We start from the raw sequence: 57,671 nt of genomic DNA, 5'->3' as shown, positions 1-57,671 counted from the left end.
TTATCATTGGAAAATTGGGCTGTCTTCTAATTTCAAAGTCTAATACGGTTACTACTTTTTCTCCATTTAGAAAATCTTTTGAATCTTCTCTTATAGAGGTATTTTTATAAAAAGTTAGCATCCTTTTGGTATAATCTAGTTTAAAAAGATATCCGTTGAAAAAGTTATGTCCTATATATCCTATGCAATCAGGAGTGATGCCATTTTGTAAAAAATCGTAATTGGCACTTGGGACTTGCTTAAGATTTTGAAAATGTAGGCCGTTTACTAAAATCACCTCCTCTATAATATCATTGGTATACCTTCTAAACTTCTGGCCGCTTCCGGTAGAGCCTCCACCTATCTCCTTTTGGGCGGTGAGTGGAACAATATTATTATTAATAGATAAAGCTTCTTTATGTCCAGTATCAAACATAAATTTTCCTTTAACTCCGTTGATTTCACCTGAAATAAAGGGATAAGAATCTACAATCGTCAGGGGAAAGTAAACAACATCCCCTGTCAACTGAAATTCATTTTGAATTACATGTTTCTCACTATTTTGAGCACATATAATAGGAGAAATCAGTAGAAATGCCAGAGTGTAAATCGTTTTCATTATTAATAGTATTTTATTTTACAATATTTATTTTAAAGACAGTCATAATACTCTTAATATGGTTGATATAAGGGATGAGTAAAATAATTATTCTCACCAAAAGTAAGTTGTTCTTTTTCCAACGTTTGGAGATCGATCTTAAACAAATTCATAGTGGGTTTATTACCAGAGAGAAAATCGGTTTCGGACTGGCTTGCTCCACTGTACACTATTGATTTTCCGTCTAAAGAAAATGAGGGTGTCAATTCTGTTAGGTTGGGTGTGTCGGTAATATTCCTACTATTTTTACCGTCAGTATCTATGATGTATATATCTCCTTTTAATGTAAAGCACATCAATTTTCCATCCGGTGAAATATCCGGAAATATTCCTGTAGTCGACACGCTCTCCATACTCATCCCCTCCAAGGACAATAAAAATTTAAAGCCTGTACTGTCGGGATCTAAAACATATACATCCTTAAATGTCGAATTTTCAACACTCTCTTTTTCATCTATGTTCGAGACAAAAGCTATACGGCCATCGGGAAACACCGTTGGAAAAAACTCCCAACTCGGCGATTTGGTAAGATTTGTAAGGTTCAAACTATCTTTTACACTGTATATCTCTGCATTACCATCTATGTTTTTCAACACAAAAATGAGCTTTAAATCCCTATGCCATTCCAAAACACCTTCATCTGATTTTCCTTTTGGTTTGAGCACCAATTCTCTATTACTTCCATCAGCATCGACTATATAGGTACCTCTAACGCCATCTACTGTTCCGGTGAAAGCAAATTGGCTACCGTCTGGGCTCCACACAGTTCGTCGGTATAGGCCACTTGACGACTCCTCAATGTTTACTAAGGATTTAATACTACCATCGTTTTCGTTTAATACACAAAGACTCATACTGTTTTCATCGAAAAACCCTATACGATTCCCATGCATTCTATCTGTAGTCCTAATTTTTGAACTACAGCTAATATTTATTAGGACTACTAACAACAGGAGCACATTTATTTTCATGTTTATATTATTGGTTAATTTATATAATAAAATAGCATTAGGTTATTTGGAAAACTCTAGCTTCAAAGGTTAGAGTTATATCCTACCCTAACCAATGCGATCAACCTATATTCTATTAGTAAATTCATCTCTTACACCACACCATATACTAATAATTATCAGGATGGCCAATATTAGCAAGACGGCTAATTTAATCTGATCAGATTTATTAACAATCATTCTCTTAACTACCTTTTTTGAATTATTTGCCCATATTTCCCCAAATAGAAGTCGCTGCAAGCATCCCCTATTTCAGTTAAACTATCCATTACAAATGGATCTTCAGCTTCGGGATACCTATTCGCCAATAATCGATGAATTGTTAAATCGCCGATATCAGCTCGTTGTCCTTTTGTTGAAAAACTGGTTTGCTTTTTCATACTTCAATTTTCATCAGTCAAGAAACACATATAATGATTCTATTTTTCCATCTTTAAAGACAGCGATATCCATTCCTGTTGCTACAATTGATTCTTTATTTGGTCCCATTCCCCAGAGCAACCTTCCCATGTTGTTATTGATAACAACTGGTTTAAGTTTAAAAAAAGAAAACTCCGAAGGCATATTTTCCAGCACATGATTCACACTTTCATTGATTGACTTATGCCCTGTAATTTTATGCCCTACATGATATAAAGTACTATCAGCAGTGTAGATAGTTTGAATGGATCGCAATCTTGCAAAAGCATCTCTTTGGCTCCATACCTGAGCCAGATTTTCTTCCATGAGAAGGGATAGGTCATTATTCATATGTTTATATGTTTATAATTGTTCTTCAGTGGTCATATGGAATCTCGCTGGGTTTATAATCATCCCTCTCTGTGCCGTCTACGACATGCCTGTCTGCCTCAGGCAGGCACGATTTCATATAAACTAATTATTATAATAAAATATTTACAAAGGGGTCTAAAGGACAACCAAAAGCTGCAAAAAATCCTGAAACAGCCTTTGGCACCTTATACAATCTATTTCGTTATTAAATATTATTGTTGTGGGGGAGTTGTTGCAAGTAACTGCAGCTCCCAGGCAAGTGCTACACCACTTCCTCCACCATGATCAAACAGAATAGGACCCAATTGAGATGCTGTTTCCATTCGAGCCCAATCACGCTGCCATTCTGAAACCACAGCCAACCAATTGATTGGCACAATTCCTACCTGAACCATTCTACGAACAGCCATATCATGAGCTTCTGCCGAAACAGAACCACAGGCATCTGTAACTACGAACACATCATATCCTTCCCCCAAAGCCTGGATTGCGGGCATTGCAACACAAACTTCCGTCCATAACCCCGCTAAAATCAGTTGTTTGCGACCACTTTCTTTTACAATATCAGTAACTGCAGGATCCTCCCAAGTATTGATAAAGGTTCTGTTAATAGGTTTCTGCTCCGGGAATACGTCTTGAATACCTTTAAGGATATATCCTCCTCGTTCTTCGGTAACTGTAGTAAGAATAGTTGGTACATTAAATACTTTTGTGGCTTTAGAAAGCCCTATTGTATTGTTAATAATAAGTGTAGGTTCGTGGCTATGCAAATTAGCAACTTGAAACGGTTGGTGATCGATTAGCACTACGATACTGTCTTCCGGACGAAGCAGTCCTTCAAGTCCAATTTTTGGGATTTTGTTCATAACTTTTTAATTTGAATTAATAATTTAATAAGGGTTGAAATTATATAACAAATACTGAAGTAGATTATAACTATAGCTGGAAATTAAAATAAATGAATTATCTAACCTAAATATAAATGGACACACTGATTGGCATTGAAAGGACTTTCCATTTCTTAATAATAATAATTTGCACGGCATAAAACGAAATTAAACACTGATTCTGAAACCCATTTTATTATAACAAATCCATCTCTGTTGATCTATCATCAAACATTTATTTACTATTATTGTGCCATGTTTATAAAATGCTTATATTCAGTAGTTTATGTAATTTTTAATGGCGTAAAAATTCTACTTTATTATAACTTTCTCATATATGAGAAATTCTATTTCCTCAGGATTGGAATTTAAAATAGAACAATCAGTAATCAATCATGTCGCCAAGTCTTCTATGATAATTGCTTTTATTAAGACTGCATGAAGCTATTAAACATTTAAAAAGTCGACTCTTAATGTTTCTCTCCCCTAAACTTGGATATTCGGTTCAACCAAATCCCTTCTTCAAGCCAAAGAAAGTGGCAACCATTATCCTGACCCTAAGCAGTAAATTCACTGCCAAGGATAACTATACCACATGCGAAATTGGATTCTAAACCTTCAGAAAACACCTTGAATAAGGTGCCTAATTCAAAGTCAACGATATTGGTAGCCCGTATCTATCTTCCAAGTGATTCTCTGCTGAAAAAGGAATTTGATTCCGAAAGCGTCATCTGAAAATCAACTGAAAAAATTGACACTATTTTGTTAAATCAGTTCGCTCCCAATCACATGGGTGCCCCGGACATAACATGTTCATATCATCATGTTCGATACCCTGATGTGCAAAAAAAGGTTTCCGCAATTAAAGCGGCACGCCCCCCTTTAAATCTAAAGAAAAACATTCTCAAATTATTCTCTTGGTCTGGAATTCCTCAATGGGAGCAGTAAAGTAAGGTTCGGCAGAAGTTACAAAATCCATAAAATGCTTAGAAGTATTATGGATTTCAAGCGCGGCTTCTGATGCCCATTCTTCCATCATAATAAAAAGTCCGGGTTGGTCAGTAACTTCATGTAGCTCATATTTTTGACAACCTGGCTCTTTTCTGGTTTCTTCTATAAGTCGGGTAAAAAGACTTGTTAATTTTTCAAGATCTGCACTACTTTTTTTTACTCGAATGAATGCTGTTATAGTTATCATATTACTTGGATTTAATTTTGTTACTAGTGTTATGTTAAGTGTAAAAAGTACTGGACAAACCTGTCAGGTTTCGCTATTAGAACTGCAATAACCTACTTATTTATCAAAAACCCGTGGTGTAAACCTGACAGGTTTTGGTTAACACTATACAAGTTGAAAAAATAATTCCAACCGCTTGTAATAGCAACTTCACGAAGTTGATAATTGCTGTCGGCGAAGACCTCTCCCAACTGGGACCTATCGCCAACAGCCTGGCTTACGCTATCTACTTTTACATTAATACAAGCGTAAAGTGATACAATAGTTTAGCCCAATTCCAACTACACCTTCACCACTATTTTCCCTACTGTTCTGCCTGTTTCTAGCTGCAAATGAGCCTGTTTCATCTCGGAGAATGGAAATATCTGTTCTACTGATGCTTTTATATGGCCTTTTTCCAATAATAAGGCAATTTGTTTCATATCCTCACCATCAGATTGTACAAGGAAGAAATAGCCATTTACTCCTTTTATCTTTGCTTTTTCGCTAACTGCCTCGTTTAAGGTGGTTGGGATACTGATAACGCTTCCTCCTTTTTTAGTGACCAAAATAGAGTGATCGATGTTATCCCCTCCAATAGTATCCAATACAAAATCAAATTCTTCCGGATGGTTTCCCCAATCATAATTATGGTAGTCTAAATGTGCATCTGCACCCAGACCCAAAACAAAATCTCTGTTCTTTGCAGACGAAGTTCCGGTAACTTCTGCGCCTAGGTATTTTCCAATCTGTACAGCAAAATGGCCTACCCCACCGGCAGCTGCATGTATCAGTACTTTTTGCCCGGCTTTTACTTTTGCATTTTTAACCAATGCTTGCCAAGCGGTTAAGGCAGCTAAGGTACTTGCAGCGGCTTCTTCAAATGAGACATTTTCCGGTTTAAGAGCCAGTTGGTTTTCGGGTGCCACTATATATTCGGCATACGCTTTACCGTGACCGGGAAAATTCACCATTCCAAAAACTTCGTCACCTATCTTAAATTTGGAAACTGCCGCACCTACACTTTCTACCACACCTGCAATGTCCCACCCAAGGATCAGCGGACTTTCTGTTTTTATCCGCCCATAAACGCCTTGACCGGTACGTGTTTTTATATCTACCGGATTGACACTAATCGATTTCACTTTGATCAATACTTCATTGGCAGAAGCAGCGGGCTTTTCAATTTCATTGTAAATCAGTTGATTTACATCTCCAGGTTGTTCTACAATAATTGTTTTCATCTGTTTGTAATTTGTTTTTAAAAGGTCAGATGGAATCTCGCATGGTTGATAATCATCCTAGTGTGTGACGTTTTCCGTCATGCTTGATTTCATGTGATTATAATTTGATTTTTAGCGGTCACCTGGAATCTCGTATATGGGATAATCTTCCCTCTGTGAGTTCCCGTATGTACTTAACCATGCCTGCCTAGAGGACGGTAGGCAGGCTCGATTTCATATGATTATGATTGATTTTTTACAGTAAAGAAAATAGCTTTTATTACAATGTTTGATTCTCTCATAATTGATGATATTAATAGCACAACAATACTCAGTTCCACGCAACGTTGACCATCAAGTGCAGATTTCGGATTATGCTTCATCGTTTTACAGTTTTGATCAATTATTTAGTTTAACATAGATGAAATTACACAATAATACTGAAGTGTGTATTTAAATGTGTAAATTCAAGATAATAGATCAACCTACTTAAATATTAATGAAAATTCATATACCAGGATTACAAGAACTTACAAGTTACTAATGAGATTGATTAATGAGAAAACCCAAACCATAAATCAACTAAACTATCCATTTTATCTCAATAAGACATTCATCTAATATAATCCAAAACCATCCTTACGATAATAGTGCCATTTATTTAAATTACTGACAATCAATTATATATAACATACTTTACAATGAATAAATTCTATTATACAATAAATTTCTCATATTTAAGAAGTTCTATCCCTCCTTATTCATTTTATACAGTATCCTCAGTAAAACAAACATTGGTCTTGATGTGGAATTTGTTTGCAATGAGAGCTGAAACACTCAGCACCTCATTAAGCTTACCGTGAAGATGAAGTGAAAATTAGGGAGAGGGTGTAATTAATTTTCAGAACAGCGCACCAAAAAATGGCTGAATTTTTTCCGGAACCTGCTCATCATCTAGCATGTCAATTAAATCAATTTCAATGTTACGGACTATAGTTCCGACGGGTATGTCGTTTAGCAGTCCTTCAAAAGGATTTTCGCTAATGTCACCTACGTATTCCATGAACATAAAAACCCAAGAAACGATCATATTCAAAGGAATCATCAAGAACTTGTACTCCTCTCCAAGATCTACGAACTGTGGCAGCAATCCAAAAGGCAGTAATGTCATGAAGACGATAATGAATAGGTTTGAAGTGGTCGCATACTGGCGCGGAAAAGGCGTGTTTTTAATTCGCTCACTCTTTCCTTGTTCGTCATATAGGTTGCTAATTAAGTTTTGTAACGCAATATGCTGGAAAGTATCCAGCTTACCCGCCTGTCGCAACCTGGCAAGATGCTGAGACTGTTTATCTAAAATTTGTGTAGATAGATTTTTCTTACCTTTCAGAGCAATATGCTCATCAGCAGCAAGATACTTTTCGATATCAACCTGGCATGGGGGCTGCGAACTTTGCAGAGTATTGCGCTGCCTTTTGCTCGCACGATCTTTATGTTCCCAGCTTGTGCGCTGCCACATGGCATTTTTCAAAGCATACAGCCAGGCAATATGTCTGTAAATGATAATCCGGATATTTTCATCCAAATCATTGCCTATTAGATCGTTCTTAAAGTGGTAAGCCTTCAGTGCTGCCCCAAATGATCTGCTATGGTTGGTTATGCTACCCCATATCTTACGCGCTTCCCAACTCCGGTCATAGGATTGATTGTTTTTAAAGCCAACAAAAAAAGCTGTAGCCGTCCCTACCAAGGACACTGGCAGCCAAGGAATTGCAACCCATTTCCAACTTAAATATGAATAGGCAAAAATAGCTATAAGACTCGTAAAAAGTGAAAATAAGACCATTCGCCATGAGTAATAGTAGACTATGAGGGGAGACAAATATCGTTTTACATACATAAGTTACATTCAGGATTGAGGGTGAGTGAATATATTAAAATCATACTTTTCATCTGTTTATAATTTGATTTTCAATGGTCATATGGAATCTCGCATGGCTTATAATCATCCCAGTGTGTGTCGCTCTCGACATGCTCGATTTCATATGTTTAATTTTTTTTCCTATAGGTCATATGGAATCTCGCCGGACTTACAATTATCACTCTCTGTGTCGCTTGTGTCATGCTCGATTTCTATTGAATAAGCAGACCGAACAATCTGCTTTGTGCTTTTATACAAAAAAACAGCGGTACAAATTTACTAAGGATAATTATCCAGTTTTCCTTTATGTACTTCCTTAAATATTGGATTGATTGTAGATTCCATTTATAATATGTACACTGATTTTGCTCGTAGCAGTCAAAATATTTCTGATCTTCGGTTTGTATTTGGTCATTATTGCTACCCAGATCATGGTAACGACCTTAGAGAAATGGTATTGGGCAAGTGTAGTGAGATAACGCAATTTTTAAATTTGGAAAATGAATCCTAATCACAGCAATCGTCTTAAAAACAAACCTGTGTTTGTGGGCAGCAAACCTACTGCATTTTCCTGGATCAAATCAGTAGCCAAGCCAAATTGCCAATCATTATAACTTAGCCCTAGTCGTAGGTATTGATTGGCAAAATTGTATTTGAGATTGTTTTTGTAGTTAAAATTATAAGAACCCATCAATTGGGAAAATAATCTCCAGCTTCCACTCTCATTCAATGGCGGGCCGTAAGTGATGAGCATCCAGATTTCGCTATTAGGCGATTTAATAGGCTCAAACGAGCCAAAAACCAAAAAGTAAAGATCTCCAATATCGCGTCCATAGGCTAAGGCGAGTTGGGGCACAAATCCATCATTTGTTATGTAACCACCCCCTCCTGCACTAACCCCCTCGGCTACATCATAAAAAAATAATGACTGGCCGAGAAAGCTGCTTTTCTGCCGATCGGAGTATGGAGCTTCATATCTAAGATATCCGAAATAACCAAACCGACTGGTTGAATCCATATACTTAGTCATATACATCTGGTGGGCAAAAGCGCGATTTCCTGCCAACACTTCAACCGGGATTTCGCGATCCTGTGCAATCGCGGTGGAATGCATCCAAAGCAATGTTATAGATTTAACAGCAAACAACAGCCATCTCATGGAGGGGCGAATTGAAAATAGTTTATTAGGCATGTTTATATTTATTTTTAGGTAATTAGCTTAAAACCTATATTATAAATTAGGCAAATCTTTATTTTATATGATTTGCTCAGTTTTGGAGTAATTTCTTATTCAATGTGATCACTAACTCTTTTAGCAATCAAACATTGGAAAACAACAGTATTGACATAAACTCTGAAACGGTAGAACCGCCATTATTATTTAGTTTGAGTATACCGGATAAAAACACACCTGATTTAAATGTCTCTTCACTCAGAACCTCTTCCTGAAAACGCACAGCAGCCTTTTAACCAAATCAGAATATGGACAAATATGGTAGCTCTTATGTCCATGAAACAACTCCCGAAAGAGATGGGAATAAACCAATTTTAAATATATAATAATCTATTTGTAAAATACAATTTACAATTGCTATGCCATGATCATTATTATCTGATTATCAGTATTTTATAAATAAATTTTTCACTTATTAAATTCTACTATTTAAGAGATTTCTACTATTTAAGAAACTCTATCAAAAGTTCGGATTGATCTTCTTACTATACTCAACTAATAATTTTCAAAAAAAATAAACAACCTGACTTAAAATCGAAAAATAAGCAAATTACAAACACTGTAATAGAGATCCGTTATCCAGTGTAATCTAAAGATCTTCCTTAGCAAATTTGCTAAACATTTAGATTTTTGAAGGCAAATTTTGTAAAATGTAATAAGTAGGATAACTGGCATATTCTCTCATAAAGATGGGTTTTCTTATATGGAATAAAGCGAATATCCTGATACTTTAACTTATTGTATGTACAGAAAACATGAAAATTGAATAAAAAAAAGCTGAACCGTATCAAGGTTTCAACTGGTGAATCACCGGATTCATTGCTATACTATTCGGTGTAGAATATTCCGGATGGAGACTGAAAAGTTTAACCCGCATTATGCATTAGCAAATCTACTACGGCTTCAAACCGCCTCAAAATCAGTCGCTATGCTTCACTTTTCGCTCTCACCGTAGCGGTGCTACGACTCGATCTCCAAAGTGACTGATTTTCTTGCAGTTTGAACCCTCGCTACGAATCCTAATGCATAGTCCGGATTTAATAAAATTTGAAATAGCTTCAATTGTAAACCTTCACACGAATTTCCAAATAGATAAAAAAAAGAAATTTAATATGTATATCCGCTTTTCTGCCAGTAACGGAAGAAAGGTGTCATAATATCCGGAAAACACTATCGGAGAGGCCACTTCGGCCTGGCCGCCGAGGCGGGTCTTCCGTCCAGTAAAACAAGGGAAACATGGCTACAGGCATCATTACGGATAATCACAAAATTTAATTAGTCTCCCTAATTATTTCTATGATTGCTTAAAGATTTCAGACCAACCTGCTTCTCAATACCCAATCTCTTCATTTTTGCAAATAGCGTTTTGTCCTTCATCTCTAAAATTGCAGCGGCACCGTTTGGTCCGCTGATGCGCCAATTTGTATGTTCAAGCACTTCAATGATATATTCTTTTTGCTTAACCTCAAAAGGACGAAAATCATTTTTAAAGGCTGAAATTTCATTTTTAGGGATCCAACTCCCCGGCCCCAAGGTTGATCCATTCTCCACTATTACCGCCCGTTCGATCAAATTTTCCAGTTCCCTGATATTCCCCGGAAAATCATAGTTCATTAAATATTCAATCGTTTTTGTAGCTAAACGCTTAAAGGATTTTCCGGCTTTTGTAGAATATTTTTCCAAGAAAAACTGGGCCAATAAAGGTATATCATCTTTTCTGGCCCGGAGAGGGATATTATAGATTGGAAAAACGTTCAAACGGTAATAAAGATCCTCTCTAAAAAGACCCTCCCGCATCATTTCCTTCAGGTCCCGGTTTGTTGCTGCTATAATCCGAACATCAACCTTGATTGTTTTTGTGCCTCCCAGTTCATCAAATTCACCTTCCTGCAAAACCCTTAATAGCTTAGGTTGAAGTTCCAGAGGTAATTCCCCTATTTCATCAAGAAAAATTGTTCCACCATCCGCAAGGGCAAACTTTCCCATTTTATTGGCGACAGCCCCAGTAAAGGCACCCTTTTTATGCCCAAACAACTCACTTTCTATGAGTTCCTTAGGTAAAGTAGCACAATTGATTTTAATTAGAGGACGGGTTTTTCTTTTACTATTGCTATGTATAGCACTTGCCAGCAACTCCTTCCCTGTTCCGGACTCACCCGTAATAAGTACCGTTGTATCGGTAGAGGATACCTGATCCACCTGAGTTAGTACTTTTTTATATGAATCACTACTATATAAAATGTTGTTAAAATTAAAATTTTTACTAATCTCTTCCTGTAAATATTCATTCTCATTTTCAAGACGCTCTTTTAACGATTTGATTTCTTCTAATGCTTCATATAATTCCAAATCACGTTTTTTCCTTGCTGTAATATCTCTTACAACCGCACAGCTATAGTCTTCACCATAATACTTTAAATGACTTGCTGTTATATCAGCGGGAAACTTCGTTCCGTCTTTTCTGGTAATTATCCATTCAAACCGGTGCGAGCCTTTGTTCCTAAGTTCATTGAAATGCCCTTCCCAAAATCCCGTTGTAAGCGATGGATCTATCTTGAACATATTAAACTGATCCAACTCCTGTTTAGTAAATCCTAATTTTTCAACTAATGATTCACTGTAATGCAACAAGTCCGCTTTGTCATTATACACATAAATCAAATCCTGTGCATTATCAATAATAGTTTTATAGAGTGTTAAATCAATATCCTTTTGTTTCAATTCAGTAACATCCTGATAAATTCCGGACACTTTATAAACTTCATTTCCTTTCAAAATAGGCTTCCCTATAGCTCTGATATATCTGGGTGGTGAATCCTTGGTAGCAAGTATCTCATCAAAAGGAATTGCTTTCTTAATCAGCTGTACAAGTAAGGATTCGAGCCTATAGCAATCTTGAAATCTGTGTATGATTTTAGAAGGAGTTAAGTCCTCCTTATTCTTTGTATTGAAAATTTTCAATGCACAATCAGTACTAAAAATGGATCCATCTTGTAAGTTAAATTCCCACCCCCCAACACTTCCTATCACTCCGGTATGATCAATTACGTGTTTAAAGAAATTAGACTCAGATGTTTCCTTGAAAATCCCACATATAAAATTCGCTCCATTATACATGAAATACTGAGCACAAACTTCTACATTATAAAATGTACCACTTTTAGTTTTATGTGTCGCCGGAAAATTAATACTTCCTTTTTCGGCAACTTTCTTCCAATGATTTTTCCAGCTTTCAGGGGTCACCGTAACATTTATATCTGAGATCGAAAGCCGGGCAGTTTCTTTCTTGTCATACCCCATTACTTTACAAAACGTTTCATTAGCATATACAATTTTACCTATGGAGTCTAACCATATTACTTCATATGGTAATTTATCAATCACCAACTCCTTGACACTGTTATAGCTTTCCATAGTATAAATTTTAAACTGAAACCTTTGTATTTACCATCAGTATTTGATGTCTTATTAGAAGATAATTATTGTGCCTACATTTTTTGAAATGGATTGTCTCACATTCTTTATCATGTGTTTATAATTTGTCTTTCAATAGCCACCCCGAATTAGTCGGGGCAGGCTGTGGAATCCCTGCTGTCGCAGGAAGATCGCATGCTTTATAATCATCCCTCCGTGACGATCCCGTTATGTCCAATTTCAAGTGTTGTACCAATAGTGAAAAATGAAGTCTCAAAGAGCTAAAACTGCTTTAAAGAACCAATAAGGAGCTTTTTTATTTGAAAATCCTAGAGAAGGGTTACAAAAAAGCTAGCTTAGACTCCAAGGAAATGGAGATTTATATCATCAACCTCTACCCTGTTGGAGGTTAGTACTGTATGGGACATTCTAGGTTGATCGATACTTTTGGCTTTTGAAAGTATAGTTAAATGAAGGGGTAAGTTCATTTGAATTACTTATGCATTTACCCCGTGGAGCAATTGATATAGCAAAGACAAATCAAAAATGGCTTAATTAAGGAAGCTAAGGCCTGGCACCAGGTGAGCCTAAAATCACGTCACCGGTTTCTTTAGAAAGTTCTATAAACAACCCCATGTCGTTAGATATATCCGGTGGCTGGGTGGCATCTGAACCGGGAATTCCCACGGTACGGATCAACTTTGCAAACCCACTGGGAGAGGCAATGGTAAGGGCTCGGTTTACTTTTTGATCGGAAGCCGCTACAACATGTGGCGTATTGGGGAGGATAAAGAGATGTTCGCCTGGAGTAAGTATAATTTTCTCTTTGTTCAAATAGACAGTAAATTCTCCTTCCAGCACATAGAGCTGTTCTGCATATTTTGTGTGTAGGTGCAAGGGAGTTTCCATGTTTGACGGAAATTGCCCTTCTATCAGATCATAAACTGAATTTGTCCGATGTTCATCTGCCAGAATATGGAGGTAAGTACCAAATAACCAAAATGTTTGAGACATATACTTTTCTTTGTGTGGAATAATACCATACTGCCGGCTAATCCTTCAAGAACTAAAATAGATTCAATAGAAGCCAACATCATGCATTCCTGAATAAGTTAATTCAAAAAAGTGCCAGACTATAAGAAAATTGGGACAGCCTAAAAAGATACTTTTAACAGCCTAAAAACTAATATTTTGTGAGATATTTATTATTTTTCATCTATCCCTTTACGTCCCTTTGACTCCAAAATAATAGAGTTATTTGGAGAAATCTCCATATAAATGGACTTCTTATGGACATAGCCATGAAACGTTTGTCCCTGAAAATAAATTAATCATATCCAGAAAAAAGTATTGTTGATTTCTATCTTTACTAATCATCACGTACACACGCAAAAGAACAATCACAATGCTACTGTACAGGCAATACTTTGTAGATATTTGCTTTAATTATTTCTTTCTGATTACTCTTGCGTTTCGTTTCAAATGAACTTGATCTATGGAAGTATTGCTTAGACAGCATTCTGAATTAGACAGCATTCTGAATTAGACAGCATTCTGAATATTGAAAAATAGCTCCCAAGAATAGAAATATGGCTTATCTATTCCGGAAAGTTGATCAGGCAGGTGTATAGCAGAGATCATTGTACATCATCATTCCTGCATCTCTTTCTAAGGAATGGGCATTTAAAACTCCAATATATTGGATAAGCTAAGTGGTATTCTCCAATATGTTGGATACCTTAGAGATAAGGAATAACAATTACCCTGAATTTAAATACCGCACAACTGCTATTTCTATACCATATATCCGTCAGATGCTAGATGTAATTTTAACTAGTAAACTGTATAATCAAGGTACTAATAAAGCTGAGAGGGCAATAGGTAGACCATTTTACTCTTTTGAGTTTTCTGTCTCCAAAAAACTTAAGACAGGTTTCTTCTCTTTTGATTTTTGGTCTTCTGATTGCTAAACTAGCTTGTTATGAGCCACTGCCGACACATCCTTTTGCATGTATGTTTGTTGCTGATACCTTATAACCTCTATTCACAACAAATCCCACGAAGTGAAGCTGATAGCCTATTAAGCATAATTCATACCACTAAACTCGACTCCAACCGGGTAAAGATATGGATAGAACTGGGGCAATTTCAGATGCAAAAAGCAAGAGGAGTTAAAGCTGATCTGGACTCGGCGAGCACTTATGTACAGAAGGCCTACGAATTGAGCCGGCAATTGAAGTATTATGCCGGAGAATGCCGCAGCCTCAACTTGCTAGGCACTATAAGCCACGAGGCTTGGGAGTTGGATCAGTCTATTGCATACCATAAATCAGCCATCGAGCTTTACAGGAAACAGCGCGATTGGAAAGGGGAAGCTGAGAGTTACCTGCTACTAGCCTGGGCCCGGCGTGACAAAGGAGATGTGGATGAAGCCCGAAAGGACATACAAAAGGCTATTGCCCTCTCTAAGGACAATAGCGATCAGGAGGGAATGGGTGAAGCCTATATTGAATGGGGCAATACATATGCTAACTTCGGGGAAGAACTCAATGAGAAAATCAACTACTATCAAGAAGGGCTGCAATTTTTTGAAAGTGCCGGCGACAAAATGAGGCAGGCCAATGTACACAAAGACTTAGGCGATTTGTACCGGCTGCAGGGAAGTACGGGTCAGGCCTTGCTCGAACTCCGAAAATCACTAGCCCTGTACCGTTCTATTGGCTATTTACATGTACAAGGTGTTTACGATTTGTTGGGGACTCTTTTTTCCGAATTGGGAGAATACGAGGAGGGGCTCAAGTACGGACTACTAGCCGTTCAAACGGCTGAGACGTTAGGAGACACTACGCTGCAATTGAGCACCATTTACAACCGCCTTGGAGCCACTTACTCTAATTTAAAGCAATACCAAAAAGCCCACATTTACTTTAATAAAGCAATGCATATTGCCCAAAAGTGTAATGACCGGTCTTCTATTATAAAACTGACATACAACATTACCAGCGTCCTAAATGAACTTGGCCAACCAAACGCATCGGTACAGTTGCTCCTCAGTACTGCCGAGCAGTATCCACCCCAAAATAATAGTGATAGTATAATTTCAACTTCCCACTTTTTACTCGGTTACACGCTACTAAAAAAACACACTATTGCCCAACGTTATTTCAAGCAGTTAATCCAGCTTTCTGAGAAATTAGGCAAGAGAGAGTTTATGCATAAGATTATATACTACGACGTAATTAATTTTCTTGTGGAGAGTAAACAGTATGCACTTGCTAAAAATTACTCAGATGAATTTGAAGAATACTGCAGAGCTACCAATTACCTACCAGGGGCATCCCAAGTTCAGTTTTTCAGGTTCAAACTCGATTCAATGCAAGCCAACTACCCTTCGGCGATACATCATTATCAACAGTATAAACTGTTGCAAGATTCACTATTGAATGAAACCAAAAATCACCGAATCGCCAGTCTGGAAGTGCTGCACGAGATAGAAAAGAAAGAAAAAGATATTCAACTGAAGGAGCAAAACATCAAGGCTTTAACAAAAGAGAGAATATTGCAAGAGCAGAAAATAAAGCAGGATAGAGTCATCCGTAATGGAATAATCGGTGGTGCAGCCCTACTGCTCATATTATTGACGGTTATTTACAACCGATATCGATCAAAACAACAAAGCAACAAGCTGCTACAAGCCCAACAAGACACGCTAAAGGAGCAACAGCAACAGATCCAAGAGAAGAATCAGGCATTAGAACAGTTGGTAGTTGAGAAAGAACGATTACTCAAAGAGATCCATCACCGGGTGAAAAACAATTTGCAGCTTGTGATGAGTCTGCTCAACTCTCAGGTAGCTTCCTTACAAGACAAAGTTGCTTTGTCTGCCATCCAGGATAGCCAGAACAGGGTACAGGCTATGGCTCTCATTCATCAGAAGCTGTATCAGGCAGAAGGAGTGGCCCGTATCCCGATGAAAGCCTATATTGAAGAATTAGTGGCTTACCTTCAGGACTCATACACTCATTCCCGAAAGGTTAATTTCAAACTGCTTATCGGGCAAATAGAACTGGATGTGAATATGTCTGTCCCCTTAGGTTTAATTATCAATGAAGCCATTACCAATGCATTCAAGTATGCTTTTCCGGAAGAAAACTCCGGTACTGTACTGATAGGTCTGTTGCAAAAATCTGATACAAGCTATGAATTGACGATTGAAGACGACGGGGTAGGTTTTCCCAAAGCGTTTGATCCTTTACAAAGCCGTTCTTTAGGTATGACGCTGATTCATGGTTTTAGTGCACAATTGGATGCAGAGTTAAACCTAGAAAGCAATCAGGGGGTAAAAATATCCCTGGTTTTTACTGATGAGAGATTAAGCCACATTCAAAACAAAGTAGATTATGCCTACTAACATGACAAACCAGAAAATATTTCAATGCAAGCAGGCAGCGTGTAAAGCTCATAATTTTAGTCCATACTGTTGCCTGTGGTAGACCTTCTGCTCATTTAAATGAGGTTGCATTTGCCAATTGATTTTTGCTTTTATAAATTCTATGCTATGAAGCTGTTGTTTACACTATACTTCATCCTTTGTCTTACGCTGTTCACCTTGCGGGCGCAGGCACAGCTTAGCGGAGCAGCAGTGGCTGATAGCCTGCTGCAAGTAGTGCGGGTAAGCAAACCTGATAGCAACCTTGTAAAGCTCTATCTACAGTTAGGAGAATATTACCTCCTTAAGAAGGGCGCATTCCAAGCAGATATGGACTCTGCTTTTTCCTATGCTTCCAAAGCGGAAGATTTAAGTCGTCCCCTTGCCTTTGTCCAAGGATATGAAGGCAGCCAGATGGTATTAGCCCGCATGTACCTTCAAATCAGAAAATTGAGTGAGCTACACGTATTGCTTGAAAAGATGAAGCCTGATAAGAATAAAGCAGATATACTACAGAGGATAGGGCGCTATTATCTTCAAAAACCCTATGAACTGACCGTAGATCTGGACTCGGCTACCTATTATGCACAAGCCGCTATTAGCCTACAGTTGCAGCTACAAGATAGCCTTGGTTATACGAAAAGTTTAATTATGCTGGCACACATCAACAATGAGCGGGGTGATTTACCCATGAAAAAGCGATATCAACAAAAGGCCATACCGCTTATTGAAAAGTTGAAAGATCTTACCTTACAAGCATGGTTATGGTTTGTTTTGGGGGGTAGCTACTCAAAGTCTGCAGAATCAATGCCGGATAAGATAAACATGTATGGAAAGGCGCTCACCCTATACAGGCAGCTTGGCAATAAAGAAAGAGAGGCCTTTATTTTAAAAGAGATTGCTGATTTGCATCAGTACCAAGGAGACTATGCCCAATCTTTAAGAGAACTGCTGGAAGTACTACGCATTCAAAAATCAACCAGTTTAGGGGAGCTGCATTACACCTATGATTTGTTAGGAAATGTATATGCGAAGATGGGTAATTATGAACTTGCCCTGCCTTATGCGCTCGATGCGATCCGAACCGCCCGGGCAACAGCTGATACAATAGATTTGGATATATTCTACAACCGTGTTGGTCAAATATACCTGGATTTGAACCAGCACGATCAAGCCTTAGAAATGCACAGAACTGTCTTAAACAAGCTATCAAGAGAGCCCTATAACCGAAGGTCCCAGTTTCGGTTAATCAATATTAGAAAAATGAGCCAGTCGTTGATAGCGTTAAAGAGACCGCAGGAAGGTTTAATACTCATTAACAATTTTTTAGAAAGTTATTCACCCTCTGAAGTGTGGGAAGAAACATTAGCGGAGCTCTGCCTTGGAGAAGCATATATGGGCTTACTGGACTATACACAGGCCCATAAGCATTTAACAGAGGGCTTGGCGAAAGCTACGGGTGCAAAAGGTACAGCAGGATGGGCTAATTTCTATGATATAAATGCTGATATTATGCTATTTCATGCTAACCTGACGAATTTATATCTGGTTACCGGGCAGCTCCAGAAAGCATCCTTCCACTTGAAAGAAAACTTCACATTGCTGAATAAGCAACCTGACCTTCTTCAATTGAGTAATCTGCATCTGCAAGCCTTTAAGCTGGATTCCCTTCAAGACAATCTCTCTTCGGCTATTTTTCATTATCAGCAATATAAAAACCTGCAGGATTCAGTGTTCAATGAGCGCAAGAGCAACCAGCTTATTTCCTACCAGGTACAATACGAAACCGAAAAGAAAGAGCAGGATTTAAAATTCAAAGAGCAAAACATTAAAACCTTAACACAGGAAAAGCAACTTCAACAAGAGAAAATAAATAAAGAGATGCTCATCCGAAATGGAATAATCGGGGGGGCTATACTGCTTCTTTTATTGCTGGGAGTAATTTTTAACCGTTACCGGTTAAAACAACAAAGCAATAGGCTGCTAGAAGACCGGCAAAAGGAATTACAGACTCAACACCGAGAACTACAAACCCAGCAGACCACTTTAAAAGAGCAACAGCAACAGATTAGCCAGAAGAACCGGAAATTAGAACAATTATTAGTAGAGAAAGAACGATTGCTCAAAGAAATCCATCACCGGGTGAAAAACAATTTACAGATTGTAATGAGCCTGCTCAATTCTCAGGTAGCTTCCCTGAAAGATAAAGTTGCACTGTCTGCCATCCAGGATAGCCAAAACCGGGTACAGGCTATGGCACTCATTCACCAGAAACTGTATCAGGCAGAAGGAGTGGCCCGTATCCCGATGAGAGCCTATATTGAAGAATTAGTGGCTTACCTTCAGGATTCGTACACTCTTTCCCGAAAGGTTAATTTCAAACTGCTTATCGGACAAATAGAACTGGATGTAAATATGGCTGTCCCCCTAGGTTTAATTATCAATGAAGCGATTACCAATGCATTCAAGTATGCTTTTCCGGAAGAAAACTCCGGTACTTTACTTATAAATCTGTTGCAAAAAACTGATACAAGCTATGAATTGACGATTGAAGATGACGGGGTAGGTTTTCCCAAAGCATTTGATCCTTCACAAAGCCGTTCTTTAGGTATGACGCTGATTCATGGTTTTAGTGCACAACTGGGAGGTGAGTTAAGCATAGAATGCAGGCAGGGGGTAAGAATATCCCTAATATTTACTGATGAGAAATTAAGTCCAATTTATAATAAAGCAGATTATGCCAATTAATACCACAGCCCAGATACTGCCATCCCAGCAAACCATCCTTATCGTGGAAGACGAATTTGCGGTTGCCAATGATCTAAGGCAGATTCTCGAAAAAGCAGGCTACCGGGTAAGTGGCATTGCCTTTACCGTAGCTAAAGCCATTGAACTCAAAAATCAGCAAAAACCGGATCTGGTATTACTTGATATTCTCCTCAAGGGTGAACAAACGGGTATTGACCTTGCCAAGATACTGGCAGAAGAGAATATTCCGTTTATCTATGTGTCGGCTAATACAAATTCAAGTATTCTAGAAGAAGTTAAGACCACCCAACCGTATGGATTTATAGTGAAGCCTTTCCGGGAAAAAGACGTGCTTGTTGCTCTGGAAATAGCCCATTACCGCCATGCGCATAGTATTGAAGTTCGTGTAAGGCAAGAGCAAGCACTACAGATTGCTTTAACGGATGCACTCTCAGGAAACGACCCGTGGGAGCTTCGCTTATTGAAAGTAGCCAGGCTTTTCCAGCACCATGTTCCATTTGACTATTTTATTATAGGCTTGGAAAGAGATCAAATGGTTGATGCCTACCGCTCCTGTAGCTTCTTCCGTATGGGTAAAGATGAGTATCAGACTATCCGGACCGAAAATTTCCTACAGATGACCGGTATAACGATAGAAAAGTACAGGGCCATACGGGCACAGATGCCTGATACCACAGAAGCTATTTTTAATGGAGCAGCGTTTGAAGAAGCATGTCGCCGTGACCCTCTCAAACAACTGATTGCCGGAACTTTCAGCTTGCAGTCAAATTTGGTTATGCCCCATAAAACAGCGACCAACGGCACTTTCTTTCTTTGTTTTTTCAGCCGCCAGTCTACTGCCTACCTAAAGGAGCACCTCCATTTACTTGAACGTTTAAGACCTTCTCTTACATTGACGGTAGATCGCTTGATGGCTTTTGACCAAATTCAACGCCTGAGTGAGCAATTAGATCAAGAGAATAAGTGTCTACAGGAGGAAGTGAAAACCGGAGCCAATTTTGAAGAAATGATCGGAGAAAGTTCTGCGCTGGTGAATGTGTTTAAAAGTATCAGCCAAGTAGCTCCTACAGATTATACCGTACTGATCCTGGGGGAAACAGGCACAGGAAAGGAACTCATTGCCAGGGCAGTGCATAACAGATCTGCCCGCAAAGGCAAAACGTTAATTAAAGTAAATTGTGCAGCTTTGCCTCCTCAGCTTATTGAGAGCGAATTATTTGGGCATGAAAAGGGTAGTTTTACCGGAGCCACTGAAAAACGTATAGGAAAGTTTGAATTGGCACACGGAGGCACTATTTTTCTGGACGAAATCGGTGAGTTGCCCATTGAACTTCAGGCCAAATTGCTCAGGGTGTTACAGGAAAGAGAAATTGAGCGGCTTGGGGGTAAGGGCCCGATTTCTTTGGATGTAAGGATTATTGCTGCTACCAACAGAAACCTACAAGCAGAGATTTCTGCAGGCCGTTTCCGCTCCGATTTGTACTACAGGCTTAATGTATTCCCGGTTAAACTCCCTCCTTTAAGGGAACGTAATGAAGACCTGATGCCACTAGCCATGCATTTCCTGAAAAAGATCTCAAAGAAACTAGGGAAAAGTTTAACCGGAATTTCTGAATCTACGAAACAGCAGATGCTTAACTATCACTGGCCGGGAAACATACGCGAACTGGAACACTTACTTGAGCGCGCGGCAATTATGGCTACCTCGCCTGTAATTTCATTGGTAGAACCGTTAATATCCGAAACTTCTTCTGATTCAGACCTAACTATAAGTACCCCCCCTTCTATGCAACTAGTAAAACCCCATATGAAGGCTGAGAAAGACAATATTTTGCAAGCATTAAACATATCCAATTTCCGAATACGCGGAAAAGGCGGAGCAGCTGAATTGCTGGATGTAAAGCCAACTACGTTAGAGGCAAAAATGGCAAGGCTGGGTATTCACCGTAACCGTTAACCTTGTAACAGCACATGATCCGGGATCTGGGTTTCCCTTTAGCTAAGATGTGAATTTCTCAAAAAACAGAATCAACATTTTATTAATTACTGCTAAAATCCCCTAAAGATCTCAAACTAATCTTCTTCTCAATACCTAATCTCTTCATTTTGGCAAATAGGGTTTTATCTTTCATCTCCAAAATCGCAGCTGCACCGTCCGGCCCACTTACACGCCAATTGGTGTAATTAAGGACCTCAATAATATAATCTCTTTGTTTTGCTTCAAATGTTTGAAACTCATCCGAACAAGCAATACTTTCCTTTTCGGGTATCCAGCTACCCGGTCCCAATGTGGGGCCATTCTCAACGATCACCGCCCGTTCAATTAAATTTTCCAGTTCTCTAATATTACCGGGAAAGTTGTATTTCATCAAACAGTCAATGGTTCTTGTGGACACCCCCTTAAAGTATTTTCCAGCTTTTGCAGCATACTTTTCCAAGAAAAACTGAGCTAGTAAAGGTATATCGTCCTTTCGTGCCCGCAAAGGAATGTTAAAGATTGGGAACACATTTAAACGATAATAGAGATCTTCCCTAAAAAGCCCCTGACGCATCATTTCCTTTAAATCCCTATTTGTTGCGGCGATTATGCGTACATCAACTTTTAATGTCTTAGTACCTCCTAGCTCATCATATTCACCCTCTTGCAGTACTCTTAGCAGCTTTGGCTGAAGTTCCAGTGGCAGTTCACCAATTTCATCAAGAAAAATTGTTCCACCATCCGCAAGTGTAAACTTCCCCATTTTATTGGCAACAGCACCTGTAAAAGCCCCTTTCTTATGGCCAAATAATTCGCTTTCAATGAGTTCTTTGGGCAAGGTGGCACAATTAATTTTGATAAGGGGACGGTTCTTTCTTTTACTATTACTATGAATGGCACTAGCCAACAATTCCTTTCCGGTTCCGGATTCACCCGTGATTAGAACTGTTGTATCTGTGGAAGCTACTTGATCTACTTGCGTAAGTACTTTTTGGTATGAATCACTAGTATATATGATGTTGTGATAATTGTTTTTTTTACTGAGCTCCTCCTGTAAATATTCATTCTCACTTTCAAGGCGATCTTTTAATAATTTAATTTCTTCCAATGCGGATTTAAGTCGTATCTCTTGATTTTTCTTGTCTGTAGTATCCCGTACAACTGAACAGATATAATCTTCATTTTTATACCTTAAGTGGTTAGAAATTATATCTACAGGAAATTGAGTTCTATCCTTTCGTTCGATGGACCATTCAAAATGGTGAAAACCGGTTTTAATAACATTCTCAAAGTGAGCTTCATAAAATTCCTCCGTAACCATGGTATCCAAGTCGAACATATTCATCTGATCTAGTTCCTTCTTACTAAATCCGAGTTTATCAACCAATGATTCACTATAGTGCAACAGTTCTCCTTTGATGTTATAGACATAGATCAAATCCTGGACATTATCAATTATCTTTTTATAAAGTAATAAATCATTCTCGCTTTGCTTAATATCAGTAACATCCTGATAGATTCCTGACACTTTATACACCCTAGCACCTTTTAAAATAGGTTTTGCTATGGCCCGGACATACCTTGAGGCTAAGCCCTTAGTTTCAAGAATTTCATCAAATGCGATTGCATTGTTCGTCACCTGCTCAAATAAAGATTTAAGTTTATCACTATCTTCAAACCAATCTATGACATTTGCAGGTGATAAATCATCAGTATTTTCAGTGTTAAAAATAGTTAAAGCACTCGCTGTAGCAAAAATAGTTCCATCCTGTAAGTTTAATTCCCAACCTCCTACACTTCCTATTTCTCCTGAGTTATCAATCAGGTTCTTATAAAAACTAGACTCTGATATTTCATTACAAATCCCACATATTAACTCTTGATCATTGTATATAAAATGCTGTGCGAAAACCTGAACAGCATAAAAATTACCTCCCTTTTTCGTATGTGTCGCTGTAAAATTAACACTTCCCTTTTCACAAACTTCCCTCCAATGGTTAGCCCAACTTTGAGGAGTTACCGTAATGTTAATATCTGAGATGGTAAGCTTCGTTATTTCATTTTTACTGTATCCCAACACGTCACAACACTTATCGTTGGCATAAACAACATTACCATTGCAATCTGCCCATACTACTTCATAGGGCAATTCTTCGATTAATAACCCCTTGACATTTAATTCATCTCTATAATTATTCATTTTCTTCATCAAAAAACATGGATTTTATAATTAAACTCTCAATAATTTAAGTTCAAAGCCCACTGTTTCACCTAGCGTATTCACTGAAAATTTTGCGGCAATCCCTTACAATGCATGGCTTCTCAGGGAACTCAGAAAGAGATTCTCAGATAATACTATTCTACAGAGAAGTTTAATCTATCTCAAGCAAACTAACTTACTAGAAAACAAGGTTTTGGGCTTTTGTCATTCTCAGAATCAATTCTGATTACTTTAAACAAAAATGCAACAAATGAAAAGAAAAAACGATGATAAATGTCGACAAAAACGAAGAAAAAAAACACTAAAAAGATAGTACGACTTATTTATTAAGATATTTTTTACGAACTCGACTGAGCGTGTCTTTTGAAATCCCAAGATAAGAGGCAATGACATGCTGAGGGAACCGCTGCATAAAATAGGGATGGCGCTCAACGAAGTCCGCAAAGCGATTTTCCGCGGTAAGGCTAATCGACGAGGTTATTCTTTTCTGTGCAGCAATATTGTTTCGCTCATCAAGTTTCAATATAAACTCATTGAAAACCGGACATTCCCTACATAATTTTAATGTGTTTTCCCTTGAAATAAGAAGCAGTTCACAGTCTTCCCAAGCATCTATATTGTACATACTAGGTACAGATGTAACGAAACTTTCCCGATCACCCGCCCACCAATTTTCTATATATAAATCTACGACATGATCTATACCTTTTTCATCTATAAAATATTTACGCATAGCACCTTTCACTATAAAGGCCATATTCTGAAAAATCTCACCTTGTAAAAACAAATGCTGTCTTCTTTTTAACTTTTTATATATAAAATGACTAAGAATATATTCAAATTCACTATCTGAAATTAAAGTTGAAGTATATCTATTAAAGTAATTATGTAGCGATTTCATGAAAATAAAATGAGCTAAATCCTGTTAATAATAATTTCTATAGACATTTTTGTAAAGCTGTTATGGGAAACAGCGCATCAATTTGGAAAGATTCAGTGCCACTGTACTTAGTGCATGTCCCAAACTAACCTCTGTAGATCCACTTAATGTGAGGTCAGCATTTTTTTCAGTTACGGCCCGACTGCCCTTCACACCACTAGGAGTTTTTTTGCAGTTTAAGTCATGCCGAAAGCATTTGGAGAATTCCATGATGCTTTGTCCGCAAAAACGTCTATTTGTCCCGTCTTGAATAAATGAATATATGAATTTAAACGGGCAGCACTATTTTTTATGTGATTTAATGCCTTTTTGGGAAGTTTCCCAGCTGCTCCCTCACACGATACATATCCAGATGAAGGTAAACACCAAGAGTTCTCATTGATTGAAAGTAAAGATGAACTATATTTTAAGAGTTAAACCCGCAAGGTTGACATACAAACATTGACAATATCCTCAAACATATCTTTATCCGCATCAAACTTTACCGTGACCCGCAAACCGTTCAATGAATTAAAAACAAACCTTGCCAGAGAGCGGGCAGGATATTTAGTCGTAAAAATGCCTTTATCCTGACCATTTTTAATGACACTGCACAAAGCCTCCTCAGTATCATGCATAATAGAATTGGAAATGGCTGCAATTTCCGAATCAACGGGAGCCAATTCAACGGCCGAATTTACCACAAAGCATCCCTTGGAACTGTTATAGCCGATCGCTTCATCTTTGACTGATTCAAAAAATAACCTGATGTAGGCCTCTACATCTTCTACTGCGTTATATGAATTGATGACAGGATCAACTCTCTCTTTGCGGTATTGCTGTAAAGCTTTTACAAAAAGAGAATGTTTATCACCAAAAGTGTCGTATAAACTGGATCGGCTAATACCCAAACTGTCCACCAAATCCTGTGCGGAAGTGGCATTATAGCCTTTTTCCCAGAACAATTTCATTGCTCTATCCAATACCTCCTGCTCATCAAATACTTTTGTCCTGGCCATAAAATAAGATCTTTGTAGGGAAGTGAACTTCCCTACAAAGATACTGAATTCAGGAACGAATGTTCCGTTTTTAGGCAAATTTTTTATATCCGAACAGCGTTGACAGAAGCACCACTATCAATGGCGTGTTCGACACCTGAAATAAACGAAGCATCATCTGAAGAAAGGAATGTGATAAGCTTGGCTACTTCTTCAGGTTTACCAAACCGTTTGAAGGGCATAATTTTTTCTTTCAGGAAGTTGTGAACTTCCTCGCTTCCCAATTCGCCTCTGTAAATCATATCCGTTTCCGTCATGGCAGGTGCTACTGTGTTTACCCTGATTTTTCTGCCGGCCAATTCTACTGCTGCAGATTTGCTGTAAGCCGTCAGCGCTGCTTTACTTGCGGAATAAATACTGGTTCCAGTGGCATAGCTATAAGCACTGACAGAAGTCACATGAATGATTGAGGCTCCGTCATTAAGAATCGGAATGAACTTCTCCGTAGTAAATACCGCACCTTTAAAGTTTATATCCGAAATCGTGTCGAAAACCTCTTCGGTAAGCTGCCCTACAGGTTCTTGAAGTGCCACCCCTGCATTGACAATCAACAGATCTACTTTGCCGTAAATTGACTTGACCTGGGACGCCAAATTCTCAGTGTCGGCAAGACTTGTAACATCTGCACGTATTCCTATTGCATCGCTGCCTAATTTTGCCACCGCTTCATCAATAGTTTTTTGATTACGGCCTGTGATCACCACTTTGGCTCCTTGCGCAATAAATTCTACGGCAGTAGCATACCCAATTCCCGAATTTCCACCTGTAATTACTGCGACTTTGTTCTTTAGTTTACTCATGTTCTACTTATTTAAATTTTATAACGGAATGAATGTTCCACAAATATACAATTAACGGAACGAATGTTCCAAATAAAAGTTCTGATTTCTGTGAAAAGCTTTCAGCGGCATTTTCACCAATAAATTTTATGCATATATGCCATGATGCGCATACTGGAATTATGTCTGGCATCCTGTCTCTACTAAGCCCAGACACAAAGGAAGGATAGGAGGGGTAACTCAAGCATCCCCCTTCCCCGGTTCAGCAGGTTCCTAAATCACTGCAGGAATCTCATCTTGGTGTCTCCCGCTAAACCCTCAGGATTTATAAGTGATTTTCATTCCGAATTCAGAAAGAGGCCAATGTCACTGTGGACAAGGGGAATGAATTAGGTTAATAAAAAAACAAAGTCTGTAAAGGGTAGTTTTTTCATAAAATCCCTACCTGCAAACGCAACCACCAATCGGCCATCAGGCTTTAAAACCCGATAAATCTCCCTAGCCAATACAACAGGGTCTGACCAAAAATAAATGGCGTTTACAGTGAAAACTTTATCGAATGCCTCTGAATCCATGGGAATATTCAATCCGTCATAAGTTTCAAAAGTGTGTTCGTTGCAAAGGATTGGCTATTGTTCAACTCAGCCATTTCCTTCATAGTTTCGGATATTTCCAGGCCAGTATAGCAAATATCTGCTGCCAGATCCATCAAACATGGTATGTGTGCTCCGCTGCCATGGCCTATTTCCAAGATACTATCTCCATCCTTAACTTCCATAAGCGCAATGGCACGTTGAATCATGTAAAAGTTCTTTTCATGCATTTCCGCTCCAAGCTCAACTCCCCTTTTACCTGTCGGATTTCTCAATTGCGAGGCAATCGTTTTCATTTCTCGTATATATCTGGATTTCATATTCTTAAGCAGTTAAAATCAAAATGCTTTCTGTCCGGAAAACTCCATAGCGTCCCCCTTACCAAATCCGAAACTCACGCCGAGAGTAACAAATCTCCCGTCCTTTTCCCAGGAGTAGTTCGTAAATTCAGGCTGGAAGGTATTCACTTCATAAATTCTGGAAGCAAAGACATCCCGAACACTCAAGTTCACGATAGCTCTACCCTTCATCAGTTTCTTCCTTATTCCCAAGTCTGCGAATACATTTTGTGATACTGTCCCCTGTAATGTCTGCCGTCTGGAATTAAAATGGCCGATAAGCTCAAGACTGATGTCCGCAGGCAGGTTAAACTTTGAGGTAATCCGTGAGGTCCATTGGTCAGCATGGAAATCAAAAACCGATTCTTCAAAAGTGCCGAACTTCCGTATCCAGCCAAAATTGAAATCCCCGTTCACCGAAATCCAGTTATTGGGCATGTATTTGGCATTGAATTCCAATCCGCCTGACTTGCTGGTGCCAATATTTGTAGGCATGGTGGTCGCCACATTATCCTGAAATGTGGTGATATTCTCCACCGAATTAGTGGTATACCGATAATACAGGGATCCGTTTACAGAAAAAGCACCGAAATCATAAATACTTGTCAGCTCCAGCGCATCGGTATATTCCGGCTGTAATTCCGGGTTGCCGGAGTAGATATTGAAGTTGTTCTGAATACTGAAAAAAGGGTTCAGGCTCCAGACAGAGGGACGTAATATTCTGCGGGAATAACCCAACTGAAGGGATAGATCAGAATGTAACTTGTATGAGCCGTGAATACTCGGAAATAAATCAATATATGCCTGGGAGTTACTCTGGCCGGTAGTGGCCAGTTGCGTATCCACGGTCGTACTTTCCAATCTTAATCCTCCCTTGATTCCCAGCTTCTCCAATTCGTAAGATCCCGTGGTATATACGCCAATCACCTTTTGCTTATAGTCAAATAAATTGCTGAGATCAGGGTCTATAATCCAAACCCCATCTATTAAATCATTAACAGCATACTCATTGGAAACCGAAGTCAGGACATACTGTGCTCCTGCCTCCCAAGTAGCTTTGGAAGATAGCGGATTGGTATAATCAGCTTTAAATGTATATTCATTCTGCGTATTGTCGGAAAGGGTTTCCTGCTTCGTACTGCCTGTTTCTCCACTGGTATATTCATTGGAATAGTTTGACACCTGATCCTTTGCAAAGTAGTCGCTGGTGGCACTGACTATTAGGCTGTGTTCTTTTGATTCGGAATCTGAATCAGAGAAGATTTTGCTCTTGAAGAGATTCTTGTAAATAGCCTCATACTGCCATTTGGGATTGGGAGCCTCAGTCAACTCAGTTCTCTTCCATTCAGATAGGGTTTGCCCGTTCGGGCTTAGGTGCTTAAAATGGGTTTTGGAATCACCCTCTTCACTTTCAAAGGCATATCTGCCGGAAATTGAAAGCGTGCTATTATTCGAAATCCTGTAATCCCCTCCCAGGTTGATGGTATAGTACCGTTCGTGCATTTCACTTTTGCCGGTACTGAGAATAGAACTCATTTCAGCCAGATCTTTATTTTCAGTCTCATACTCTTCCGGGAAGGTTCTGTGTCCTATCCCAATCTGGGTGAACAGATTAAGTCTTTCAGTCCTGCGATTCAGACTGAAACCCAAGCTATGGTTATTCGGAACCCCGGTATTTAACGTTACAGATCCGTTGACACCCTGTCTCTGGTCTTTTTTGATCACTATATTGATGATTCCGGAAGTCCCCTCCGCTTCATATTTCGCAGATGGGTTGGTAATAACCTCGATCCGCTCAATCATATCTGCCGTCAAAGTTCCCAGTGTATTTCCCTGGGCAAGCACTGAGGGCTTTCCGTTGATCAGCACACGGACTCCTGAGCTTCCTCTTAGGCTGATTTCACCTTTGATATTGACATAGACAGAAGGAACGTTATTGAGCACATCCAACGCACTTGCCCCTGTACTAACCAAGTCATTCCCCACATGGAAAACACGCTTGTCAAGCTCATAATGGGTTTGCGATTTCTCAGCCCGGATAACCACCTCATCCAAACCCCGGCTTTCCTCCTCCAAATGAAAAACGCCTAGGTCTGACCCCATATTCACCAATGAAACCGGGTGCCTTAGGGTGGAAAATCCTATAAAACTGATTTCCAAAACCACGGAGTCCAATGTGCTCTGCAGCTCAAAATGACCTTTGGCATTCGAAGTAGTTCCCGCTTCCATAAGGCTGGAGTCCACCGAAAGAAGCTTAATTGTAGCAAATTCCAAAGGAGCCTCCGAACCTCTTACCAAGACCTTGCCCTCATACATTTTTGGGCTAGTCTGGGCAACAACTCCACTCCATTCACAAGTTAAATAGAAGGTCACCAAAATCAATAATCTGGTAGTCATATGATGCAAGAGTGTAAATATTTATTTAGATTAATTATAAATAACAATATTACAACTGAAAATTTAAATGATCAAGGCTATTCTGCAAAATGTGAGATTCGTTTGAATTTTGAAGAGCTTCCCCTTACGTTCATCTAATCAGTATGTTTCTCACTATTTCCGTTAGAAAAAGTAAGCAAACAACTAAGCCAGAGTCAACTGGGATTAGACCAAATCCATGACAAAAACCGAGGTTTAATTACTGTACGCCGACATATCTACCTCGTGGAGTGTTAACCAAAGTCTTTCAGCTTTATCCAGCACTTTTTACACTTTACATATCGCTGGTTTCAGATCTGCTATTGCGCTGGGAATAAAATTCTAGATTAGGCTTCCCGACTTTACCATTTCCTTTTCAGCAATTTTGGAAGGCTTGGAAAAACCCGGAGAGTCCCCTCTCCCCGTTTCTCTTTTCCCTCCAAGTCTCAAACCAATCAACAGGGTAAGGCCGCCACAAAGCAACCAGGTAATATCTACAAAGAATGAACTGGAATACCCAAGTGTGAAGGATTTCCAGAACCATAAACCGGAATGAAAACCATTAAATACCGGGATCAATACGCCGATTGAACCGGCAATCAACAGTGAGTTCCGGTTGATTTTGAAGTTGTCTTTAATCAGGAAGGAATAGGCGGTATATCCGATCCAGAAAACTAGGAACAACCAGCTGATCCACTCAAACCGGTGTTCCATTTCTGTCGGAAATGTTTTGGTCAGCAGAAACATCACAGCAATCGCCGGGTAAAGTCCAAGACAGGAACCCAGATAGATAGCTCCCACATTCTGCGTAAACCGGGCTCGATGGGAATAGGCCTTACTACTGCGGGCAGAAAGCCAAACCATCACTCCTGAGACAATAACTACACAGGTCAGCAAAGCCACAAGGAAGTACAAAATCTTTACGATGATTCCTCCGAAATTGCCAAAGTGAATAATATGGATAAAGTCCCAGGATGCTGCCGCATAAGGAGGAGAAGTATCTGTTGGTTTATATTCCACCAGCTTCCCATCTGCAAGGCGATAGATGAATTTGGCATAGTTGAAAAAACCGTCCTTCTTGTGTGTTCCGATTAAAATTTCCACATGTGCATTCTGATCATGGTAATTGTGGACTTCCGTATACACATCTTTAACCTCACCCTGCGAAAATTCCGCCAGGGCCCTTCTTACCTGCTCATTGATTGAAATTTTTTCTGGGCTATAGCCCCCTATCGGAATTTTACCCTTCATAAAAGACGGGTATAGGTCATTGTATAAAGCCTGCTCGTCACCTTGATAGACAATTTCCGAAAATGGCCCTGCAAATAATATCAAAAGACAAAATATAGCCCCGGTAATGGCATACATAACCTGAAAGGGAAGTCCTATCACTCCCAACGCTGCATGGGCATCAGTCCAGAGGTTTTTAAGAGAGCCCTTGATCCGAAACGTAAAAAAGTTTGATCCAATTTTTTTCCAGTGGACAATCACACCAGTGATGGTGGCAAATAGAAAGAAAACAGATACCAAACCTGCCAGATATATTCCATAAGTGGGTATCTGATCGAAAAAGTGGAGTTCGTATAAGAAGTTCCCCAGGGAATTGTGCTGTTCTTCGCTTTCGGCTAGACTTGAATTCTGATAGGTTTTCTCGTCCAACTGTAAGTCTAACGCTCCGCTCGCCTCCGAGTCCGGAAGTAAGTCCAGTTCGCTTTTCTTTAGGGTGCTGTCCGACAAAGCACCCGAATAAATGTTAACGTGGTTGTCGTGGTAGTACATGCTCAGAGACCTCCCATGCATGTCATATCCTGCAGCCGCGGCCTGGGCAATGGTCTGGTCATAATCCATTACCTTGACGCCTTCTTCTTTTACATTTGACTCCCACTGGTCAATGCTTTCCATAAAAAGGGAAAAGGCACCTGCAAAGAATATCACGTACAGACCTATGCTTATGACTATTCCGCTTACGGTGTGGGTGTTGAAAAACACATTGTAATTACGCTTGCTCATGGGGTTGAGAAAATTTTAACGACCTAAATAAATAGCCAATGCACTGATCAAAACAATCAAGACCATCAGACCCCAAGCTTGCCAGACTCTGGGAACCCAGTACGAAACAAGCATCAAGCCTACCCATATAATGAATACTGAATAAACTGCTGCCGTTAAGACAAGTGCTCTGTCTATCCAAATTGCCAAGGCCATATGAAAACCCACTGAAGCAAGTAATCCGCCTACTACAGCTGCTGATAGTTTGCCTAACTTGATCCAGGGGGATTGTGTAAGGTATTTTTTGTTTGCCGGCATTAGTAGATCTTATAAAAACAGAACACTCATTTCTATACCTCCGATCACTAGTACTCCAAAAGTCAGATGACCCCATTTTACTTTTCCAAAAGGTGTAAAAAGGATCATTAGACAGGACAGAAGCATCCAGAATAGCAAACCGGTAAAAATGCCGACTGCAAATCCCATTTGTCCGATATAAATGAACGTGCTTAATAAAAACGCCAACCCGCCCAAAGCACGGGTCAGCATTTTTCCGGATTTCAAAAACAACATGAGTCCTTTTGGCTCAACCTCCACCTTTTGTGCTAGGGAATACAGGCAAAAAACGGATATAAAAGAAAGGCAAATGGCTAGTGTAAACATGCTATTTAATTCAAATGGTAAAAAGGAAAATATCAGAAGTTTTTAACCAGTGCATTGACAAACACATTGCTACCATCCAGTCTAGCACCTTTCCTGAAACCGTCCGCTCCACCGCCTACGGTAATCTCATAGATATTGGCATCTCCTCCCGTAACACTTACAGGAACATAGAATTTACCGTCTTCAATACAATTTAATGAGTAAACATCCCTGTAGGTTGCTTTCGGAAGATTCAACTCAGTTACTGATTTACTGGCCAGATTGATCTCGACCAAAGTCCCCGTGTTCTGTAGGAGGTCACCCCAAGCAGGGATATCTGCCTCCTTCACAATATTGGCATATACAATGTTATTACCGGCGTACCAGGCATTCCATATCGCTATGGGCTCATTGTATTCGGCCGAAACATCCAGCACATAAGAATCATCATATTCTCCGTCTTTGATCCGTACAAAAACAGTTGGCTTTCCTGCCAATTCATCATTGCCATTCCATTGAAAACTGTTCAGGTTATACTGGTAGATGTCCCCGTTTTCCACTTTGAACGTTCCATTGGTTCTATAGCCGGCTGTGGTTCCGGCAGAAGCGGTAGAAACCAACACTTCCGGATTAGCCAATGAAGGATAGTCATACTTTACCGTAATCAGGGAATCAGACAGCTGGGTCCAATTTTCTCTATCTCCATACAAGGAACCCAAATAAATCTTGTCACCTTCGACTAGAGCATTTGTCCACAAGGCATTTTTGCCATTTACATCAGGCACATCCATTAAGCCAAAACTTTCGACTGTAAATCCCTGAAGATCAATAATTGCATAAGGTGCTTTTCCTTCCTCGTTGGGAAAGTCCATCAAAAACAAATCGCCGGTACCCGTATTGATGATATAGCGGAAGAAACCTTCCGGTACCAAAGCCGAATTGGAAATCGCATCCACCTTGACGGGGCCATTGTCTGTAAGTTCAAACTTCTCGGTCAAGGCCTCTGTGTTATTAAGGATATAGAGATATCCATCCACACTTACGGATAGATTTGCCCATCCCTCAAAACCATTTCCCACTACAGAAATATCCCCTGTCTGAATATCATCTGTCGTAAGGTAGTATCCTTCTCCATCTACGTTTGCACCCACTGTATATTTGGAATTTGCCGGTGGCGGCACCACAGGTGGCTCGTCGCTGTCGCACGCTGTGAAGGTCAATCCTGAAGCCAATAATAGACAGGAAATGGACGTTTTTAGTAGTTTGTTCATCATTGAGATCATAGATTCTTATTGTGTTATTTGATAGTTGATTTTAAAGAAGAATGCTATTCCAGGTTTTTGGAGCAGGTAATTATCGAAGACCTGCTCATTGAAGATGTTGGACACATCAAGGGCAAGTATCAGTTTTTGGGAAGGAAAAGTGTATCCTATCCCGGCATCGAAAACAAGTTGTGATGGAATGAAATTCTTGTTGTCCTGATTTCCCAGACTGGGCCACCCAAGGAAGAACCGGTGTACATAAGCTGAGTTTAAGTAGGTGAACAAGTTGGATCCTTTTTGAAATACATCCCCCATGCTGTATTCCAGCCCCGCATTTGCCATGAAATAAGGAGTGTTTCTCAGTCGGTCTCCAAATAGGATGTTGTTTCTTCCATTTTCGTCTATTTTCAGGTTGTTTCTGAGATCCAGGTAAGTTCCATTCAGGTTTACCTTCAATTTTTGGTCATAATCATATATCACATCTATTTCAGCACCTGTACCTGACACCTTGTTTATGTTTTGGTATAGGCCTTCACCCTGGCCACTGATGATTGTAAACAACAATTGGTCTTTTACATCCCTGTAAAAAGTATTCAGCGCAACTTTGACCCCATGGTTGGATCCAAGCCCGTATCTTCCCAGCACGGCTCCGATATTTGTGTTGAAACTTTGCTCCGGCTTGATCAGCGGATTATTGACTATGGTCACTCCGTCTCCCAGTGCTTCTGTTGGGTTTGGCATTCTGGTGGCTTGTTCCACGGAGGTCTTGAGCAAAAGTGTGGGGAAAACCTGATAAGATACTGCAAGCCCCCCTCCCCAGTTGGACACCTTATTCTGATAGTTGATTACTTCATATTCTGTGGTATAAACCACATCATTGATGGATGAGTTATAGGCATAGTGCTTTAAGAAAACGTTGGCATGGAGTCTATCGCCGAATTTCACAGTCTCAAGTGACAGCCCCGTAAAATGGGAACCTACATTCTGGGGCTCCAGATACGGAATTCTATAAACCGGGCTGAAAGGATCTTCTCCCGTCCGTCTGGTGCTTGTATATAAGTAATTCAGCCCCAATTGGAAATCCGATGGCAACCGGTAGGTACCATTGAATCTGTAAATTTGTGACTGATCGGTTTGGGTATATTGAGACTTTCCGTTACGCCCCATTTCCCCGCCTGAAATATTTGTTCCTATCCGGATTCCTCTCCAATCATACCGGGCAGTAGTCGTATCCACCAAGGTGCCTTCGGTGATAGAATAAGCAGCAAAAGCTGTGACATCCAATCCATCTACACCCAAGTCCTTTTTTTGATAGGATAAGCTAGGCATCAGCACCGTCTCGTTGTTGCGCATTTCACCATATACATAGGCCATGGTCTGTCCGGTTTGCACCCCCCTTTTCTGATCGGAGGCAAGTAGGGAAACAAACAATTGATCAGCCCATTTTTTATTGGTAAATCCAACATCAAACTTCACACTTGCAGTCTGAAAGTCGTCATTGAAGCGTTCTGCTGGATTTTCTTCGGTAAACTCTACCGCTTTATAACCGGTGGAAGCATCCGCATAATGAACTCCTTTTCCCCAGACCTTATAGTTGTTATCCGAGTAGGTATAAAAGGTGGACATACGGGTAGTAAGACCGGATCCGAATCTCCACTGTCCATGCAAAGCTGCCTGATGCGTATTGAATGAACCAAAAGAATAGGAAGCGGAGGCATAATTTGAAATATCTTGATTGGTCACAAGATTGATAGCCCCTCCCAAAGCATCGGACCCTAACTCTACCGGCACAACACCTTTATAAACATCTACCCGGTCAATAAGAGCAATCGGCATATTGTTGATCGAATAGGATGATCCAAAATAGTCCATGGGTATGCCATCAATAAAGAAACGGATAGCATTTCCTGACATTCCATCCAACGAATAGCTGAAATCCGATCCTGTCCCTCCCGATTTTCTTACCCGTATACCGGCTGACCTTCCCAAAACATTGTTTAGTTCAAGGCTTTGCGCTTTGATTTTCTGCGTTTCTATGGCGGATACACTGAATCCCCTTTTCTCTATTATCGTCGATTCACTTTCACCGGTAATTACTACCTCCTCCAACTGACCGTCGCTTTCATGCAGTTGTAATCTGACGGGTTCATTTCTGCCGGATACCACAGTCACAGACCGAGTGGAAGGTGAGTAGCCTAGCATGGTCGCGCTCAATTGGTAGTCACCAGGCTCAAGGCCATTGAAACTAAAATCTCCATGGTCATCAGAAAACACTACCTGACTGGATGGATTTAGATAAAGTACAACGTCCTTTAGCGGCTGATTGAGTTCATTCACTACAGTTCCCCGAAGTGTAGGTAAAAACACTTGGGAAAAAGCTGAATAAGCTGAAAGGTGAACTATAAAAATTAGCAGGAGAAGTTTCAAATTCAATTATTATTAAGACTAATTCTAAATGACAAATTTGTTAATATTGTGCTATTTGACCAAACCCATTCTGTGAACGACTCACTTATCCCCCCAAACGACAAGAAACCGGGAAACTTTTCAGGAACTATGCCCCAAAGAAGGACGGAGACTCTAAAAACCTCCCTTAAAGTCTATGCACTTGAATTTGCCTACCAGTCTGCTGTCATGTTTGTATTACTGATATTTTTTTCGTTCAATATGGAGCAGACGGAGGCATTCCATTTCCAGGATCTGTTCGCCCCTTATAAGCTTGCATTTTTTGCCAACTACTTTATGGCGGCCATGATCATCAATTATGTGCTCCTTCCTCTCTTATATTACAAAAAGCATATGCTGTTATTCCTGATTGCAGTCTTGCTTTTGATTACAATGGTTGTGCTGGTGGATGAATACGTTTTGGAAAAAATCTATTTTCCCGACACAAGAGGCACCTACTTTCCGGGATTGTCCTTCACGATAGTGGAAACACTTCCAATCATTATCATTATGGTAGCTTTCAAGATCGCCTGGGACTTCAACAGGAAACAGCGTGAGGTAGAGCAACTGAAAAGCCTTATGAAGGAAAGTGAGATCCAGTTTTTAAAATCCCAGATCAATCCCCACTTCCTGTTCAACAATCTGAATAGCATTTATGCCTATGCCCTTGGTAATTCTCCCAAAACACCAACCCTAATTCTGGATCTTTCCACGGTGTTGCGCTATATGCTGTATGACTGTAGGGAAGATCAGGTAGTGTTGGCCAAAGAAGTTGACCATTTAAAAAAGTACACGGCTCTCTTTCAGCTTCAATTGAACACCCGAGGCTGGATTAATTTCAGCGAAGACATACCCGATAGCAGGTATTATATTCCTCCACTGATCCTGGTTGTGTTTGTGGAAAATGCATTCAAACACAGTACGGGAAGTCAGGCCGGAAATATTGAAATTGATATTTCCATAAAGGTATCAGAAGAAGGAAAGCTTACCTTTCATTGTCTCAACAATTATTCTCCCCATTATCAGAATACCGATACAGCAAGAGGAATAGGCTTGCAGAATGTAATCAAACGGCTAGAATTATTATTTCCAAAAGCTTTTCATCTAGCTATTAAAAAAGACGGAAACTTATATGCTGTCACACTGGAGATCCCCCTGAACAAAATGTAACCATGCTCAAAAGTATCATCATAGAAGACCAAGCTCCTGCCCAATTTATTCTGGAAAAGTACATTTCGGAAACAGAATCCCTAAGGCTGGAAAAGACATTCTCGGATGCGTTGGAAGCGCGCAAGTTCCTTGAAAAAAATCCTGTTGATCTGATCTTTCTCGACATCAACCTGCCCCTGCTTTCCGGAATGGACTATTTACGCACTTCGCCCAATCAGCCACTGACCATCCTTACCACTGCCTATTCTGAATTTGCACTGGAATGTTACCGGTACAATGTAGTGGACTACCTGCTCAAACCCTTTTCCTTTGAACGCTTTTCCCAGGCCATAGAAAAAGTGTTGACAATGACCCGCACCATACATCAACTCAGTGAGGGAAACGAAATCTCTGAAGGAAGCCAGGTTTACTTTCGCTCCAGTCATGATTTGGTGAAAGTGGAAAGTCGGGAGATCATCTTTATCACCAGCGACAGCGATTACACTGAGGTAATCACTACTACTCAAAAATACCTGACTCTGGATTCTTTGAGAGAATGGTCCACCAAACTGGATCAAAATTTTACCCAGGTACATAAATCATTTATCATCAACGTCAATCACCTGATCAAAATCTCCAAAAACAAGATACATCTATCCAAAGATCACATTATACCGATTGGCCGGGTTTATAAAAAGTGCTTAATGGATTCGGTAGAGCGGAGGAAGTAAGTATTACTGAGCCATACAGAAAGCAGTTACAGACAACTTTGGTATTGTGGGGAAACTTTATCCTGAGGGAATATCGCATGTAATTCAAGGCCGATGGATGTAGTTAAGATCAATTAGCCGTTTGATCTGATTCTGTTCTATTTGTGTTTATGATTTCAAGTTTTAGATCAAAAGAGATGAATTACTTCATTTTTCCTCCCTCTAACCCCAGGGTTGTGGTCACTAAGTTTCTTACTATTGTTTATAGGCAGGACGGGTCAGGCCTGTTCTGCCCGGATATAACATTATACTTCATGCTTTTACGTTATTACCTTCTCCATTTGCTCCAAATTTAGACCTGCTGTTTTGCGCATAAGGGTTTTCTTTATTCTTTTCGTTCAATGTTTTCTTAGAAGTATTTTTTCGCTTTTTATATCCGCGTTCCTTCTTCCTCCTTCCCCACCAAATCAAAAATCCGGTAACCGGTAAACCGGCAGCGACCAAGCTCGCAAAAAATGCCAGTACTTTGCCGGGAAAGCCCAATATACTGCCTACATGAATATCGTAATTTAGAAAAGTCATTTTCTCGCCGTTACTCTTATTGTTCCATCCAATAGTTTTCAGTTGTTCTCCTGTGTACCGGTCAAAATAAATTGTGGTATCATCAAAACGGGAGCTAAACTTAACATGTACCGTTTGTGCTGAAAGAGAATCCTCCGGAATAGAGATTAAATACCTAACCGCATTTGGGTACAGTTTTTTGACTTGTTCAAACACTAAATCAGTAGGAATGTTTGAGCTAAAATTTGCAGTGTCTGAGGTGATAGTTTCCTGTACGGATTCAATAGTTCTTCCGCCATTTGCTACCCAAGAAACGCTATTTTCAAACCAATCAAATGCCCATACAAGACCGGTAAGCGAAATAATCAGGGCAAAAACCATCATATAATATCCCAGGATATTATGTAAATCATAGTTTTTGCGTTTCCATTTAGTCCCGGTTTTCCATCGAAACCAAAAACGTTGTTTGGCGGCACTCTTGTTTTTGGGCCACCAAAGTACAAGACCGGTAATTAATGACAGTACAAAAATAACAGTAGCGATCCCGACAATAGGCTGCCCGATCTCGGTCTTCAATAGCAAGCTCCAATGGAGCCACATCACTACTCTAAAAAACTCAAATTCACTGTTCTTTATTTTGAGTACCTCTCCCGTATATGGATTGACAAAAGCATCCTGACGATCCTCTATTCCTTCCCAGTACCATAGTTTATGTGCTACTGGCTTATCCGGAAACGACCGAAACATATAAGAACGTTCGTTGGAGTTATATATGACTATACTACTAACAGGAGATTCTTTTCCAAGGGCAATTTCTGCAGTTTTCAGCAAATCACTTACAGGAAGAGGCTCTTTCTTTGCTCCTTCTACACGATAATGATCTGCATATGCGATAGGCCTCAGCTCTTCCTCAAAAACATACAAACAGCCTGAAACTCCCAATATAAAAACAATCAACCCTGAGGCTAACCCCAGCCAAAGGTGAGTTATCCGCAAATATTTTTTAACCATTGATTTTTTGCTAATGCCGAGTATATTATTTCCAAATTAAAACCAAGGGCACTTCCACCTATCGGTAGAAGTGCCCTTGGCAACAACAGTTAAAATTTATAGTTGACAGATAATCTCCAGTTTGCGCCCGGCATGGTGATATAAGTATATTCTGTATCCCTACCGCTTATGCCTGAGTTGTGGCGGACTGTTCCTATATAGTTGAATTCATCTGTAATATTGTCCGCATTAAGTGCAAAACTTAGTCTCTTAACCTTGTAATAAAGAGCCGCATTCAGACTTTTAAAATCATCCAGTTTGCCTTGTGGATCTGTAGGATTTACTTTTTGGGTATACACATAACGATCTTTATGGTATGATCCTCCTACACCAAATCCCAAGCCATTTGTGACATTGTATTTGGCCCAAAGATTTATAGTGTGCAAGGCTCCCTGCTCACGGGTTCCTACTATATTTTCATCCGTATCTTTTGTAATTTTGGCATCTATGTAGGCGTAGTTGGCCACAATATCCAGCTGGTCATTTATGGAACCCAATACATCCAATTCCACTCCCTTACTTTCTATCTGACCACGTTGGATTAAGAAATTAGGATTATCAGGATCACTGGTCAATGCATTGTTTTTGGTAATGTTGAATGCCGCTAGTTGGGTGAATAGTTTTTTACCAAACCATTCTCTTTTTGCTCCAAATTCCAGATTGTTTCCTCTTAAAGGCTCAAATCTATTGTTGTTAAAATCAACCCCCGTTTGGGCTATAAAAGATTGGTCGTATAGAAAATATACCGAAGTATTATTAATCGGTTGTACCAATAAGCCTACCCTGGGAGTGAAGGCATTATCTTCTAATATTCCTGCGGTTCTCCCGGTCTGAAAGTAGGTGTATCTCCCTCCAAGTGTTAGCTGCAACCATTCGGTGAATTTGATATCATCTTGGAAAGTAAACCCTTGCCAGGAAGTTCTGGATGGATTATAATATAGAAAATCCTGTTCATTCAACAAGGTATCAATGCCAACAGAGAGTCCATAGACTGGCTTATTTACATCAATGGGCAATACATTGCTTGCTTGCCCGTATTTCATTTTGGTAGAGACATCACCTCCGTCAAAGCCAATAAGCAATTTGTGTTTAACCGTACCCGTAGTTACATCACCATTTAAAAATAGCTGTCCTGTAATTGACTTGTCAAGTCCCGCCTGATATCGGTAATTTCTGTTTAGCATTCCGTTATTATCAATCCCTGGCGTATGGGTTGCAAACATCACCGTGCCCTCCCTGTTGTAAAATGAAGTACCTATCTGAGCTGTAACAGTCCAAGCGTCAGACAATCGATGCCGAAAATTCACAAATCCAAAATTTGAATTAAATTTGTAAGGATCCTGTAAAGGATCTTCAAGCATAAAACTTCTCCTTAGAAATACTCCATTTTTAGTAGGTAAATTATTGAATGAACCATTCACTACCGCATGGTCATAATTATACTCTAAAGTCAGGGATGTCTTTTCATCAAAATCATATCGGATCACAGGTGCGATCGAAAAGCGGTCATTGATGCCGTAGTCCCAATGGCTTCCTGATTTCTGTCCCATTATATTCAATCTGTAACTTAGTTTTTCCTCTTTTCCTAAAGTGCTGCCAAAATCTATGGCATTTCTGAAAAGACCATAACTGCCTGTGGTAAATGTAATCCCCCCATGTGTTTTCCCCAGTGGCTTTTTGGTCACCACATTGTACATTCCCCCCGGCTCTCCCTGTGCCAGCATAAATCCCGCAGGACCTTTGACAAACTCTACACGCTCCACGTAGCTCATGTCTTCTTGTAATGTAGTTGATCCAGGGCTCATCCCATTTCTAAGCCGGTTTCCGGATCTACTTCCCCGAATGCTGAAATCGGTGTAAACACCTACATAGGGAAAAAGTGTGGTGACACCACTTACATTTCTGGCAACATCGGTAATCACATAAATCTGTTGATCTTCCATTATTTTGCCATCAATGGCAATGATACTCTGCGGAGTCTCTATAATAGGTGTGTGGATACGCAAAGACGGGGAAGGCTCAGCTATCACATAGCTATTTCCCTCTCTATCACCCGATACTTCCACTCCCATCAGCTGCGTCACATCTTCGGTTAATCTTATTTCCGATACGTGTGTAATATCATCCCTTTTGACCTCTATACTAAGTTCTTTTTTTCCGTAGCCAACCATTTGAAATGCAAAGATCCGCTTGCCTTCAGGTATGCTGTTAAGTACAAATTCCCCTTTCGAATCGGTTACATTCCCAATGCCGGTGCCTTTGAGGATTACTGAGACAAATTCTATAGGAATACCTTTTTCATCTTTGACTGTCCCGGACACCGTACCAAATCCCAGTTGCCTCAGGGCTATCTGGTTACCACTGACCGTAAACTTCAGCGCTGCCTTGGCGGTGATATCAGCCAGCAACCGGTTTACTGTAGTGTATGTTTCTTCCAGTGTAATCCGCTCATTCAGGGAAACATGCGCATCACTATAAACAAAATTAAGGTCTGTCTGTGCTTCAATCTGCTCCAGTATAGTTTTAATTGTCGCTGTACCAGAGGAGATCTCTACCCTGTTTTGTATGTCAGACTGAGCATGGACCGATAAGATTTGGACAAACAGCAAGAGGAGGATACTATAAAATAATCTTGTCTTATTCGTAATTGAATATAATAGTTGCATTTTTACAATAGGTTTTGATTTATTAATTGTTCCGCAATTGATTTAGTTAAAACATGTATGCCGGGTGTGGTGAAGCGCATCCGGCTTTTCAATTCAATAGGATTTGCCCGGGGTTGGCCCCCTTACTTTTTTCATGTGTTTATAATTGTTTTCTATTGGCCACATGGAATCTCGCACGGTTTATAATCATCCCACTGTGTGTCGTCTTCGACATGCTCGATTTCATCTGTTTATTTTTGTTTTTTTATGGTCAGATAGCCTTGTCCCGATCCGCCGCGGCGGATTGGGAGAATCTCGCACGGTTATAATCCCCTCGGTGTGACTCTTGAATCATGCTTGATTTCATGTGTTTATATTTTGAATCAATAGACAATAATTCCCTTCTCTTCTTTTCTGAATTTCAAATCGGTACTTGCCTCGATCAAGCGTAATACCTTATCAAGAGACTCCTTTTCAAACTTGGCCGAAAATGGAATATCAATATCTCTTTGAATCTCGAACCGAAAGCCATACCGTTGCTCTAGTGCTTCAAACACCTCGGCCATGGGTGTTGCTACAAACCACAGAATATCCTTAGTCCATGCGGTAACCATCTCTATATTTACATCACGCAATATTTGGACATCACCTGTTCTTCTGTTGTAGGTAACCTGCTCTCCGGGAGACAGCACATAATCCTTCCCCGGTGCTGAAAACTTTATTGCCCCCTCGATAAGCGTTACCACTATCTTCTGGTCTTTCGGATCATTATCGATATTGAACTTCGTACCCAGTACGGTAATAGCTACCTCGTCTGTACGCACTGTAAACGGGTGATCAGTATCCCGCACAACATCAAAAAATGCTTCTCCTTCCACTAAATTGACTTCTCTGTTTTTACTGCCAAAAGCGGAGGAATAGTGCAAATTGGATCCCGCATTGAGTTGAATCCTACTATGGTCTTTCAGGGTAAGCAGGCCTTGCTCACCGGGACCGTAAGCGACGGTCTTCTGCACAGCAAAAAGGTCTGATATAGTTTGATTGCTCAAGATCACAAAACCGACGGCCATCAGGATACTGATAACTGCAGCATAGCGGATAATTTGTTTAAAAAGGGGAATGACAGCGGTGTTCTCTTGGGGAAAGCGGGAAGAAAGACGTAACCATATTTTTGACTTGACTCCTGTAAATTCTTCTTTGTATTCAGCCCCTTCCTCTCTGTCAGAATTAAGCAGCCAAGCTTCAACAGCCCGTATCTCTTCTTCAGTACAGTTTTCCTCACTGTACCTTTTCAGTAATTCCTCCGTGATTTGCATAGCTTGATAGTTTGTCCTTGCTACTATCTAAATCGTACAAGTCGGGAAGAACCCTAGGTCAGGTAGAGAAAAAAACAAAAAGTTTTAAAAATTCCGGCTTGACCGGAATATAAAAAAGAAAATCAAAACCTGTATTCCTTTAACCGCTCTTTAAGATAACTCAACGCCTTGGCGAGGTGGTATTCTACCGTCTTTTCTGAGACAAGAAGAGTAGAGGCTATCTCCTTGTTGCTCAATCCCTTTTCACGGCTTAACCGATACACTTCCTGACATTTACACGGGAGCCTGTCCACTAAAAAATCAACCCGTATTTGCAATTCTTCGAATTCAACATCATGCTCTGTACAGTTCTCTGTTTCGCAATACTCTTCTAACGCACAAACCAAATGCTTTTCATCTCTGGCCTTCTGTCGATAGTGGTCGATGATTTTCAGTTTGGTGGCTTTTATTAGATACTGCTCTATATGTTCATTGATTTCAACCAAATTCCTTCGTTCCCAAAGTGATCTGAATATATCATGGACGATTTCTTCAGCTATTTCACTACTATTGATCTTACTTCTGCAAATCCCATACATCTTTGCAGCGTATAGATTATAGGCCTTCTCAAAACCTTTTTGAGTTTTTATATCCGGAGTAGGCCGAAAATCAGTATTTAACTTGGAGTGAAACAATAGGGTGGAATAAGCGATTCCACGAAGATATTACTATTTAGACTGATTACAAATAACATGAGAAAATAATACCGGATAATTCAATTACTAACCTCTTCGAACACTTTTCTGCCGGCATCTTCATAAATACCGGTATTGAAAGAATGACTGAGCTCCACCATAATCTGATAAGAATCCTCGCTCCTCCTACACGGTATATTCGGCAAAAATTAACATTTAACCCGCATTATGCATTAGCGCTTCTACGCCACGGCGTACAAGTTATTGCGGCCAATAATTGCTTCTAAATCAGTCACTGCATTGCAATTTTCGACTTCACCATATCCGCCGCGGCGGACTCAGTCTCCAAACAGCCTGATTTTATTGCGGAAAGCTCACATCCACCCAAATCGCCAGACATTCCTTATTTGCCCTCAAAATATTCCTTCATGACATACCAAGCTTTCTTTTTCCCTCCTTTTTCAGATATCAGCCCTTTTCTGTTGTACCCCTTTTGGTAAACTGAATGCATCCGTCCCAGTGATCTGTAGTCAAACAAAAGCCATGGACATACTCCTACCAAGTTGGGAACTGAATTGAACATCTCAATTTGGTCAACGTAGATTTTCTCTTGATATTCCTCCGTCCAATAAGCGGCTTCATCCGGTGGACCATCACTATTCCCGTACACAGCTTCCCCTCCAAATTCAGAAATAAATACCGGCTTGTCAGGAAAACTAATGTTCCATTTTGTGTCTGACGGCTTCCCTTGCCACGGCAAGTACCATCCAAAATACTCGTTGAGTGCGACAATATCAGAATGGATGTAAAGGGAATCCCAAACGTTCACTGTATGGTTTTCGTAGCTTTGGGTATTGACTACATGGGTGATCAAGCGGGCAGAATCCAAGGACCGGCACTTTTGTGTAAGTTCAATAAGTCTATCATTCCTATTGGGTGTACTGGGGTATGTTTCGTTCGAAAGTGCCCAAACGACGACCCCACAACGGTTTTTGTCACGACCAACCATTTCTTGAAGCATTTGCTCCAATTTTGCAGGCATGAGACTATCGGAAAACTGGATATGCTGATACACAGGCAGCTCATCCCAAACCATGATTCCCAATCGCTCGGCTTCCTTCACCATGTTTTCACTATGAGGATAGTGGGCCAGACGGACAAGATTACATCCCAGTTCTTTTGCCGAATTAAGCAACAGCTTAGCATCTTCGCTTGAATACGCTCTATTCATTCTGTGAGGATTCTCCTCATGGATATTGACAGCCTTTAGGAATATTGGCTTACGGTTTAGCAAGATCTGATTACCCTGCACTTCTATACTTCTGAATCCTATAGTGTCAACCAAAAAATCCGTGTCACTTTTAACAGTTACGCTATAAAGTCTGGGGTTTTCGGGTGACCAAAGTTCAAACTCCGACTCAAATTCCACGTGGGCAAAGCCCTCATCATCTGTTATTGCTTTATAGCGCAAATTTAGTTCGGGGACTTCAATCTCAATGTCCTGTTTTTCACCGGCTCCATTCATCTTAACCCACCCTAAGACTGTAGTAAGACTTCCTTTTTTTAACTGTATGAAATAATCTTCAATAAAGGTGTTGTCTGTTTCAATTAAATCCACGTCACGGGTAATACCTCCATAGTTAAACCAGTCATACCCATAGCCCGGGAGGCCGTTTCCTTTACGGTTATTGTTGACCTTCACAATAACGGTATTATCCCCATCCTTGATTTTGTCTGTAATTTCAAACTGAAAAGGGATAAAACCGCCTTCATGGCTACCGATTTTTTCGCCGTTCAGGTACACGTCAGCCAGGTAATTAACCGCCCCAAAATGGAGAAACAGCCTTTTCCCTTCGGCAATCAAATAATTAAACTGCTTTTTGTACCAGACTGTCCCTTCGAAATAGGTTAACTCGCTCATCTGGGAATTAAAGTCTCCGGGCACATTCAATACTGAAGCCTCTTCAAACGAGTACTCATAAAAATCTGTTTTTTTGACAGGTTTTTTCCCTACCCACACCTGAAGATATTCACCTGTATTGGAAGGGTCTATTAATGCTCTCCACTCCCCGTTCAGGCTTGTCAACTTCCTGGATTGGATATTAGCCATTGCGGTCTGCGCACAGATATCGTTTCCCAATAGGATAAAGGCTCCAAAAACCAATATCCATCCTGTTATCATTGTATTAAAGTAATTCATTTGTATATATTTTGTCTTTCAAAGGCCACCCCGAATAGTCGGGGCAGGCAATGGAATCTCGCACGGTTTATAATCATTCCAGTGTGTGTCGCTCTCGACCTGCTCGATTTCATGTGTTTATTATTTTCCGGTATTTCAGTCTTGGATAAGCGCCCAATTGCCCTGAACAGTCGGGACAATTGGGCCGCGCATTCTCATTTACCGCCTTCAATAATATTGTCAATCGTACGCTGCTCTTTCACCGTATAAAGTCGTCTGTCCAATGCTCCACCTGTATCCCACCAAAATGGGATTAAACCATTTTCGATCGCCTTTTTTGTCACATACCTGATCCAATGATCCACGGAGTTATTGTGGGTCTCCAGATCCAGTGGTACATGTTGCGCATTGTTACGCCTATATGCCCCATACTCGCCCAGGATTACCGGGATTCCTTTGTCCACGAATTTCTGCTTTGCCAGACCGAAAGATTTAACCACATCATCTTCCTCTCCATAGGTGGCATTCCGGTCCGGTTCAATGGTTGAATGATACCCATTTCCCCAGTAATAGACCATATTCCCCCAACTTACGTCTTCTGCCAAGATACAGAACTGGGGCGGAGTGTAATAATGTAGCTCAGCCATCATACGTCCTTCTATCTCATCTGTAGGCATATTCATCATCTCATGGCTCTTTTCAATATTGGTATCAGGCCCCTGAATCACGAGTACCCTGTAACTGTTTCGTCCGCCCGTGGCCCGGACAGCATTGACGAAAGTCTGGTGATAGGAATGAAGTACCTCCATCTGTACTTCATCATGGACGTTGGGCTCATTGGCACCGGCAAACATCAGGTGCTCGTCAAAATCCCGCAGTGCCGTGGCGATTTGCTCCCAATACGCTTTTTGTTTGGCATTCACCGAATCCTTCTTGGCTGGGGTGACATTGTTTTCCAGCCAGCCACCATCCCAGTGGATATTGAGCAACACATACATATCATTGTTTACACAGTAACCCACCACTTCTTTTACCCTGTCCATCCAGACAGGGTCAATCTTTGCAGTATTCCTATCCACAACATGGTGCCAGTCCCAGGAAACAGGAAGGCGAATTGCATTAAATCCCTGTTGCTTTACAAACTTTACATACGCTTCAGTAATCTTCGGATTTCCCCAGCCTTCCTCGCCACCGGGGGCTTCCATTGTATTTCCGATGTTCCAGCCCAACTTCATTTTAGCGGCAAGCTCTACTGCATTGCTGCCCATTCCCGTTGCATCGGGAGGCAGCGGAGATGTATTGTAGGAAGGATATAGCGTGGAAATCTGCGAAACGGTAATCCTCCTGCCCTGGCCGTTTGGCGAGGTAATATTCAATACAGTGGATCGGGTCAGTCCGGTGGCATTGAGAACAGCGGTTATTTGAATAGAAGTGCTTCCGCTATTGCCTGCTGTTTGGCTTAACTGCAACCACGATGAGGCCTGATTACTGATACTCCATTCATTGGTACTGGTTATTGAGATTTCCATGTCCCCTCCTTCTTCATCAAACTCCAACTTATTCACGGAAACGTTAAGCACGGGGTCTATCACACCCTCTTCTCCACAAGACACAAGTACCATCATTCCGAATAGTACTGCCAGCCCCCCCGTCAATTTCATTTTCTTCATTTTAATTTATTTTGGTTATTGAGTTTATCATTTGCTTTCTTATAGATCCTTTTTCTGCGTTATCCCTTCCAATTATCCGTTCTGAATAGGACTGCAGGCAAGCCTTCGGAATTTACTAGGTTACCTGTAGGATTGTCGGCCCAAGCATAACGAGCGACCAATGGTTTGTCCACCTTCTCCCAATACACTACCACTTCACTCTCCTCAATGACAGCCTTAGCCCAATCCCCACTAAAAAAGGAGGGAAAAGGGACGGTTTTTAGAAATCAGAAAGTAAGAGCTTGCTTAAATTTTGTTTTTGAAGCCGAAATCGAGATGATTTAAACAATCATTAAAACCCTAAGGGAAATGATTGTTTAAATCATCAAAGATTCCATCCGGCAGATAAAAACAAACAATAAACGGATGAAATTGATGCATCTTTAGTTCAATCAAGGCTCGTTTTCGGGGTCGTAGCTCCGCTACATCCCCGAAAATAGCCGAAGAATGGGCGAAAGAGGCGCAATCACAGGCCAAAGGATAAAGTTTAAACAAGCTCTAAGATCATTCAGCTATTTTCACTATTCTGATATTATCAACGGCAAAATTCATAGCAGCTGCAGGTTGGCTGGAATCATTGACCGTGAAGATATTGATACCTCCACTGCCAGAGTCTCCCAGTAAGTCTTTTAAACTTCCAACTGATTCGCCTGTCCCATCTTTTCCTCCATTGGGTTTATTACGAAACTCTGAAAATGGGATGGTTACCGTGATCCAATTGCCCTTTGTACTGAATGGGGCAGTTTTATTATTTCCAAGATTCCATGGTTCGTAGCGTGCCACGTAGGCCCAATTGAAATCTTTTAAAATGATTAGAGACGTTCCATTCCATTGCTCAGGTACATTGATCTCAAATTTAAAAGCATAATCGGCAACAGGATCGTCCAACTTATCCTCCGGAACCCACTGGACTGCATTGGTATTAATACTTCTTCCTCCTTCCCACCAACTAGAATTACCCGCACTCAGGCCATTATTACTTAAAATTGCATAGTTACCCTTATTGCCCGGAAAGATAGTGCTGCTATTACTTATGTTCGCCCCCCAGCCATAAGTGTTTATATCATCGAAGTTACAAAGCATACCTACGGGATCATTTACATTCAGAGAAGTGGTATAGGATCCTGAACCGGTTTCTACCGTTACCGGTCCGCTTTGACTGAGTGCAGGGGACTTAAACCCAATTGATGTACCATCATCTGACAATACGTATTCTGAAATCGCCGCACCGGCAAAAGTCACCTCTTCAACGTAAAAGAAATTGCTTCCATAAATGTACACCGAGTCTCCCTCACTCGGGAGTTCGTATGATACTCGTGTGATCACGGGTGGGTCAATGACAAAGTCAATCGAATACGTATAAGATCCTCCCGCGTTTACAACGGTTACTTTATTCAGTTCCTCTAAGGACACTGACTGGAACGGAATAAAAGGTATCTGCACCACTATGTTTCCATCAGTCCAGAAGGTTTGGTTGATGTTTGCCTGGATACCACCAAAAGTCACCTGGGCAACCTGGGCTAAGTTTTTTCCATGTATTACCACCCACTGACCCGTAACCATTTCAGTGATTAATGTGTCGTTGGGAGCCGCTTCATAATTTCTGACTTCTGTAATGATAGGTGCGGGCAAGGAGTCCTCCTGCTCACAGGCAAACATCAGGGTCATCATTACTGCCGCGCAAGCCAGCAGCAATCGATCTATATATTTTGACATAGTCTTTTTCATATGTTTATATTTTGTTTTTCAAAGGCCACATGGAATCTCGCAGGGTTTACAATCATCCCAGTGTGTGACTCTTGAGTCATGCTCGATTTCATGATTGTTATTACTTATCTTCAAATGGATATGGTACCGGAGGCTCCATCAATTTGGGATTGGCGGTCACCTCGATTGAAGGCAGTGGGAAAGTAAAGGTATTCGCGTTCGCCGGGGTTATGTCGCCGAAAGGGTCGTTTGGTGTTACGACCCCGTTTTCGTCATACTCAAAGGCTATTCGTTGCTGGTTATTGAGAATGCCGATTGCCTTTGGAGAATTATAGTAAGAAAGCCTTACCAGATCATTCCAAAAATGACTTTCACCGGCCAGCTCAATTCTTCTTTCATTCATCAACATGTCCGCATCAATCGAGGTAACAGGAGCAAGCCCTGCCCTTCTGCGCACTTCATTGAAGTAAAACAACGCATCCGCATCTGATGTGACGGCATTGTCGCCCAAGATGGCTTCTGCATATATCAGATACACATCTGCCAGCCTCAATAAAGAATTGTGCTGCGGAGAAGAGTTCGATGTCATTGTAGGTGCTTTGTTGTCCACATTGGTACCCACAATATGCTTCTTCAAACCGGTATCCCCATTGAAAGTATAACCACCTCCCGCTGCATTCAGCTCAGGGTAATAATCCCCCCTCAGCATAAAAGTAGCCTTGCGCCTAATGCTATCCTCCGGAGTGTACGACTCGAACATATTCATGGTAGGTCGGATACCAAACCAACCCGCTTGTCCATTGGCTGATATTTCTGCACCTCCTGGAGAATATATCTGAAGCATGTTGCCTTCCATCCAACCAAGCCCCGGAGACCATTGCAATGCAAATAATGATTCCCGGTTATCATTAAACTCCGTTCTAAACAGATTTTCATAGTTGTCCAACAATGTCAGTCCGCTATCGTTACACACATTGCCTGCATAGAGCTTGGCCATGTCAAGAAGTTTCTGGTCACGCTGTCCAAGTCCTTTCGAATTTAAACCGGCCCAGGTCAGATATACCTTAGCCAACATCCCTTGCGCAGACCAAGTGGTAAGCCTTCCTTTAGCATCTGAAAGGGGAAGATTTTCGGCCGCATAAGTCAGGTCATTCACCACTAACCGGTATACATCGTTAACCTGATATCTGGGAACCAGAGGGGAAGTAACCAACTTGGTATTATCTTCTATAATCGGAACATCTCCCCACAGCAACGCCAGGTTATAGTATGCAAATCCTCTTATAAACTTTGCCTCGGCAATAGCCGCATTCTTGTCTTCTTCAGGTATAGCTGCAGGCGCTTTGTCTGTGATGGCATTGATCGTTGTATTGCAGTGGGCAATGATCCTGTACATAGCCCTCCAGTTTGCAACCATAATCCCATTCAATCCGGTGATGGAGAATGTATTCAGCTGAACTGCATCACCCCAATACCCTACAGCCATATTACCGCTAAGAACCTCGCCTACAGGCAAGTAACAGGAATAATTCCATTCAGCCCAAGGTCCTCCTCCGTATAGTGCAGCGGTAGCCAATCTCAGGTCATCGGTAGTCTTATAGAAGTTTTCAGTGCTTATCTCTGACAATGGCGGTCGATCCAAAAAGTCCTCGCTGCAGGATACTGAGAGTCCTACAAATACGGGAAAGAAATAGATTAATATATTTTTCAATTTCATGTGTTTATAATTTGATTTTCAATGGCCACATGGAATGCCCTGGATAATCATCCCTCTGTCTGAGAAGCTTTTCTCATGGGCATTTCATGGTTCAGCATTTTATTTGTTCAAGGTGATATTGGCACCTACTGTAAACACTCGGGGCTGGGGGTAAAAACCGTTATCCACACCTGCATTCAGGGGATCCCAAGATCCGATTTCAGGATCCAAACCCTTATATTTCGTTATAAGAAACGCATTGTTGACATTTACATAGACTCTAAGCGCATTTACCCGTGCTTTCTGAATGAGGCTTTCCGGCAGGGTATAACCTAATGAGATAGTCCTAAATCTGATAAAGGATCCATCTTCGATAAATTTGTCAGATGTTCTATTATTCTCGTTTGTATTGTCATTTCTGATACCTACAATTTTGGTATCAGGATTGGATACATATACGTTGTTGATATCAGTAGCTGATCCTTCGGGATCTATCAGTTCAAGTCTGGCATAATTGGTCAATGATCTCAGGTATCCGAAACTGGTACCCGGATACTCTCCGTTGATTCTCAACTGGTTGAAGACCTTATTCCCATAATTCGCACTGAGGAACACATTTAAGTCAAAATTCTTGTAGGAAAACGAGTTGTTGAGGCCCACTTGAAACTTAGGAATAGGTGAGCCCAGATAGGTTTGGTCTCTTTCATCGATGATCCCATCACCATTGAAATCCCTAAATATCAGATCACCGAACCAGATGCTTCCTCCGGCAGCACCTATTGGAAGTGGCTCACCATTTCTCACGGGGATAGCATTCGTCTCAAAATCACTTGCCGTGGCAAAAACCCCTTCAGTGACGTAACCATAAAATTCACCAATAGATCTTCCTACCGGGGTTCTGCTGAACTGACCAGTCAACGCAGCATCATCAGTAATAAGCCTTACCACTTTATTGATGTTGCGTGACACCGTAAGGTCAGTGGACCAGATGAAATTTTTGTTGCTTATATTTTTTGTACTAATTCTAAAGTCAATTCCTCTGTTGTTGACTTCTCCAACGTTTACCCAAGGGGATTGTATTGAACCGGGGGAATACCCTATACCTGTACCCGAGTACATCGGTAAGGGAACCTGCATCAAAAGACCGTCAACGTTTCTGTCATAGATATCTACTGAGAAGTTTATACGCCAGTTAAAGAATGTTCCGTCAAGACCGATATTGCTATACCTTGTCCTTTCCCATTCTACGACGGGATTGCCCATGTTACGAACGATTTGGGATACTCCGGACAAACCGGTGGTAACAGTGGCCAAACCGGAGGTATAGCGGTAATCAGGAATATTCTGGTTGTTTGTCAAACCATAACCTACTCTTAGCTTCAACTCATTCATGTTTTTAACATCCTTCAGGAAGTTCTCATTATGAATTTTCCATGCAATAGCTCCGGAATAGGTAGCTACCCATCTATTTCCTGCAGCAAACTTTGAAGATCCGTCTGCCCGCACATTACCGGTCAACAAATATTTGTCATCAATACCAAAATTCACCCTGCCAAAATATGATTCTTGGGAGTTATGGGATTTCACTCCGGAATTCATAGCCGTGAGTGGGTCACCGGCACTGATGGTCTGCACATTATTTGAAGGAAAGTTGGTACGGCTTGCGAATATGTTCTCCGATTTGCTCAGCTGTGCCTCGTGACCAGTCATAACATTCAAATTGTATCTGTCACCTAACATCCGTGAGTATGTGAAGTAATTCCGTACAGTGGAATAGAAGTTTTGAGAGAATCTGTAAGTAGCTTCGTTGATCGTTCTTACCACAAGCCCCATTTCGTAAGTAGGGAAAAACTGATCCTGTGTGGCCATAGAAAAACTGCCTGTCACCTCACTTCTAAATACCAAATCTTTCAATAAATTAACCTCGGCATATAAGTTGCCGAATAGTTGGTTTCTCCTAACATTATCCTTATTGATAAGCGCAATTGCATAAGGGTTTACCGTATTATTGACCCAACCATTGGGGTTAAAAGCACCACCCCAGCTTCCATCCGGATTTGATACAGCTATATCAGGAGTCTGACTAAGAGCAGTTGCTATGACACTCGAACCGGTAGAAGTGACATTTTCATTGATATTTGCCAGCTGAAGACTTGTCCCGATCTTCAGCCAGTCCGTTGCCTTATTGTCTAGATTAAGTCTCAGGGATGCTCTTGTAAAATCAGACCCCAGGGCTATACCTTCCTGATTGAAGTAAGACGCTGAAAGTAGATATTGCGTCCTTTTATCACCTCCGCTCACCGTAAGGGCATGGTTGGTCATGGGGGCGTTTCTAAATAACTCCCCCTGCCAATCTGTTCCCTTTCCCAAATATTCAGGATTAGCAAACTCAGGTCTTTCATCGAATCCCCATCCTAATCCCGTGTTCCGCTCATTGATAAAAGAGGCATATTCCTGCAAATTCATAAGCGAAAGCCGATTGGGAAGTTGCTGAAAACCGGTACTGAACTCATAATTGATACTGGGAGCTGCATCACTCCCCCTTTTGGTTGTGATGACGATAACCCCATTGGTCGCTTGAGAGCCATATATGGCCGTAGCGGAGGCATCTTTTAACACATCGATGGACTCAATTTCATTCGGGTTGATACCGGCCAAAGGATTGGTACCGGAACCCAGGGTAGCCATCCCCCCCATAATAATCCCATCAATCACATATAAAGGAGCTGAATTATTGAAGGTCACCCCTCTTACCTGTACATTGACCGCTCCACCCGGCTGACCTGAAGCCTGCTGTATCACAACTCCCGGAACCTTCCCCTGCAGTGCCTGATCTATGGTGACAGGGCTAGTCCTACGAATCTCTTCCCCGGAAACCGAAGAAATAGACCCTGTAACATCCTGTCTCCTTGTAGTACCATAGCCTATCACTACCACCTCATCCAAGGAATTCATATCCGCTGTCAAAACAACATTAATGACACTTTGGCTTCCCACACGGACTTCTTTATGGCTAAATCCGATAAAACTGAAGACTACAATAGCCTCAGGAGAAGGAACTTCCAGGGAATAGCGCCCGTCTAAATCTGTTACCGTCCCATGGGTCGTCCCTTTGACAACAACATTCACTCCAGGCAGAACTTCATTGTCCAGCTCCGATTTCACTATTCCTGTTAGTTGAATAGTTTGTCCAAAAATGGTCGTTGACCAGAAGCACATCAGAATAAAGCTGAGGCCATACCTTAGCCTTGTACCGGGCCACTTAAAGTGTGTACACGTTTTTAACTTCATAAATAGATTATTTTAGGTTATTGTTAATTCGACCATTTTACCGGTCAATTGACAGCGAAATGTATAAATCCTAATTCCGAAGGAGGGTTCGCCATGTTTTCAATAAGGGGCTTTGATGTTTTATCTAGCATTATCCAGTATAAATAGTTGGATCATCGCAAAAAATCATTCATAAAATTGGTCATTTAACCAATATTACAGAACTTTTTTCACAGCACCTCATATTGAAATAGCTCCAGAGCTAAGCCCCCGATCTCCGACAGGTAAGTCTGTCTAAAAAAATAGTTCTAATCTGACTTGCTGACACAGTCCCCAGGGCCTAAAAATGATCCCACGAAGTGGAGCAGCTTAACTCGGTGTTTTATTTTCGTATCAGGTTACTTTATACTACGCACATAATCTGAGGGCAGAATACCGAATTCGTTTTTGAAATTGATGGTAAACCTTTTAGGTGAATTGAAGCCAACAGTGTAGGCAACTTCCGCTATTTGCATCTGGTTTTGTTCCAGCAGTTGCCTGCCTCTTTTAAGGCGGATGGTACGGATAAACTCTGCCGGCCCTTTTCCTGTAATGTTCATCAATTTCTTATATAAATGACTTCTACTCAACCCTACTTCGCTTCCAAGGTCCTCCACCGAAAACTCCGGCTCACTGATATGTTCTTCCACCACTTTAATAGCTTTTTCGATCAGTTTTTGATCCAGAGAGGTGATGGTTATTTCGCTGGGAGAAACGTCCATTTTCTGACTGAATGTGATATGGCTCAATTCGGTCCATTCCAAAAATTTACGAATCCGCAATTTTAAAAGATTAAAATTGAATGGTTTGGTCAGGTAATCATCCGCTCCCATTTCCAATCCCTCGATTTGGTATTCTTCGGCTGTCCGGGCGGTCAACAGGATAACAGGGATATGAGACCAATGTATATTTGTTTTTATTTGATGGCAAAGTTCTATTCCTGTCATCACAGGCATCATGACATCACTTACTACCACGCGAACATCATTCATTTCAAGTTGTTCTACTGCCTCTTGCCCGTTATTGGCCAGTATAACGGTAAATTCATCCGACAGACTACCTGCCATAAACTCACAGAGGTCTAAATTGTCATCAACAAAAAGTAACACGGGCTTAGAAGGTAAAACCTGTCCATCAATTTTCTCAGCAAATTCATCGTCTGATTCATCTTCAGATTCCAATCCTTCTACCTCGCCGATTTCGATTATAGGCAGTCTGAAAGTGAATACAGATCCCCGGGGCTCATTGTCTTTCACTGAAACGGCTCCTCCATGCATATGAACATATTCGCTCACAATATGAAGGCCGATTCCACTGCCCAAATTATCCTGTGCTTGGGAAGCCTGATAAAACCGCTCAAAAATATATGTCTTATCCTTATCCGCAACTCCTTGTCCTGAGTCTGACACGCTTACTGACACAAAATCACCCTCCCCGTAAACATGCACTCCAACTGATTCTCCACTCTGGGTGAACTTAAAGGCGTTGGAAAGCAGGTTGAACATAATCTTTTGAACCTTTGCCGAATCAAACTCCATCAGAAGGCATTCCATTTCGCAGGTGAATACAAAGCTCATCTGTCGGTCAATGGCATAATTATGAAAGGGTAAACACACATTTCTTATAAACCCAATGAAATCCCCCTGTCTCAAATTCAAAGATTCAGCCTTAGCATCCAACTTGCGAAAATCCAATAAAGAATTTATCAGTCTCAATAAATGCCCTGCATTCTTGTTGATTATATTCAGTTTTTGTCGTAGCCCTTCTTCGAGATCTCCTTCGAGAATTGCCTGCAACGGTGTGGTGATGAGCGTCAGAGGAGTCCGCAAATCATGACTGACATTGGTGAAAAACTTCAGTTTCATTTCATTGAGATTAACCTCCTGTTCCCGTTCCAATTGCACCTTTTGCTGCTCAAGTCTGCTGCGTTGATGGTTTCGGGTACGGTAGATCACATACCAAATAAGGCTTATAGACAGAATCACATACAAGGCAATTGCCCATCGTGATAAATAGAAAGGAGGGGTAACCGTAATACTTAAAACCGTGGGAACATCATTCCAAACCCCGTCACTGTTACTAGCCTTGACATAGAGCTTATAAATGCCGGGAAGCAACGAAGAGAACGTGACCTTGTTTTCCTGTATAGTAATCCATTCCTGACTAAACCCATCCAGTCTATAGGAGTACCTTACCTTATCCGCATGCAGCAAATCGCCCGTAGTGAAATGTAATACAATCATCCTATCACTATGATGAAACGTCAGTGAGTCTGTTTGTTCCATAGGGCGCTTCAGCAATGTATTCCCATTGTACAGGGAATCCACTTTAATACTATTATTCCCTACACTCAAACCCGTAAAACCCACTTTGGCAGGCGGTTGGTTTTTTTCCACTATTTTATTTGGATTGACAATAGTAAATCCTTCTGTGCCGCCTACAAGAATATCACGGTTGCGGAGCTTATATATAGACCGATTGTTGAAATAGTTGTTTTTGAACCCGTCTTTGGTTGAAAAATTTCTGCTACTAATCCTCAGGAAATCCTGACTGTCACGTTCTGTGGAAAGGACAGAAAGACCATTGCTTGTGGTCACCCAAATGTTATGGTTATCATCTTCAATGATGCCGCGTACGATATTATCGGTAAGACCATTGTTCTCATTAATGAAATAAAGCGTATCCTTCTTCACATCCCAAAGGGTAACACCGATTGGGTGTCCTAGCCAAATATTACCATTTTCAGCTTTATGGACATTGGATATTAGCATTTGACTGAAATCCTGGGTGCCCCTGGAATTCCCCACAAGAACAGT

Annotated in this window: 38 protein-coding genes (2 of these 38 cut by a window edge); 5 read left to right on the top strand and 33 right to left on the bottom strand. The window is 40.6% G+C overall.

All coding sequences use genetic code 11. The features are described from left to right. The 11 genes from ID165_RS01120 to ID165_RS01070 form a co-directional block, all read right to left on the bottom strand. On the bottom strand, nucleotides 1-598 hold the 5' portion of the coding sequence (locus tag ID165_RS01120; protein ID WP_192348572.1) for a hypothetical protein. The gene continues 356 nt to the left of window position 1, outside the view; only the first 598 of its 954 coding nucleotides appear in the window; the start codon lies at nucleotides 596-598; its stop codon lies beyond the left edge, outside the window. A 53-nt stretch (nucleotides 599-651) separates the two neighbouring features. Further along, complete coding sequence (locus ID165_RS01115; protein ID WP_192348571.1) at nucleotides 652-1,608, bottom strand: PD40 domain-containing protein; 957 nt, start codon at nucleotides 1,606-1,608, stop codon at nucleotides 652-654. Nucleotides 1,609-1,835: 227 nt separating this feature from the next. After that, the gene (locus ID165_RS01110; RefSeq protein WP_192348570.1) at nucleotides 1,836-2,027 is read right to left on the bottom strand and encodes a hypothetical protein; all 192 of its coding nucleotides are present in this window, start codon (nucleotides 2,025-2,027) and stop codon (nucleotides 1,836-1,838) included. A 13-nt stretch (nucleotides 2,028-2,040) separates the two neighbouring features. Next, nucleotides 2,041-2,397 (bottom strand): nuclear transport factor 2 family protein, encoded by a 357-nt coding sequence (locus ID165_RS01105; RefSeq protein WP_192348569.1) that lies wholly within the window; start codon nucleotides 2,395-2,397, stop codon nucleotides 2,041-2,043. A gap of 233 nt (nucleotides 2,398-2,630) precedes the next feature. After that, nucleotides 2,631-3,284, bottom strand: a complete 654-nt coding sequence (locus tag ID165_RS01100; RefSeq protein WP_192348568.1) for a hydrolase — start codon at nucleotides 3,282-3,284, stop codon at nucleotides 2,631-2,633. A 925-nt stretch (nucleotides 3,285-4,209) separates the two neighbouring features. Then, nucleotides 4,210-4,503, bottom strand: a complete 294-nt coding sequence (locus ID165_RS01095) for a putative quinol monooxygenase (RefSeq protein ID WP_192348567.1) — start codon at nucleotides 4,501-4,503, stop codon at nucleotides 4,210-4,212. 320 nt (nucleotides 4,504-4,823) lie between these two features. Then, nucleotides 4,824-5,765, bottom strand: coding sequence for an NADP-dependent oxidoreductase (locus ID165_RS01090; RefSeq protein ID WP_192348566.1), 942 nt, complete (start codon nucleotides 5,763-5,765; stop codon nucleotides 4,824-4,826). A gap of 880 nt (nucleotides 5,766-6,645) precedes the next feature. After that, the gene (locus ID165_RS01085; protein ID WP_225586934.1) at nucleotides 6,646-7,590 is read right to left on the bottom strand and encodes a bestrophin family protein; all 945 of its coding nucleotides are present in this window, start codon (nucleotides 7,588-7,590) and stop codon (nucleotides 6,646-6,648) included. 586 nt (nucleotides 7,591-8,176) lie between these two features. After that, nucleotides 8,177-8,857 carry a hypothetical protein gene (locus tag ID165_RS01080; RefSeq protein WP_192348564.1) on the bottom strand — a complete coding sequence of 227 codons (681 nt, stop codon included), beginning with the start codon at nucleotides 8,855-8,857 and terminating at the stop codon, nucleotides 8,177-8,179. A 1,326-nt stretch (nucleotides 8,858-10,183) separates the two neighbouring features. Next, entirely contained in the window at nucleotides 10,184-12,283 is a 2,100-nt protein-coding gene (locus tag ID165_RS01075) for a sigma 54-interacting transcriptional regulator (RefSeq protein ID WP_192348563.1), read from the bottom strand. 594 nt (nucleotides 12,284-12,877) lie between these two features. Next, nucleotides 12,878-13,327: a cupin domain-containing protein gene (locus tag ID165_RS01070; protein ID WP_192348562.1), complete on the bottom strand. Its 450-nt coding sequence runs from the start codon at nucleotides 13,325-13,327 to the stop codon at nucleotides 12,878-12,880. A gap of 967 nt (nucleotides 13,328-14,294) precedes the next feature. On the opposite strand from ID165_RS01070, the gene ID165_RS01065 reads away from it, so the two are divergent. The 3 genes from ID165_RS01065 to ID165_RS01055 all read left to right on the top strand — a co-directional run bounded on the left by ID165_RS01065 (nucleotide 14,295) and on the right by ID165_RS01055 (nucleotide 21,468). Then, complete coding sequence (locus ID165_RS01065; protein ID WP_192348561.1) at nucleotides 14,295-16,724, top strand: tetratricopeptide repeat protein; 2,430 nt, start codon at nucleotides 14,295-14,297, stop codon at nucleotides 16,722-16,724. A 147-nt stretch (nucleotides 16,725-16,871) separates the two neighbouring features. Next, the gene (locus tag ID165_RS01060; protein ID WP_192348560.1) at nucleotides 16,872-19,490 is read left to right on the top strand and encodes a histidine kinase dimerization/phosphoacceptor domain -containing protein; all 2,619 of its coding nucleotides are present in this window, start codon (nucleotides 16,872-16,874) and stop codon (nucleotides 19,488-19,490) included. Continuing rightward, nucleotides 19,480-21,468, top strand: a complete 1,989-nt coding sequence (locus ID165_RS01055) for a sigma 54-interacting transcriptional regulator (protein ID WP_192348559.1) — start codon at nucleotides 19,480-19,482, stop codon at nucleotides 21,466-21,468. Before ID165_RS01060 ends, ID165_RS01055 begins: the two co-directional genes overlap by 11 nt. Nucleotides 21,469-21,550: 82 nt before the next feature. Here the strand turns inward: ID165_RS01055 and ID165_RS01050 are convergent, their stop codons facing one another. The 12 genes from ID165_RS01050 to ID165_RS00995 form a co-directional block, all read right to left on the bottom strand. Continuing rightward, on the bottom strand, nucleotides 21,551-23,698 hold the full coding sequence (locus ID165_RS01050) for a sigma 54-interacting transcriptional regulator (protein WP_192348558.1): 2,148 nt from the start codon (nucleotides 23,696-23,698) through the stop codon (nucleotides 21,551-21,553). Between the two features lie 331 nt (nucleotides 23,699-24,029). Beyond that, nucleotides 24,030-24,611, bottom strand: coding sequence for a Crp/Fnr family transcriptional regulator (locus ID165_RS01045; protein WP_192348557.1), 582 nt, complete (start codon nucleotides 24,609-24,611; stop codon nucleotides 24,030-24,032). 452 nt (nucleotides 24,612-25,063) lie between these two features. Further along, the gene (locus tag ID165_RS01040; RefSeq protein ID WP_192348556.1) at nucleotides 25,064-25,648 is read right to left on the bottom strand and encodes a TetR/AcrR family transcriptional regulator; all 585 of its coding nucleotides are present in this window, start codon (nucleotides 25,646-25,648) and stop codon (nucleotides 25,064-25,066) included. Nucleotides 25,649-25,731: 83 nt separating this feature from the next. Continuing rightward, nucleotides 25,732-26,487 (bottom strand): SDR family NAD(P)-dependent oxidoreductase, encoded by a 756-nt coding sequence (locus ID165_RS01035; protein ID WP_192348555.1) that lies wholly within the window; start codon nucleotides 26,485-26,487, stop codon nucleotides 25,732-25,734. A gap of 368 nt (nucleotides 26,488-26,855) precedes the next feature. Then, nucleotides 26,856-27,041, bottom strand: coding sequence for a methyltransferase domain-containing protein (locus ID165_RS26985; RefSeq protein ID WP_192348554.1), 186 nt, complete (start codon nucleotides 27,039-27,041; stop codon nucleotides 26,856-26,858). An 8-nt stretch (nucleotides 27,042-27,049) separates the two neighbouring features. Then, nucleotides 27,050-27,379 carry a hypothetical protein gene (locus ID165_RS01025; protein ID WP_225586933.1) on the bottom strand — a complete coding sequence of 110 codons (330 nt, stop codon included), beginning with the start codon at nucleotides 27,377-27,379 and terminating at the stop codon, nucleotides 27,050-27,052. 18 nt (nucleotides 27,380-27,397) lie between these two features. Further along, nucleotides 27,398-29,794 carry an outer membrane beta-barrel family protein gene (locus tag ID165_RS01020; RefSeq protein ID WP_192348552.1) on the bottom strand — a complete coding sequence of 799 codons (2,397 nt, stop codon included), beginning with the start codon at nucleotides 29,792-29,794 and terminating at the stop codon, nucleotides 27,398-27,400. A gap of 360 nt (nucleotides 29,795-30,154) precedes the next feature. Then, entirely contained in the window at nucleotides 30,155-31,822 is a 1,668-nt protein-coding gene (locus ID165_RS01015; RefSeq protein ID WP_192348551.1) for a PepSY domain-containing protein, read from the bottom strand. Nucleotides 31,823-31,837: 15 nt separating this feature from the next. Continuing rightward, nucleotides 31,838-32,119, bottom strand: a complete 282-nt coding sequence (locus tag ID165_RS01010) for a hypothetical protein (protein WP_192348550.1) — start codon at nucleotides 32,117-32,119, stop codon at nucleotides 31,838-31,840. A gap of 9 nt (nucleotides 32,120-32,128) precedes the next feature. Next, a complete protein-coding gene (locus ID165_RS01005) occupies nucleotides 32,129-32,464 on the bottom strand; it encodes a hypothetical protein (protein WP_192348549.1) in 336 nt (111 codons plus the stop codon). A 32-nt stretch (nucleotides 32,465-32,496) separates the two neighbouring features. Then, a complete protein-coding gene (locus ID165_RS01000) occupies nucleotides 32,497-33,717 on the bottom strand; it encodes a hypothetical protein (RefSeq protein ID WP_192348548.1) in 1,221 nt (406 codons plus the stop codon). 15 nt (nucleotides 33,718-33,732) lie between these two features. Next, nucleotides 33,733-36,138, bottom strand: a complete 2,406-nt coding sequence (locus ID165_RS00995) for a TonB-dependent receptor (protein ID WP_192348547.1) — start codon at nucleotides 36,136-36,138, stop codon at nucleotides 33,733-33,735. A 66-nt stretch (nucleotides 36,139-36,204) separates the two neighbouring features. Between ID165_RS00995 and ID165_RS00990 the strand changes: the two genes are divergently transcribed. Continuing rightward, on the top strand, nucleotides 36,205-37,320 hold the full coding sequence (locus ID165_RS00990) for a sensor histidine kinase (RefSeq protein ID WP_225586932.1): 1,116 nt from the start codon (nucleotides 36,205-36,207) through the stop codon (nucleotides 37,318-37,320). Nucleotides 37,321-37,322: 2 nt separating this feature from the next. Next, nucleotides 37,323-38,030, top strand: a complete 708-nt coding sequence (locus ID165_RS00985) for a LytTR family DNA-binding domain-containing protein (protein WP_192348546.1) — start codon at nucleotides 37,323-37,325, stop codon at nucleotides 38,028-38,030. Nucleotides 38,031-38,321: 291 nt separating this feature from the next. On the opposite strand, the gene ID165_RS00980 is transcribed toward ID165_RS00985, so the two are convergent. From ID165_RS00980 to ID165_RS00935, 10 genes are all read right to left on the bottom strand, one after another. Further along, a complete protein-coding gene (locus tag ID165_RS00980; protein ID WP_192348545.1) occupies nucleotides 38,322-39,581 on the bottom strand; it encodes a PepSY domain-containing protein in 1,260 nt (419 codons plus the stop codon). A gap of 89 nt (nucleotides 39,582-39,670) precedes the next feature. Further along, on the bottom strand, nucleotides 39,671-42,286 hold the full coding sequence (locus ID165_RS00975; RefSeq protein WP_192348544.1) for a TonB-dependent receptor: 2,616 nt from the start codon (nucleotides 42,284-42,286) through the stop codon (nucleotides 39,671-39,673). A gap of 362 nt (nucleotides 42,287-42,648) precedes the next feature. Next, complete coding sequence (locus ID165_RS00970) at nucleotides 42,649-43,581, bottom strand: FecR family protein (RefSeq protein WP_192348543.1); 933 nt, start codon at nucleotides 43,579-43,581, stop codon at nucleotides 42,649-42,651. A gap of 122 nt (nucleotides 43,582-43,703) precedes the next feature. After that, nucleotides 43,704-44,255, bottom strand: coding sequence for an RNA polymerase sigma-70 factor (locus ID165_RS00965; RefSeq protein ID WP_225586931.1), 552 nt, complete (start codon nucleotides 44,253-44,255; stop codon nucleotides 43,704-43,706). 403 nt (nucleotides 44,256-44,658) lie between these two features. After that, nucleotides 44,659-46,455 carry a glycoside hydrolase family 2 protein gene (locus ID165_RS00960; RefSeq protein WP_225586930.1) on the bottom strand — a complete coding sequence of 599 codons (1,797 nt, stop codon included), beginning with the start codon at nucleotides 46,453-46,455 and terminating at the stop codon, nucleotides 44,659-44,661. 194 nt (nucleotides 46,456-46,649) lie between these two features. Then, nucleotides 46,650-48,104, bottom strand: a complete 1,455-nt coding sequence (locus tag ID165_RS00955; RefSeq protein ID WP_225586929.1) for a cellulase family glycosylhydrolase — start codon at nucleotides 48,102-48,104, stop codon at nucleotides 46,650-46,652. 543 nt (nucleotides 48,105-48,647) lie between these two features. Beyond that, nucleotides 48,648-49,871, bottom strand: coding sequence for a glycan-binding surface protein (locus tag ID165_RS00950; protein ID WP_192348542.1), 1,224 nt, complete (start codon nucleotides 49,869-49,871; stop codon nucleotides 48,648-48,650). Nucleotides 49,872-49,971: 100 nt separating this feature from the next. Beyond that, entirely contained in the window at nucleotides 49,972-51,567 is a 1,596-nt protein-coding gene (locus ID165_RS00945; protein WP_192348541.1) for a RagB/SusD family nutrient uptake outer membrane protein, read from the bottom strand. Between the two features lie 99 nt (nucleotides 51,568-51,666). After that, nucleotides 51,667-54,837 (bottom strand): TonB-dependent receptor, encoded by a 3,171-nt coding sequence (locus ID165_RS00940; RefSeq protein WP_225586928.1) that lies wholly within the window; start codon nucleotides 54,835-54,837, stop codon nucleotides 51,667-51,669. A 377-nt stretch (nucleotides 54,838-55,214) separates the two neighbouring features. Then, a protein-coding gene (locus tag ID165_RS00935) for a hybrid sensor histidine kinase/response regulator transcription factor (RefSeq protein ID WP_192348540.1) crosses the window boundary here: on the bottom strand, nucleotides 55,215-57,671 show its 3' portion. Its footprint extends 1,548 nt past the window's final position; 2,457 of the gene's 4,005 nt are visible here — the last part of the coding sequence; its start codon lies off the right edge, out of view — the gene reads right to left on this strand; its stop codon occupies nucleotides 55,215-55,217.

The sequence above is a fragment of the Algoriphagus sp. Y33 genome (genome assembly GCF_014838715.1).
GTDB lineage: Bacteria > Bacteroidota > Bacteroidia > Cytophagales > Cyclobacteriaceae > Algoriphagus.
Note: the sequence above shows the minus strand (reverse complement) of the source record. Positions and strands in the feature narration are given on the sequence as shown.

Coding starts and splice junctions, on each gene's coding strand:
- ID165_RS01010 (WP_192348550.1), bottom strand. CDS start 32,119: ATGCCGGCAAACAAAAAATACCTTACACAATCCCCCTGGATCAAGTTA.
- ID165_RS01105 (WP_192348569.1), bottom strand. CDS start 2,397: ATGAATAATGACCTATCCCTTCTCATGGAAGAAAATCTGGCTCAGGTA.
- ID165_RS01070 (WP_192348562.1), bottom strand. CDS start 13,327: ATGTCTCAAACATTTTGGTTATTTGGTACTTACCTCCATATTCTGGCA.
- ID165_RS01040 (WP_192348556.1), bottom strand. CDS start 25,648: ATGGCCAGGACAAAAGTATTTGATGAGCAGGAGGTATTGGATAGAGCA.
- ID165_RS01035 (WP_192348555.1), bottom strand. CDS start 26,487: ATGAGTAAACTAAAGAACAAAGTCGCAGTAATTACAGGTGGAAATTCG.
- ID165_RS00985 (WP_192348546.1), top strand. CDS start 37,323: ATGCTCAAAAGTATCATCATAGAAGACCAAGCTCCTGCCCAATTTATT.
- ID165_RS01095 (WP_192348567.1), bottom strand. CDS start 4,503: ATGATAACTATAACAGCATTCATTCGAGTAAAAAAAAGTAGTGCAGAT.
- ID165_RS01080 (WP_192348564.1), bottom strand. CDS start 8,857: ATGCCTAATAAACTATTTTCAATTCGCCCCTCCATGAGATGGCTGTTG.
- ID165_RS00940 (WP_225586928.1), bottom strand. CDS start 54,837: ATGAAGTTAAAAACGTGTACACACTTTAAGTGGCCCGGTACAAGGCTA.
- ID165_RS00955 (WP_225586929.1), bottom strand. CDS start 48,104: ATGAAGAAAATGAAATTGACGGGGGGGCTGGCAGTACTATTCGGAATG.
- ID165_RS26985 (WP_192348554.1), bottom strand. CDS start 27,041: ATGGATTCAGAGGCATTCGATAAAGTTTTCACTGTAAACGCCATTTAT.
- ID165_RS01115 (WP_192348571.1), bottom strand. CDS start 1,608: ATGAAAATAAATGTGCTCCTGTTGTTAGTAGTCCTAATAAATATTAGC.
- ID165_RS01090 (WP_192348566.1), bottom strand. CDS start 5,765: ATGAAAACAATTATTGTAGAACAACCTGGAGATGTAAATCAACTGATT.
- ID165_RS01065 (WP_192348561.1), top strand. CDS start 14,295: ATGAGCCACTGCCGACACATCCTTTTGCATGTATGTTTGTTGCTGATA.
- ID165_RS01045 (WP_192348557.1), bottom strand. CDS start 24,611: ATGAAATCGCTACATAATTACTTTAATAGATATACTTCAACTTTAATT.
- ID165_RS00950 (WP_192348542.1), bottom strand. CDS start 49,871: ATGAAAAAGACTATGTCAAAATATATAGATCGATTGCTGCTGGCTTGC.
- ID165_RS01000 (WP_192348548.1), bottom strand. CDS start 33,717: ATGATGAACAAACTACTAAAAACGTCCATTTCCTGTCTATTATTGGCT.
- ID165_RS01055 (WP_192348559.1), top strand. CDS start 19,480: ATGCCAATTAATACCACAGCCCAGATACTGCCATCCCAGCAAACCATC.
- ID165_RS00970 (WP_192348543.1), bottom strand. CDS start 43,581: ATGCAAATCACGGAGGAATTACTGAAAAGGTACAGTGAGGAAAACTGT.
- ID165_RS01060 (WP_192348560.1), top strand. CDS start 16,872: ATGAAGCTGTTGTTTACACTATACTTCATCCTTTGTCTTACGCTGTTC.
- ID165_RS01050 (WP_192348558.1), bottom strand. CDS start 23,698: ATGAAGAAAATGAATAATTATAGAGATGAATTAAATGTCAAGGGGTTA.
- ID165_RS01015 (WP_192348551.1), bottom strand. CDS start 31,822: ATGAGCAAGCGTAATTACAATGTGTTTTTCAACACCCACACCGTAAGC.
- ID165_RS00980 (WP_192348545.1), bottom strand. CDS start 39,581: ATGGTTAAAAAATATTTGCGGATAACTCACCTTTGGCTGGGGTTAGCC.
- ID165_RS01020 (WP_192348552.1), bottom strand. CDS start 29,794: ATGACTACCAGATTATTGATTTTGGTGACCTTCTATTTAACTTGTGAA.
- ID165_RS00960 (WP_225586930.1), bottom strand. CDS start 46,455: ATGAATTACTTTAATACAATGATAACAGGATGGATATTGGTTTTTGGA.
- ID165_RS00975 (WP_192348544.1), bottom strand. CDS start 42,286: ATGCAACTATTATATTCAATTACGAATAAGACAAGATTATTTTATAGT.
- ID165_RS01005 (WP_192348549.1), bottom strand. CDS start 32,464: ATGTTTACACTAGCCATTTGCCTTTCTTTTATATCCGTTTTTTGCCTG.
- ID165_RS01085 (WP_225586934.1), bottom strand. CDS start 7,590: ATGGTCTTATTTTCACTTTTTACGAGTCTTATAGCTATTTTTGCCTAT.
- ID165_RS01110 (WP_192348570.1), bottom strand. CDS start 2,027: ATGAAAAAGCAAACCAGTTTTTCAACAAAAGGACAACGAGCTGATATC.
- ID165_RS00945 (WP_192348541.1), bottom strand. CDS start 51,567: ATGAAATTGAAAAATATATTAATCTATTTCTTTCCCGTATTTGTAGGA.
- ID165_RS01100 (WP_192348568.1), bottom strand. CDS start 3,284: ATGAACAAAATCCCAAAAATTGGACTTGAAGGACTGCTTCGTCCGGAA.
- ID165_RS01025 (WP_225586933.1), bottom strand. CDS start 27,379: ATGAAATCCAGATATATACGAGAAATGAAAACGATTGCCTCGCAATTG.